This window comes from Pseudomonas sp. JAI111, from assembly GCF_024809425.1.
GTDB lineage: Bacteria > Pseudomonadota > Gammaproteobacteria > Pseudomonadales > Pseudomonadaceae > Aquipseudomonas.
The window spans coordinates 1,528,732-1,586,402 of record NZ_JANUCB010000001.1 but is presented as its reverse complement, the minus strand read 5'-3'; the positions used below and the strand labels follow the sequence as shown (position 1 = coordinate 1,586,402).

The following is a 57,671-nucleotide window of genomic DNA, read 5'->3' as shown; positions in this document are numbered from 1 at the left end:
CCGTACAGCAGATTGTCGGCACTCTCGTAGAGGGTGATGCCGTCTGTGTGGTTCTTGTAGATCTCGTTGTAGGCGATCAGGTTGTTGACGCTGTTACGGTCGATCACCAGGCCGGAGAGATGGTTGTCGTAGCTGCGGTTGTTGAAGATGAAGCTGTCGTTGACCTCACGGGAAATGATGATCCCGTGCTTCTTCTTCGTGCCGTACACCGTGTTGTCGGCAATGATCAGGCCGTGGGAACGGTCATGCGGGTCAATGCCGTAGACGATGTTGTCCTTGTAGGTGTTGCCCTTGACCACGAAGTCGCGGGTTTCGTAGCAGTAGAAGCCGTACCACATGTCCGAGAACTCGGAACCGACGATCCAGCCAGTCGGCTCGGGACGCTTGAGCACCTTGGCCATGTTCGGCGTGTACTGGGAAATACTCACGCCGTAGGACTTACTGTTGGCGTAACCGAAACTGGCGATCTTGCTGTTGGCGATGTAGGTCTCGGTGCCGCCCCAGGACAGCAGGAACGGACGGAATTCCTTGGGCGAATTGAACGTCGCCGGACCATTGTCCTTCTCGCGCCAGCCAGTGATTTTGGTGTCGCGCACAAACAGCTGGCCGTCGTTGACCAGGAACGAACCGGACTCTTGCGACAGGCGCAATTCCTGGGTCTGTTTGTCGATTTCGAGGATGCCGTGACGGCCAACCACGATCGGCAATTTCGCCAGGAACACGCCCGGTGACGTTTCGCTGAAGTACTGTTTAGGCAGCTTCTTCGTCAGGTCCTTGAGGTTCATGTAGCCGTCGTCGATAAAGATCGCCTGCGGGATGCCGTGCTGACGCACCACCCACTCGGCCATCTTGTTGTCGCCACCGATGAAGTCCTTCAGGGTGTCTTCCTGCATCATCCGGCGCACGCTGATCTTGCCGGCCTTGGTGCGCACGATTTTTTTGGCGATCGCTTCGGCGGTGTAGCCGGAAGTGTCCGGCAGTGTCGGTTTGGCCAGCTCCAGCGGCGCGGTTGGCGCGCTGCTGACGGTGTAGTTCCTGGCCTGTTGCAGACCTTTGGCCGTTGTGGCCGGTTTCACCACCGGTTCAACGGTGGCGAAGGCTGCGGCGCTGGCCAGCAGCATTGCGCCGGCCAGTAGCGTTAGCGAACCTCGCTTTGCACTGTTCATGTCGGGCACTCCCTTCGCGGTTTGCATCAGAAGCGCCAGATCACGTCGATGAATGCGCGGTGCATGTAGGAATCGACTTCTTTGCCATAGGCATCGCCCGGCTTGAACACGCCGCCACGGAAGCGCACGAGGGCCGACGGCTCATCGATCGACTGGCTCAACGCGGCAGGCAGCAGGCCTTGCTTGAAGTACTTGGTGACGACCAGGTCCATCTCCTGACCGAGGTCTTTTTCGCCATCGTTCAGCGGCAGGGACGTGGTGGAAAGAATCGCGCCGGTAGGGTCGGTGTTGTCCTCGACCGCATTGATGCCGTTGCTGCCAACCGGCTTGTTGCCGTCGACGCGCCAGAATTTGTGGTAGATCAAGCTGGCGTCGTATTCGTCGTTGAGCATCCACGAACCAAACAGGGTTGCGGTCTGCATGTTCTGCATCTCGCCACGGAAGGCTTCGCCGAAACGGTGAACCCGTGAGCGGGTACCGGTGTAGTTCGAGCGGTTGCTTTCCAGGCCGTTCTGTTCGTACTCGGCGCTGGCGCGGGCATAGGCGGCACCGACTTGCCATTGCGGATCGAGGCGCAGACGCACGCCGACATCCGTGGCCCAGCCATTGAGGTCTTGACCGCGTTTGGCTTCGGTCGGAGGCGTGCCGTTGGCGTTCAGCGGATTGACCGTATCGGTATCGCCGCTCATGCCGGTGATGCTGCCCCAGTAATTGACAGTGTTGGTGTTGCGCCAGTTGTAGGCGTCACTGTCAGCGGTGAGGCCGAGCCAGCTGATATCACCGTTCTGTTTCTTGTCCAGCGAATCGGTGGGGACGCCCGGCTGCGGGTAGTCGAGCTTGCCGTCATCGTGAGTGTGATGACCGCGAATGCCGACCCAGTTACCCGGTGTCCACTGATACTCCGCATCGGCGTAGACGTGCAGGCGATCCTTGTCTTTGGGGGCCAGTTCCGTGAGGTCGGTGCGGTACTCGCTGAAGCGTTCGGCGACACCGGCGTTGGCGCGCAACAGGGTGGTGTCGAAGGTCCAGTTCAGCGCTTCGATGTTAGTGTCGCGCCATTGGCCGTCGGCGTTGTGCAGGCGTTGACGACCGAACTTGAGGATCTCGCCGGGATACGGCGTGAGGCCGCTGTAGCCGACCCAGAACTCACGCATCGCCAGGTAGTTTTTCTTGGTCTTGCGATCATCGCTGGTGGTCGGCGTGGTGCCGTCGCTGGCGGTCCCTTGCAAGGTGTCCGTCTCGATGATGTCGGTGGCGGTCACGGCCTGGCCCATGGCGTAGGCGCTCCACGCGCCGCTCTCGCCATAGATCCATGGACGCAGGTCGAGGCCGACGCCGTTGACGTCGCCGCCGCTTTGGGTGCCGAGGTCGCTGTCGGCTTCGGACTGGCCGGTAACTTTCACGTCGAGGCCGTAGTTTTTGGTCTCAGTGATCGCGGCCAGTGTCGGGCAAGACCAGATCAGCGCGAATGTGAGGCCGATGCCGGCCTTCATGAATGGATTCAACTTCATAGGGATTCCTCGCCGTCTTCTTCTTGCAGGGCATGCATTTCCAGCGTGTTCGGACTCAAGGAACCACGAACGGCCTGTTCTTGTTTCAACAGGCGTTGGGCCTCGGCGAGCTGGGCAGGCGGCAGTTGGGCTTCAAGTGTTGTTGCAAGCTCGGTGGCTTGCGGGGTGTCCTGAGCCTTGGCCAATTGGCTGAAGACATAGGCGTTAAGCGGGTTAGGCTTGGTGCCTCGGCCTTGGGAGAACAATTGGGCAATGGCGAAATCGGCACTGTTCTGGCCGTTACGCGCAGCCTTGAGCAGGTGGTCCAGCGCTTTTTGCGAATACACCTTGCCCAGGTAACCACGACGGTAGATCTGGCCGAGGTAGTAATCGGCGGCCACTTCTTTGCCGACGGCTTTCTGGAAATGTTCTTCGGCGACTTTGGCGTCGGCCGGGACCCATTTGCCTTCGTAATACAACTTGCCGAGCAGCAATTCGGCACGCGGCTGGTCGGCCGCGCGGCCGTTGTTCAGGTATTTCATCATCGTGTCGACGTCGCCCAGTTCAGGGAAGTCGTAAAGCAATTGCGCGAGACTGACCCAGGAAGCGGGGTAGCCCGGAGCGATGCCTTCGAGCAGCGACTGAGCGGTTTTCTCGTCGGTCTTGCCCAGGGTTGCATCGCCGAGCACGCGAGCGACGCTGTCGACGCGCTGGGCGGAAACGGTGCCACGGGCGTGAGCCGCTTGCATCTGCTTGATCAGCTCTGCTTGCTTCTCTGGCTTGGCTTGTTTCTGGTAAACGGTGGCCAGTTCGACGTAGCAGATGTCAGTGGTGTTCAACGCGGCTTTGCAGATGGTTTCGACTTCGTCCAGATGCTGGTCGTAAGTGCCTTGGGTGCGATAGAGCAGCACTTGAGCCAGACCCGCTTCCGGCTTGCCTTCGGCGCGCCATTGGCTGATCTGTTTTTGTGCGTTGACGTTCGGGAAACTGTGTGGGTATTGCAGGTACAGCATGGCCAGCGGAATCAACGTATTGCCTTCGCCATTGGCCGCGGCTTTTTTCAACAGGCCTTCGGCTTCGTGCTGTTCGGCTTCGGTGGAACCGGGTTTGGCCACCAGCAGACGGCCGAGGCGAGCCTGGGCGCGCGGCGAGACATCGGCCGCGGCGCGATAAGTCGCCTCGGCCTGCTTGATCTGCGCCGGGTCATGGCTGTCGACCTGGATATCGGCGAGGCCAACCTGTGCTTCGCTATAGCCCAGGTCTGCCAGTTGCTTGTAGTTCTGCTGCGCCAGCGCGGTGTCGCCGCGCTTGAGGGCTTCATTGGCCAGACGCTGGTCGGGCAGGCCGGCGCAACCGGCCAAGGCAATTGCCATGGCCAGTGTCAGCGGGACCGGCAGGATTCTGAGTGGGCTAGTCACGGGCATGTCCTCTACTTAAAGACCGGAAGCCATGGCTTTGTCGATCAACCAGTTCAGGTTCGGGCCACGATCGCTGTTCACTTCAACCGGGCGACCGGCAAATTTGCTGTCCAGTGGCTCGTCAGGCTGAATCAGGACGCGAATGTCGGACGACAGGTCGGCGCTTTTCAGGCTGGTGCTGCTGACGATCTTGCCGGTGCGGGATTTGTTCTCGCCGGCAATCTGGAAGCGCACCGAGCTGCCTGGCAGCACGTCGGCGAACTGGCGATAGGAGAAGCGGGCTTCTACGTTGGCTTCGCTGTTGCGCGGCACCAGTTGGAAGATCACGTCGCCTTTGCTGGCGTACTGACCGTTGGCGACCATCTGTTGCGCCACGGTGCAATCGCACGGCGAGGTCAGGGTGCCGGTCATTTGCTTGCCGAACAGCTCTTCAACCTTGGCCGGTTGCAGCTGGTCTTCGTCAAGATGGCCCTTGAGTACGTCGAGCATGCTGGTGCTGAAGGTCGCCAGTGGCGCGCCTTTGGCGGCGACGCCGTCCGCTTTGATCAGGCTTTGCACGGTGCCGTCACGCGGCATGGTGATGTTCATGCCCTGCACGCTGACAAGGCCTGCCTGTGCGTGGCTGACGAAGTACATGCCGTACACCGACTTGAAGATGAAACCGAACGCCGCCAGACCGACGAGGAAAATCGCCAGGCTGAAGGTCACTGCACGCAGACGACCGAACGCGGTCATGCCATGGCCGCCGTCCTTCATCTTGCGCGCCTTGGTGAAGTTGTCGCGCTGCAGGGTCGCCAGCACTTCACCCATGCTGACGATGTCGCCGGCCAGGTGCGAGGTGATCAGGTGACGCAGGGTGGAGATGTCTTGCGGTTCAAGGTTCTGGAACTGGCAACCGACACGACCGGTAGGGCGGTCGAGGGAGCGCACTTGCAGCTCCACGTCCATGGCCAGGCCGAGGTTATCGATGACAAATTGCAGGCGTGCCTTGTACACGTCGCCGATTTTCAGCGGCAGTTGACCGGCGTTGAAGGACAGGCCACCCGCGGAGAGGTCGAGCACTCGAGCTTCCATCGGCGTCCGATCGGGACCGAAGAAGCGCAGCTTGGCCGGAATTTTCACTCGGGCGTGTTGGCGCTGGGCTTCTGACTCATGCACTACGTTGGCGTTGACGGCGGTATTCATATGGGCGATTTCCTAGTTAATTCAGGCGAGTTCGGTCAGACCATCATCAGCAGCACGGCAACAAAAATGCTGCCGGCGGAGAAGGTCATGGTCCGAGACGACCAAGTGTTGAACCAACCTTGAAAGCTGGCGAGATCACGGGTCAGGGAAGTGGGCTGGCGACTCCAGGACTGTCGGTCGAGGCGGAAGAACACGTAGATCTTCACCATCGCGCCGACGATCTGGTTGTAATAGAGAATGACCGGGTAGGCCGGGCCGATCCGGTGACCGGACAATGACAGCAGCACGGTCAGGATCAGGCGAGTAATGCCGATCCATAGCAGGTAAACGAGGATGAACGCGGTGCCGTACTTGAAGCTGGCAATGATCGCCACCGTCAGGCCCAGCAATGAAGTCCACATCGAAACGCGCTGATCGAACAGCACTACCGAGGTGAACAAACCGAGGCGTTTAACCCCCAGGCCCAGGGCACGGGCGTTCTGGCGCAAGTTGTTGCCGTACCAGCGGAACATCAGTTTGCGGCTGGCCTTGATGAAGCTTTTTTCCGGCGGGTGTTCCACGGTGTGGATCGCGGCGTCGGGCACGTAGAACGTGTCGTAACCCAGACGCATCAGGCTGAACCAGCTCGACTTGTCGTCACCGGTCAGGAACTTGAAGCGACCCAGGCGCCAATGTTGCAGCGAGTCGCTTTCCACGTCGGCGATGAAGTCCGGGTTGGTAACGACCGTCGCGCGAAACACAGACATCCGGCCGGTCATGGTCAGTACGCGCTTGGACAAGGCCATCGAGCACATGTTGATGTGGCGCTGGGCAAATCGCAGTTTGTGCCATTCAGCCATGACGTAGCCGCCGCGCACTTCGCAGAACTCGTTGGTGGTCAGGCCGCCGACGTTGCCAAACAGCTGGAACCACGGCACGGTCTTGAGTACGACGCCCGGGGCGAGCACGGTGTCGCCATCGATCACGGCCACTACAGCGCGGTCGTCCGGCAAGTGGCGGGAGATGGCGCGGAAACCGTAGGCCAGGCCATCGCGTTTGCCGGTGCCGGGAATGCGCACGAAATCGAGCTTGACCCGATCCGGTGGATTCATCCGGGCCCAAAGGCTTTTCACCAACAGCTCATCGGACATTTCAACGATGGAGCAAACCATGGTGGCGGGCAGACCGCAGTCAATCGCTTCGCGGATCACCGAGCTGTACACCTGCGCCGTGGTCAGCGCGTCGATGCGAAAACTGGTCACCATCAAATAGACATGAGACGGGTTTGCCGCTGCGCCCAGCTTGCGCACTTTGCGCCGCAGGTGCGGGTAAACCACGTACAGAAACAGCATCCCGCGCAGAAAGTGCGTGGCACCCATCGAGTAACGCCAGATCCCGATGAAGCCGATCAGGAAGATAAAGTCCTTCGACTCGGAGTCGAACGTGGACGTAGGCAACACCATGGCGATGCCCATCAGTAAACTTAGGTAAAACAGCCAACCGGCGGCCTGAAGTAGGCCGTGCTTTAGCCTGTGCATAATCTGCATCCGTCTCTATCTCGGGCGAGCCTGTGGGGTGGCCCGATGGGGTTAAGGCAGGCGAAAAAGCCGGGAGGGTTTGCAGTCTCGTCGAGCGCCGCAAACCCTCCCGATGCCGCTTGTTACCAGCAGATGCCTTCAGTCCGGCCACTCACGCTGGTGGCTTTGGACATGAAACCGACCAGGTCGACCACTTGCTTGCCGGCTGGAGCTTCCTGCGCCAGGGCGCGGAATTTCTCGTCACGGTTACCAAGGATGATCACGTCGGAGTTGGCGATGACGTCGTCGAAGTCCGAGTTGAGCAAGGACGAGACGTGAGGGATCTTCGACTCGATGTAATCTTTGTTCGCGCCGTGGACACGGGCGTATTCGACGTTGCTGTCGTAGATGCTCAGGTCGTAACCCTTGCCGATCAGCATTTCCGCCAGATCGACCAGCGGGCTTTCGCGCAGGTCATCGGTGCCGGCCTTGAAGCTCAAGCCGAGCAGGGCGACTTTGCGTTTGTCGTGGCTGGAAACGATGTCGAAGGCGTTCTGCACCTGGGACTCGTTACTGCGCATCAGCGAGTTGAGCAGCGGCGATTCCACGTCCAGGGCACCGGCGCGGTAGGTCAGGGCACGCACATCTTTCGGCAGGCACGAGCCGCCGAACGCGAAGCCTGGGCGCATGTAGTACTGCGACAGGTTCAGTGTTTTGTCCTGGCAGACCACTTCCATCACTTCGCGACCGTCGACGCCACACGCCTTGGCGATGTTGCCGATCTCGTTGGCGAAGGTCACCTTGGTGGCGTGCCACACGTTGCAGGTGTACTTGATCATCTCGGCGACAGCGATGTCCTTGCGGATGATCGGTGCGTCGAGCTCTTCGTACAGCGATTGCAGAACGTCGCCCGACGCTTTGTCGAACTCGCCGATAACGGTCATTGGCGGCAGGTCGTAGTCGGCGATCGCGGTGCTTTCACGCAGGAACTCAGGGTTCACGGCAACGCCGAAATCAACACCGGCTTTCTTGCCGGAGCAGTCTTCGAGGATCGGGATGACAACGTTTGCGACAGTGCCCGGCAGAACGGTGCTGCGAACCACGATGGTGTGGCGGGTGGTCTTGTCACGCAGGACAAAACCGATCTCGCGGCACACGGCTTCGATGTAGTTCAGTTCCAGGTCGCCGTTCTTCTTGCTCGGCGTACCGACGCAGATCATCGACAGGTCGGTGTCACGAATCGCTTCGGCGAAGTTGGTCGTGCCACGCAGTTTGCCTGTCGCGATACCCTTCTGCAGAAGTTCGCCCAGACCCGGTTCAACGATTGGCGATTTGCCAGCGTTGATCATATCGATTTTGTCTTTGGCAACATCGACGCCAATGACGTCATGGCCCCGTGCAGACAGGCAACCGGCACAGACTGCGCCGACGTAACCCAAACCAAATATGCTGATGCGCATCGCAATTACCTCAGTGTTTTATCAAGCCATTACATGGCCGGAGTTAATGGTGTTCAGCGGTCATAGTGCACGCGCAAGTGCGGCTTATAGGCGCCACAATGCCGCGTGCAGGCATACAAAGTTCCGAGTGTCTAAATAAGAGCACTCAAAATGTGCGCAACTAGGCCTTATTATTCTGATGTGCCCTGTTATGCAGCAGTCTTCCAGTCAGAAGACAATATGCAAAGGTCTTGCGCGCTCAATGCCAGGCTGTGAGGCCCGTAGATCAAGCGTTTGAGTGCTCAGGCGAGCACGTTTATAGGGGCTCACCTTGGCCTTGAAAGGGGATAGTCATAGGCGTATCTCCTGTCCTTAAATAGGTTGCTCAAATCAGAGATCAGCCTGCAGAAGTTAATGTGACAACTTTGCTAGGTAGATATCTTCTCTGTGTAAGTTATCTCGTACACGCATTGAGATAATCTGTACCGGTGGTATGAGCTACGCATTTGGACATAGTTCCTGTCCGCCCATCGCGATTTCTGAAATTTCTTGAAATATTGAAGAAGATGGCACTGCTTTCACACTGATAGCACTGTCGGTTTGGCCCTTTATATATTGGCTATTTCCCGGATTAGTAGTTTTGTGCCACCACTGAAAAAAATTTTCAGTGCCACTACTGAAAAAAATCATGGAAGTCGAGTGAAACAAAAGTTAGAAATAGAAGTGTTGTTTTTTTGGCGTCAAGGGGTCGACGAATAGGCGGGAGATTGTTAGACGATCAAGCATCGGTGTGCGACTGTTTTGTAAGTCGCACACCGATCAAGTTGCTTACTCGGAAGTGTGGTTGCGCAGGAATACCAGATTGTCCGGTTTAGACTGTTCGGCGCTGTACCGATAACCTTCAATATCAAACTCTTTCAGGTCTGCCGGATCGTTGATCCGCTCTTCTATAACGAAACGGCTCATCATGCCGCGCGCCTTCTTCGCATAGAAGCTGATGATCTTGTATTGGCCGTTCTTCCAGTCCTTGAACTCGGTATTGACGATGCGCGCGTTCAGGGCGCTGCGCTTGACCGCCGAGAAGTACTCGTTGGAGGCCAGGTTGAGCAGCACGTTATCGCCCTGATCGACCAAGGCTTCGTTCAGCCATTCGCTGATCCGCGTGCCCCAGAACGCATACAAGTCCTTGCCACGGGCATTCGCCAGTTTGGTGCCCATTTCCAGGCGGTAAGGTTGCATCAGGTCCAGCGGGCGCAGCAGGCCGTAGAGGCCGGACAGCATGCGCAAATGCTGTTGCGCGTAATCGAAATCGGCTTCGCTGAAGGTTTGGGCGTTCAACCCGGTGTAAACATCACCCTTGAAGGCCAGCAATGCCTGTTTGGCGTTGTCCGGGGTGAAGGCCGGGGTCCAACTGCCGAAACGCGCTGCGTTGAGCCCACCGATCTTGTCGGAGACGTGCATCAACTCGCTGATCTGTGCGGGCGTCAGGTCGCGCAGTTGCAGAATCAGCTCCTGGGAGTGATCGAGGTATTGCGGCTGGGTGAAACGCTGGGTGGCCGGCGGTGTTTCGTAATCGAGGGTCTTGGCGGGGGAAATCACCATCAGCATGAAGTCGTCTCCTTTAATCGTGGGGGCGATTCTAGGGGGTTGGGCCGGTTGACTCCAGCTATCACGTCCATAGGTGATCGGTGGCCATCGACGAACCTTGTGGGAGCGAGCTTGCTCGCGATGACGGCGGCACCCTCAATATCGATGTCGCCTGATACGCCGCAATCGCGAGCAAGCTCGCTCCCACAGGTGTTCGGTGCTGCTGCGGGAATGTGGGCCGGATCAGCTATAGTGCGGCGCGGGTTTTGTTATGGAGACATCCCATTGCGTATCGTTTTTCTATTCTCGGCCTGGCTGTTGAGTTTCGGCGCCATGGCCGCACCGGGCGACGTGGCGACACTTGATCGCAGTACCTGGCCTGAACAGCTCAATAACCCGACGCTGTTCGATGTCGCTTCGCGGGCTGAGATCCTCATGTTTGCGCGCGTACTGCTGGCCAGCGAATCGATGGATGAGCCCGCCCTGGCCCAGCGCCTGGGGTTGCGCAAGATCAACCTCGAATCGGTCAATAACCTGCGCGAGCGCCTGTGGCAGCGCCTGCTCGCCAACTACAACTTCGCCCAGCGCAGCTGCGATCAGGATGCCTCGTTCTGTTTCCTGGTCGAAGACATGGACACCCTGCGCCAGCAAGCGGCGAAATTTCAGGTCAGCGATGACAGCTATTACATCAAGTGGTCCGAGCCGAGCCGGTTGTTCCATGCCCAGTACCTTGACGAACAGTTGCGCAAGGCCGCGCTGTTCCCACAGGTCAGCAGCGAAGTCGATCGTTTTGGCGACTATGAGCGCAACGGCGACGAGATGCATGACCGCCTGTTTTTGCTGACGTTCGACAGTGCAGCCAATGCCACCCCGGACAATACCGACTGGGTCGCGCAATACCTGCGCAAGGCGAACATGAGCGGCACGTTCTTCGTGCTGGGCAAGGATATTCAGGCGCGTCTGGCCGAGCGCTCGGTGGCCAGTCTGCAAGCGACGTACTCCACGCAGTGCATCGGTGTGCAAGGTTGGGAGTTTCGCTCCCACAGCCATTGGCAGGACTGGCAGGATTCCGTGCGTCGCAGCGTCGAACTGGTTAAAAGCAAGCTGCCGGAAAACTATGTGCCGCTGTTCCGCCCACCCGACGGACAGCGACGCTCTGACGCGGAAAGCTTCTTCAAGGCTCAGGGCTTGCAGGTGGCCCTATGGGACATCGATGCCCAGGACGGCGCTGGCAAGCTCAAGGGCAGCGCGAGCGCGCAACGCGTGTTGACGCTGATGCTGTTGTGGCGACACGGCGTGATTAATTTCAATGTGAAGCAGGATGCGGTGAAAACGGCGATGCCCTGGCTCATCACGCAAACGGCGCAAAGCGGGATCGGTTGGGAGGACTGTCAGGACGCCTTTCGCTGAACGCGAAAAAGCCCGTAATCATTGAGGGTGACGGTTGGGAGGGGGAATTTTGCAGAGGATTTCGGTGCAGGCGGACTTCCGACTTTAACGGGGTGATGGCCATCCGCCTAGTGCTATTGGTCACTCTGAAAAATAAACTTCAAAAAAACGTCAAAGTACTTTTTTCTGTCATGGGTTTTGGAGTATTACGAAGACAGACCGCCGAAACCTGCAGACAGGTGGCGTCTTCCAAGACCCCCATTTGTGTGCAGTTCACTTGAGTCCTCGCAGGTGAATTCGGCAGTCACTTCGAGGCGCAGCACTGTCAAGGTATTGCGTCGAATGGCTCCCACAAAGGTGACCGAGTATGGATGATCACGGACGTAGTTCTTCCTCCAACCAGCCAATCCTTTATGTACTCGATACCAACGTATTGATTCACGATCCAAACGCCCTGCTTAACTTCGAAGAACACCACGTTGCCATCCCGATGACCGTGCTTGAAGAGCTGGACAAGCTCAAGAGCGGGCATCACAGCGTGGCTGCGGAATGCCGTCAGGCGATTCGCCTGATCGACAAGACGCTGGGCGATGCCAGCCCTGAAGACGTCGAACTGGGTGTGCCGATCCAGCGTGGAAAAAGTGGGCCCAAGGGTTTGCTGTCAATTCTGATGAGCAAGCGTGCCGAGCCAAACATCATTCTTCCGGAACACCTGAACGACAACATCATCATCAACCAGTTGATTGACCTGCACGCGCGCGAACCCAAGCTGCCCGTGGTGCTGGTCACCAAAGACATCAACATGCGCCTCAAGGCCCGGGCGTGCGGGATCGCGGCCGAGGATTACAGCACCGACCAATTGGTCGATGACGTATCGCTGCTGCCCAATGGTTACCACACCATGGACGGCTCGTTCTGGGATCGCGTGAAGAATGTTGAAACCCGTCAGGACCACGGTCGCACCTGGCATCAGGTGCAACTGATCGACAACCTGCCGGCCGTGCATGTCAATGAATTCATCATCGACGAACAGGGGTTTGTCGGCTGGATCAAGGAGATCGAGGAAGACCGCCTGCTGATTCTCGACCTGCATCAGGAACCCCTGTTGCACCAGGAAGCCTGGGGTCTGAAACCGCGTGACATCTATCAAAGCCTGGCGCTGTATGCCTTGCTGGATCCGGATATCCACCTGGTCAACCTGACCGGCGCAGCAGGTTCCGGTAAAACCATCCTGGCCCTGGCGGCGGCGATTGAGCAGACCATGGTCAGCAAGCGCTACCGGCGGATCATCGCGACCCGTAGCGTGCAGGGCCTGGACCAGGAGATCGGTTTCCTGCCCGGCACCGAAGCGGAAAAAATGGAGCCTTGGCTCGGCGCCATCACCGATAACCTCGAAGCCTTGCACATGGATGATGAAAACACCCATGGCAGCGTCGATTACATCCTCAGCAAAGTGCCGTTGCAGTTCAAATCCCTCAACTACATTCGAGGTCGCAGCTTCCAGCAAAGCCTGATTTTGATCGATGAATGCCAGAACCTGACGCCGCACCAGATGAAAACCATCATCACCCGTGCTGGCGCCGGCTCTAAAGTGGTGTGCCTGGGCAACCTGGCGCAAATCGACACCCCTTACTTGTCCGCGACCAGTTCCGGGCTGACGTACCTGACCGAACGCTTCAAAGACTTCCCCAACGGTGTCCACATCACCCTGCAAGGGGTGCCTCGTTCGATTCTGGCCGAATACGCAGAGTCACACCTCTGAGCTGCAAGCTTTAAGCTGTAAGCCGCAAGTTTCAAGCGAACCAAGTGAACCTCACTTAGCGCTTGAAGCCTGCGGCTTTTGGCTGCTTAAATGCTTCATTCCATACCCGCAGCTAACGCGCTTTTAACTTGCCGCTTGTTGCTTGCCGCTTGCTGCTGCCTCAAGGAGGCCTAGTGCTGACTCATCTCGATTCCCAAGGTCGCGCCAACATGGTCGACGTCACTGAAAAAGCCGTGACGTTCCGTGAAGCTACGGCCCAAGCGCTGGTGCGCATGTTGCCCGCAACCCTGCAAATGATCGTCAGCGGCGGTCATCCCAAGGGCGATGTGTTCGCCGTGGCGCGCATCGCCGGCATCCAGGCCGCGAAGAAAACCAGCGATCTGATTCCCTTGTGCCATCCCCTGATGCTGACCGGCGTCAAAGTCGAGCTCAGTGCCGAAGGCGACGACACTGTGCGCATCGTCGCGCGCTGCAAGTTGTCCGGGCAGACCGGCGTCGAGATGGAAGCGCTGACCGCTGCCAGCATCGCCGCGCTGACGATCTACGACATGTGCAAGGCCGTCGACCGGGGCATGACCATCGAGAGCGTGCGGCTGCTGGAAAAACTCGGCGGCAAGAGCGGCCATTTTCAGGCGGATCAGCCATGAACCTCACCGTGAAGTTTTTTGCCCGTTACCGCGAAGCGCTCGGCGTGGATTCGTTGAACGTTGAAGGCGATTTCGCCACGGTCGACGATGTGCGCGCATTGCTGGCCCAGCGTGACGGTGCCGATGTGCTGAGCGAGCAGAACCTGATGTGCGCCCGTAACGAGGACCTCTGCCAGCTCGATGAACCGGTGGCTGACGGTGATGAAGTGGCGTTCTTTCCGACCGTGACCGGGGGCTGATCATGGCAATTCGCGTGCAGTCCACGGCATTCGATCCGGGTGCTGAAGTCAATGCGATGCACGCCGCCAATGTCGGCGTCGGCGCGGTGGTGAGTTTTGTCGGTTACGTGCGCGACTTCAATGACGGGCTCGACGTGGCCGGGATGTTCCTTGAGCACTACCCGGGCATGACCGAAAAGGCCCTCGCCAAGATTGCCCTTGAGGCCGAGCAGCGTTGGCCGTTGCTCAAGCTTGAAGTGCTGCACCGGATCGGCGCCCTGGAGCCGGGCGAGCCGATCGTCTTCGTCGGTGCCGCCAGCGCCCACCGCCAGGCCGCGTTCGATGCCTGCGCCTTTGTCATGGACTACCTGAAAACCCGTGCGCCATTCTGGAAGAAAGAAAACACCCGTGAGGGGCCGAGATGGGTGGAAGGGCGTGACAGCGATCATGCGGCTGCGGATCGTTGGAAGCATTAGACCTTCAGTGTTCTCAAGTACGTCATCGCGAGCAGGCTCGCTCCCACAGTTGATCTTCAGGAGCACAAATGTTGTGTCCGACGAAGATCCCTTGTGGGAGTGAGCCTGCTCGCGATGAAGCCATCCGCATCACCGAATAACGTCCTGACTCCCCACCCGACCATCGGCCAGGCCCAACCCTGTTCAGCCGATTGACGATCAATACATAAAAGTCCAGTATGGAATTATAAGTACAAAAAAGGCGTTTCCCGTTTCTGCTCTTTCTTCTGTCTTGCCAAACCAACAACAACCCGCGAGAGAACGAACATGAAGAAATTCCCCCTCATCACCGGTCTGGCGCTGAGTCTGTTGGCGTGCAGCTCTGTGTTCGCCGCTGACAAAACCCTGCGCATCGGCATCGAAGCCGCCTATCCGCCATTCGCATCCAAAACCGACAAAGGCGAGATCGTGGGTTTCGACTATGACATCGGTAACGCGCTGTGCGCGCAGATGAAGGTCAAATGCGTGTGGGTCGAAGGCGAGTTCGACGGCCTGATTCCTTCGCTGAAAGTGAAGAAAATCGACATGGCGCTGTCGTCCATGACCATCAACGAAGACCGCAAGAAGTCGGTGGATTTCACCCACAAGTACTACTTCACTTCATCGCGCCTGGTGATGAAGGACGGCGCGGTTGTCGATGACCAATACGCCAGCCTCAAAGGCAAGACTGTAGGCGTTCAGCGCGCAACCACCACCGACCGTTACGCGACCGAGGTTTTCGAACCGAAGGGCATCAACGTCAAGCGCTACGGTAACAACGAAGAAATCTACATGGACCTGGCAGCGGGTCGTCTCGACGCCATTTTTGCCGACACCATTCCATTGAGCGACTTTCTGTCGATGCCGCGTGGCAAGGGCTATGCCTTTGTCGGCCCGGAGCTCAAGGATCCGAAGTATGTGGGCGAGGGCGCCGGGATTGCGGTGCGCAAGGGCAATACCGAGTTGGTCAGTGAGCTGAACACTGCCATCGATGGCATCCGCGCGAGTGGTGAATACCAGAAGATTTCCGAGAAGTACTTCAAGTCCGATATCTACGGCGACTGATCGATAGCTATCGCGAGCAAGCTCGCTCCCACAATGGACCGGTGTAGCAGGACTAATGTGGGAGCGAGCTTGCTCGCGATGGGGCCCGATCAGCGAACAAAAATCTCAGCCCTTCAATTCCTTCAAATGCTTGTAAACAGTCGCCCGCCCCATGTTCAGCACATTGGCCACATAGTTCGATGCGCTTTTCCCCTTGAAGGCCCCTTCGGCGTGCAGTGCCAGCACCAGTTCGCGTTTGTGGTCGCGTGTCAGCAGGTTCAGGCTCAGCTGACGTTCGCGCAGCCAGGCGTGCAGGAACGTATTGATCCGCTCTTGCCAGTCATCGCGAAACAGTGAGTCTGGTTGCGGGATCAGCTTGCTTGGCGACAGGAACAAATCCAGCGCCGCCTTCGCGTTTTCGAACAGCGAAATATTCAGATTGATGCACAGCACCGCCAGCGGATGACCTTCGCTGTCGCGTAGCACGCTGCTCAGACTGCGAATCTTCTGACCATCCCAATTGAGCTTCTCGTACGGTCCGATGTTTCGTTCGCTGATGTCGTCGCTGAGCATGTCTTCCAGCGCGGCGTCATCGCCGACTTCCCGCTTGGACAGGTTGTTGGCGATATAGTCGATCTTTTGCGTGCGCAGGTCGTGCAGCACCACCTCGGCATGGGGAAAGAACAAGGTGGCGATGGCGTCGGCGATCGCGCGGTAGTTGTCCAGGGCCGGGTCTTTTTCAGGTGCGTTCATAAGGGTGGAGCTCCAGGCAGCGTCAGCGCCCTATAAAAAGGGCGCTGGAAGTGTGCCGTAATCATGTCGACACGTCACCTGAGGACGAAATCAGCCCAGGCGAGCGGGGGATAGCATCTGGGCATTCAGGCCGAAACGAGCGAGCTGCTCGGGCAAGGCTTCGCCGCGTACCAGCGCCGCGCTGGCCTGGCCCATGGCCGGTGAGGTCTGGATGCCGTAACCGCCTTGGGCCGCGACCCAGAACAGCCCCGGTACTTGCGGATCGAAGCCACTGATCAAATCGCCATCGCTGACGAAGCTGCGCAGGCCGGCCCAGGTGCGGGTCGGGCGGCGGATGGTCAATGTGGTGGCTTCTTCGATCTGATAGATGCCCATGGCGATGTCCAGCTCTTCAGGCTGCACGTCGTGGGGTTCGACCGGGTCGGCATTGGCCGGCGAGCCGAGGAACATCCCGGCGTCGGGTTTCATGTAGAAGGATTCATCGAGGCTGACCAGCATCGGCCAATGGTGGATGTCCACGCCCTCGGGACCGGCGAAGATGAACGCCGCGCGCCGTTTCGGTTGCAGGCCCAACGGTTTGGCGCCGGCCAGTTCACCAATCTTGTCGGCCCACGCACCTGCGGCATTGATGATAATCGGCGCGCTGAAGGTCGCGCCGTTGGTTTGAACCTGCCACAGACCTGCGGCATCACGGCTCAGACCCAGCACTTCGCTGTCGGTGTGGACTTCGCCTTTGTTGCGACGGATGCCGCGCAGATAACCCTGGTGCAGGGCGTCGGTGTCGATGTCGCTGGCGGTCGGGTCGTAAATGGCACCGTGGACTTTTTCCCGGCTCAGGATCGGCAGGCGCGCGCAGGCTTCGTCGGCGTTGAGCAGTTGCATCTCCGGCACCGTGGCTTTGGCACTCAGATATTGGTTGTTCAGTTCGGCCGGATCGCCGGTGAAGTCCACGGTCATTTCGCCGCGCGGGGTCAGCAGCGGGTGTTCGCAGAAGCCGCTCGGCGGGGCGTCGAAAAACTCGCGACTGGCCTGGGTCAGCGCCCGCACCTGCGGCGTGCCATAGGCTGCGGTATACAGCGCGGCGGAGCGTCCGGTGGAGTGATAGGCCGGATGGGATTCGCGTTCGAGCACAATCACACGGGCGTGCTGCGACAACCAGAAACCGGTGGAAGCACCGGCAATCCCGCCGCCGATGATGATGAAGTCTGCCTGGCTCATGAACGTCTCCTGTGGGGCGTAAATGCCGAAATATTGGAGATCCCTTGTGGGAGCGAGCTTGCTCGCGATGGCGGAGATTCAGTCAACATCATTGCTGAATGGCAGGCCGCTATCGCGAGCAAGCTCGCTCCCACAGGGGTTAGGGGTGTTAGTACTGTAGGCGGTAAACGGCATTCGCCAGCGCGATGTCTTCCAGGCCCAGGCCGATGGAGCGGAAGAACACGTGGCGATCGTAGTCAGGTCGTTGCACTTTTTCACTGAGCAGATCGGGCAAGTCGCCGATGATCGAGCGTTTGTCCCAGCCATGCTGTTCGCCGGCGATCAGCATTTCACCCGCCGAGCCCGGGGTGGTCAGGCGATAGTCGCAGAACACATGCATGTCATTGAGGCTCTGCGGCGGCACTTCATGGGCGCGCGGCGCATTGGTGCTGATGGACGTGATCAGCGCCGGTTTGCTCAGGCTTGCCGGGTCGATCACCGGACCTGCGGACGAGGTGCAGAGCATGATCACATCGGCGTCATGAATGGCGGTTTCACGACTGTCGACAAGCGTGAGGCGTGGATCGAGGTTTTTGAGCTGTGCCAGTGCCTCGGAATCCAGCTCGCTCAAGCCTGGCGAATAGAGGCTGATGCTCTGCCATTCGCGCAGATCCTTGACGTAATGCAGATGTGCCTGAGCCACTTTACCGCTGCCGATAATCGCCAGGCGCTGTGCTTGCAGTGGGGCGAGGGCATCGACGGCGACGGCAGTCGTCGCGGCTGTGCGAGCGGTGGTCAGCTCGCCGGCATCGCACAGTAGCAGCGGTTGACCGGTCTGCATCGACATCAACAAGGTCCATGCAGTCACCAGCGGGCCCTGCTCGCGGACGATGTAAGGCGAAGTCTTGACCCCGTAGACGCCGTCTTCGGCCAACACGCCCAGGTAGTTGATGAAATCACCGGCACCCTGGGGAAACTCCACCAGTTGCTGCGCTGGTTGCACGGCTTGCCCGGCGGCCAGGTCGCGAAACAGTTTGCGCAGGATCTTCGGCACGTCCACCTGCGCCAACAGCTCGCGGGCCTGGGATTGGTTGATCACGTAGGGCGTACTGGACATGGTCGGCTCCGGGCTAAAGTAAACTAATTTGTCCATTATGGACTTTTAGTTGTCTTGAGCAACATCGAGGCGAAAAAAAAGCGCAGTCCGTTTCCGGCTGCGCCTCTTTCGGTAAAGGCCCGTGTTATGGGCGCTTACGCTCAACCGCCCGCAGTAGATGCGTCGGCGGCGTTTCACAGCTGATTTTGCGGCCCAGCAACGCCTCGATGGACGGTAGCTGGTAGGAGTCATCTTCACCGGCAAAGCTGATGGACACGCCATCAGCACCTGCGCGACCGGTACGACCGATACGGTGCACGTAATCGTCCGGGACTTCCGGCAGCGTGAAGTTGATCACGTGGCTGATGCCATCGATATGGATGCCGCGACCGGCGACATCGGTGGCGACCAGGACGCGGATCTTGCCTTCGCGGAAACCTTCCAGGGTCTTGATGCGCTTGTGCTGCGGCACATCGCCAGACAGTTGCGCGGCGTTGACGCCGTCACGTACCAGGCGTTCTTCGATGCGCCGCACTTCATCCTTGCGGTTGGCGAAGACCATCACCCGCTCCCAACCGTTGTCGTTGACCAGGTTGTAGAGGAGTTTGTATTTGTCGGCGCCGGCCACGGCGTAGATATGTTGCTCGACGTTTTCGCTGGCCACGTTCTGCGACTCGATCTCGACGATCGACGGATCGGTGGTCCATTGCTTGGCCAGGTTCATCACGTCTTCGGTGAACGTCGCGGAGAACAGCAGCGTCTGACGCTCGTTCTTCGGTGGCGTCTGGCGAATGATCTGACGCACTTGCGGGATGAAACCCATGTCGAGCATCCGGTCCGCTTCGTCCAGCACCATTACTTCGACCATGTCCAGATGCACGTCGCCGCGCTGGTTGAAGTCGAGCAGACGGCCCGGTGTGGCCACGAGGATGTCGCAATGGCGGGCTTCAAGGTGCTTTAGCTGCTTGTCGAAGTCCATGCCACCAACAAACGTCATGACGTTGAGGCCGGTGTACTTGGTCAGGTCGGCGGCGTCCTTGGCAATCTGCACCACCAGTTCCCGGGTGGGCGCGATGATCAACGCGCGGGGCTCACCCATGTAGCGTTCTTTGGGTGGCGGGGTTTCCAGCAGCTGGGTGATGATCGAGATCAGGAACGCAGCGGTTTTGCCGGTGCCGGTCTGGGCGCGACCGATGGCGTCTTTGCCCGCGAGGGTGAAGCCAAGCACCTGCGCCTGGATCGGCGTGCAGTACGGGAAGCCCAGGTCCTGGATGGCGTGCATCAGTTCCGGGGCGAGTTTGAAATCGTGGAAGCGGGTTTTGCCTTCCAGGGGTTCGACGGCGAAGTCTTCGAGTTTCCACGGGATAACCGGCGCCTTTGGCTTGGGTTCGCGACGTGGTTTCGCAGGTTTCTGGGCTTCGCTGCCCGGCTGTTCAGAGGCAATGGCCGGGGCGGATGGGGTGGCCGGTGTGGTCATCGGCTCGTTTTTCGGTGCCGCTACGGTTGCGGTCCGGCCAGGCTGAATACCGTCGGTGCGGTGGCTGGGGATGTGAGACGGAGCGCTGGAGACTGGCGCGAGCTGCTCAGCCTCGCTCTTACCGAACATTTTCTTGAGTGCTTTGAGCACGGTCATCTCATCAATTGGTTAAGGAATGTACGCCGGCCAGTGTAATGCAAGAATCGGGCGCGGCGTAGTGGGATGATCAATGGGCGCTTTTAACGTCAAGGGTTAACGCAAGCGCTCGGCAAGCCAGACGCCGATGTCGCGAATTTCTTCGGGTAACACTTCGTGACCCATTGGGTATTCCTGCCATGTCACGGTGACACCATGCTGCTTTAAATACTCGTAGGCGGTGCGACCCATGGAGTTTTGCACCACGTCATCGTACTGGCCGTGCAAGGACAGCACGGGAATGCGCTGCTGGCTCGCTGAAAGCTCCAGTTCATCGCTGAAGGTCGGCGCATACGTCGAGAGCGCCAGTACGCCGCCCAACGGTCCCTGCCATTTCAGGAAGGCTGCGTGAAATGCCACGGCACCGCCCTGGGAGAAACCGGCGAGAAAGATCCGCGAAGCGTCTATTCCGCTGGCCTTCTGCTCTTCAATCAAATCGATGACCCGTTGCGCAGACTCCTCCAGCTGCTCGCGACTGATCGCGCGTGCCGGGCTCATGGCCAATATGTCGTACCAGCTGGGCATTTCGTAGCCACCATTAATGGTGACCGCGCGGGTCGGTGCCTGAGGCAGAACAAAACGGGTGCTCAGCAAGTTTTCCTGCAGCGCTTCGGCCACCGGCAGGAAGTCGTAGCGGTCGGCGCCCAGGCCGTGCAGCCAGATTACGCAGGCGTCTGCGGGCTTGACGGGTTGAAGAATCAAGGGCTCGGTCATGGCTGCTCCAATAGTGTGCATGCGCTCTCATTGAGTGCGAGATGTGAGTGCGCGTTGGGTTGATCAGTTACGAAGATGTCGCAAGGCTACAAGTTTTGCTATTGACCTGTCGCTGAATCGCTTAAGCGAGCGGTCTGGTACGGGCTTTGCTATGGGAAGCCTGTACTAAAAATCCCACGCCTGTCGGTAACACTATCAGGCCATTGTTAGTGGTGGGATAGCAAAAAATCCGGTGATGGATGTTCGCCAGTGGCCGCTACGGGCTTCGCGAACGTGAAAGGGCTACCGCCCGTTCGGCCGATTGGTGAGAAGTGAGTGGTCCATTATGTGGATTTTCTCCTACTAGACTCATAGCGCAGGTCCTACGTCGGTTGACCCCAAAAAAAACCAACACGGGTCAATTACGCCTCATAAGGGTGCGACTGGACTCAAGCTCCGACACAACAAGAGCAAAACTGGAGGTTTGAATGAAGATGTTGAAATCCACCCTGGCTATCGTGACTGCTGCTGCAGTGCTTGGTGTCAGTGGGTTCGCTCAGGCGGGTGCAACCCTGGATGCAGTGCAGAAAAAAGGCTTCGTACAGTGCGGTGTCAGTGATGGTCTGCCGGGCTTCTCCGTTCCAGACGCTACCGGCAAGATTCTGGGGATCGACGCAGACTTCTGCCGCGCTGTGGCCGCTGCCGTTTTCGGCGACGCGACCAAGGTCAAGTTCAGTCAGTTGAACGCCAAGGAGCGCTTCACCGCGCTGCAGTCTGGCGAAATCGACATCCTGTCGCGCAACACCACCATGACCAGCTCCCGTGATGCGGGTATGGGCCTGAAGTTTCCAGGCTTCATCACTTACTATGACGGCATCGGCTTCCTGGTAAACAACAAACTGGGCGTCAAAAGTGCCAAGGAACTGGACGGTGCAACCATCTGCATCCAGGCCGGTACCACCACTGAGCTGAACGTTTCCGACTACTTCCGCGGTAACGGTCTGAAGTACACCCCGATCACCTTCGACACCTCCGACGAAAGCGCCAAGTCGCTGGAGTCCGGTCGTTGCGACGTACTGACCTCCGACAAATCCCAACTGTTCGCCCAGCGCAGCAAGCTGGCGTCGCCGAAAGACTACGTCGTTCTGCCGGAAACCATTTCCAAGGAACCACTGGGCCCGGTCGTACGTAATGGCGACGACGAGTGGCTGGCCATCGTGCGCTGGACTGGCTACGCCATGCTCAACGCTGAAGAAGCCGGCATCACTTCGAAGAACGTTGAAGCCGAAGCCAAAGCCACTAAAAACCCTGACGTTGCTCGTCTGCTGGGCACTGACGGCGAATACGGCAAAGACCTGAAAGTGAAGAAAGACTGGGTCGTGCAAATCGTCAAGCAAGTCGGTAACTACGGCGAAGTGTTCGACAGAAACCTGGGCAAGAGCACTCCGCTGGAAATCGACCGCGGGCTGAACGCTCTGTGGAACAACGGCGGCATTCAATACGCACCACCAGTGCGCTGATGGTTCTATCACCCGGTGGGCCAACCACCGGGTGATGTTCTGTTCCATTACATCCGGGGCACTTCATGCAAAATTCAATCGGCGCACCAAAGCAGAGGCTCAGCCTCAGCGATCCCAAAGTGCGTGCGTGGCTGTTTCAGATCATCACCGTTGTGGCGGTGGTCTCGATGGGCTGGTATCTGTTCGACAACACGCAGACCAACCTTCAACACCGGGGCATTACCTCCGGTTTCAGCTTTCTGGAGCGCAGTGCCGGTTTCGGCATCGCTCAACACCTGATCGACTACACCGAATCGGACACCTATGCCCGAGTGTTTGTCATCGGCCTGCTCAACACGCTGCTGGTGACCTTTATCGGCGTGATCCTGGCGACGATCCTCGGGTTCATCGTTGGCGTTTCACGGTTGTCGAAGAACTGGATCATCAACAAGCTGGCGACGGTCTATGTGGAAGTCTTCCGCAATATTCCGCCGCTGCTGCAAATCCTGTTCTGGTACTTCGCGGTGTTCCTGACCATGCCGGGGCCGCGCAACAGCCACAACTTCGGTGACACCTTCTTCGTCAGCAGCCGTGGCCTGAACATGCCCGCAGCGCTGGTGGCGGATGGTTTCTGGCCGTTTGTAGCCAGCGTCGTCGTGGCCATTGTCGCCATCGTGCTGATGAGCCGCTGGGCCACCAAGCGCTTCGAAGCAACCGGCGTACCGTTCCATAAATTCTGGGTCGGTCTGGCGCTGTTCCTGGCGATCCCGACGCTGTGCGCGCTGATCTTCGGCGCGCCACTGCACTGGGAAATGCCCAAGCTGCAAGGCTTCAACTTTGTCGGTGGCTGGGTGTTGATCCCGGAACTGCTGGCGCTGACCCTGGCCCTGACGGTGTACACCGCGGCGTTCATCGCCGAGATCGTGCGCTCGGGCATCAAGTCGGTCAGCCACGGCCAGACCGAAGCGGCGCACTCGCTGGGTTTGCGCAACGGCCCGACCCTGCGCAAGGTGATCATCCCGCAAGCCCTGCGCGTGATCATACCGCCGCTGACCAGCCAATACCTGAACCTGGCGAAGAACTCTTCGCTGGCGGCCGGTATCGGTTACCCGGAGATGGTGTCGTTGTTTGCCGGCACGGTGCTGAACCAGACCGGGCAGGCGATCGAAGTCATTGCCATCACCATGAGCGTGTACCTGGCGATCAGTATCAGCATTTCCCTGCTGATGAACTGGTACAACAAGCGCATTGCGCTGATCGAGCGGTAAGGAAAAGCGCATGAGTACTCATACTTTCAAGCCTGATATGCCGCCACCGAGCAAAGTCTTCGGGCCGGTGGCGTGGATGCGCGCGAACATGTTCTCCAGCTGGCTCAACACGCTGCTGACCCTGTTCGCGTTCTATCTGATTTACCTGGTGGTTCCGCCGATCCTGCATTGGGCGATCCTGGATGCCAACTGGGTCGGCACCACTCGCGCCGACTGCACGAAGGAGGGCGCCTGCTGGGTGTTCATCGAGCAGCGCTTCGGCCAGTTCATGTACGGCTATTACCCGCCGGAACTGCGCTGGCGCGTGGACCTGACCGTGTGGCTGGCGGTCATCGGCATCGCACCCCTGTTCATCTCGCGTTTTCACCGTAAAGCGGTGTACGGGCTGAGCTTCCTGGTGCTGTACCCGATCATTGCCTACTTCCTGTTGCATGGCGGCATCTTTGGTTTGACCAACGTCGCGACCAGCCAATGGGGCGGCTTGATGCTGACCCTGGTGATCGCCACCGTCGGTATTGCCGGTGCTTTGCCACTGGGGATCGTCCTGGCCCTGGGCCGTCGTTCGAACATGCCGGCGATTCGAGTGGTCTGCGTGACCTTTATCGAGTTCTGGCGCGGCGTACCGTTGATCACGGTGCTGTTCATGTCCTCGGTGATGCTGCCGCTGTTCCTGCCCGAAGGCATGAACTTCGACAAACTGCTGCGGGCCCTGATCGGCGTGATCCTGTTCCAGTCGGCTTACGTCGCCGAAGTGGTGCGTGGTGGTCTGCAAGCGATCCCCAAAGGTCAGTACGAAGCGGCTGCCGCGATGGGCCTGGGTTACTGGCGCAGCATGGGCCTGGTGATTTTGCCGCAAGCCCTGAAGCTGGTGATCCCGGGCATCGTCAACACCTTCATTGCGCTGTTCAAGGACACAAGCCTGGTGATCATCATCGGCCTGTTCGACCTGCTCAACAGCGTCAAACAAGCCGCCGCCGACCCGAAATGGTTGGGCATGGCCACTGAAGGCTATGTGTTCGCGGCCCTGGTGTTCTGGATTTTCTGTTTTGGTATGTCCCGCTATTCCATGCATTTGGAACGCAAGCTGGACACTGGCCACAAGCGTTAGGAGTTTTGTCATGAGTGAAGCGATCAAAAAGCCTGTGAGCCCTGAAGGCATTATCCAGATGCAGGGCGTGAACAAGTGGTACGGCCAGTTCCACGTGTTGAAAGACATCAACCTGAACGTCAAGCAGGGCGAACGTATCGTGCTGTGCGGCCCTTCGGGTTCGGGCAAGTCCACGACCATTCGTTGCCTCAACCGCCTGGAAGAACACCAGCAAGGCCGCATCGTGGTCGATGGTGTGGAGCTGACCAACGACCTCAAGCAGATCGAAGCGATCCGCCGTGAAGTCGGCATGGTGTTCCAGCATTTCAACCTGTTTCCGCACCTGACCATCCTGCAGAACTGCACGCTGGCGCCGATGTGGGTGCGCAAGATGCCCAAGCGTCAGGCCGAAGAAATCGCCATGCATTACCTGGAGCGCGTACGCATTCCGGAGCAGGCGCATAAATTCCCGGGGCAACTGTCCGGTGGTCAGCAACAGCGTGTGGCGATTGCCCGTGCGCTGTGCATGAAGCCGAAAATCATGCTGTTCGATGAACCGACTTCGGCACTCGACCCCGAGATGGTGAAAGAGGTGCTCGACACCATGATCGGCCTGGCCGAAGACGGCATGACCATGCTCTGCGTGACCCACGAAATGGGCTTTGCCCGCACCGTGGCTAACCGCGTGATCTTCATGGACAAGGGCGAAATCGTTGAACAGGCTGCGCCGAACGACTTCTTCGACAATCCGCAGAATGAGCGGACCAAGTTGTTCTTGAGCCAGATTTTGCATTGATACCTGATTGATTGGTTAAACGAACCCGGCCTCGTGCCGGGTTTTTTATGGGTTGTTGGGGGCATATCCGTTGCTGCGGTAACGGCGGCTATTGGTTCCGCCCTGACGGCGGGTCACTTGGAAAAGCCCCAAGTAACCAAGGGCTCTTGCCCCTGACGTTCGGTGCCTCGCTAGGGCTCGGCATACCCTTGCTCCGGTCCTGCTCCGTGGGCCCGCCGCCATCGGCCATCCATGGCCGGGGGCGGCTAACCCGGCATCCATGCCGGGTTGCCCACTGCGCAGAACCTGCGCTCGGCCTCACGAGGGGGCGTGCACCGCCAAAGCAAAGCGAGGCGGCCTACGGGCCGACCTGATTCTTCAACGCTTGCGCGTCCTGATCCTGACCCTGATCGTTCCCACGCTCCGCGTGGGAATGCATCCCGTGACGCTCCGCGTCACCTTGCGCAAGACTCAAGTCTGGTGTCGACAGCGGAACGCAGAGCGTCCCCGGCGGCATTCCCACGCGGAGCGTGGGAACGATCAAAACAGCAAGATCAACGGCATCGCGAGCAGGCTCACTCCCACATAAAGCAAATCGGCGTACCGCTGTTGCTCCTCACCACTCATCAGGTCGAGCGTTAGCTCGCCTTCCGCTTTTGATCTTGATCTTGATCTGCTCCGTCGGAAGGCCGAACGCAGGTTCTGCGTAGTGGGCAACCCGGCATGGATGCCGGGTTAGCCGCCCCCGGCCATGGATGGCCGATGGCGGCGGGCCCACGGAGCAGGACCGGAGTGAGGGAATGCCGAGCCTAGGCGAGGCACCGTACGTCAGGGGCGCAAGCGCTTGGTTACTTGGCGCTCTTCCAAGTAACCCGCCGTCAGGGCGGAACCAATAGCCGCCGTTACCCCAAAAACGGATATGTCCCCAACCCCAACCCCAACAGCATCACACCCCAATTCCGCTTTTTGACCACAGTCGGTTGCCGTCCCAAACGAAGCTGACTAACATGTCAAAAAATTCATCCTATGATTGGATGAAAGGGCGAATTCCATGTCAGACATTTCACCATTAGTTAAGCGATCCCTGGTCGATCAAGCGCTCGACCTACTGCGCCGACGCATCAATGAAGGCATTTGGCAGGTCGGCCAACGCTTGCCCACCGAGCCTGAGCTATCCGCCGAATTGGGCATCAGCCGCAACACCGTGCGTGAAGCCATGCGCGTGTTGGCATTTTCCGGTTTGATCGAAATCCGCCAGGGCGACGGCAGCTACCTGCGGGCAGTGGTCGATCCACTCGATACCCTGAAAGCCTTGTCCCGTTGCTCCCATGAACAGGCCCGTGAAACTCGGCACATCCTCGAAGTCGAAGCCATCGGGCTCGCAGCGCTACGCAGAACCGACGAAGACCTGGTGGCGTTGCGTGAAGCATTGGGCGTCAGTGGCAGCCACTACCACGGCGATCTCGACAGCTACATCGCCTGCGACCTGGTGTTTCACCGCCTCCTGGTGGACGCCGCGCACAACCCGGCCCTCAGCGAGCTGTATCGATATTTCTCCAGCATCATCGGCGCGCAATTGCGCCAGACACTGAACATCACGCCTCGACGCCAAGAGGTGTTCGACCTTCATATCGAACTGCTTGATGCCGTCGAACAACGCGACCCGGAAAGGGCCAAAGCCCTGTCGAGGCAGTTGATCAATGAACCCTGAAACCGAGAATCCCATGTCCAGCCGCAACAGCAACATCACAGCGCCCAAGCGCACAGCGGAGCTTGAAGAGCTGCTGATCGACGCCGAGGCCGATGACGAAGCGGTCCAGCAAAGTCACCCGATCCTGCGTCGCCCGTGGCTGTTGCTGCTGGGGTTGATCCTGGTGGCGTTGAACCTGCGTCCGGCGCTGTCGAGCATGGCGCCGATGCTCAGCGAGGTCTCGAAGACCCTCGGTCTATCGGCGGCCCAGGCCGGTTTGCTGACGACGTTGCCCGTGCTGTGTCTGGGCTTGTTTGCTCCGCTGGCACCCGTGCTCGCGCGGCGTTTTGGCGCCGAACGAGTGGTGTTGGGGATTCTGTTGATGCTGGCCGGCGGGATCATCCTGCGCAGTTCGTTCGGTGAAATCGGCCTGTTTGCCGGCAGTGTCTTAGCGGGCGCCAGCATCGGTGTCATTGGCGTTTTGTTGCCGGGCATCGTCAAGCGCGATTTCCCGAAACAGGCCGGGACCATGACCGGTGTCTACACCATGGCGCTGTGCCTGGGCGCTGCAATGGCGGCAGGCGCGACGGTGCCGTTGAGTGAGCATTTCGACAAGAGCTGGGCCTTGGGTCTCGGATTCTGGGTGGTGCCCGCGTTGGTCGCGGCGATTTTCTGGCTGCCGCAAGTGGGTCAAAAACACGGTTCACACAACGTTGCGTATCGGGTCCGCGGGCTGTTGCGTGATCCGTTGGCCTGGCAAGTGACGCTTTACATGGGCCTGCAATCGTCACTGGCCTACATTGTGTTCGGCTGGTTGCCGTCGATCCTGATTGGTCGCGGCCTGACTCCGACGCAGGCGGGCCTGGTGTTGTCGGGTTCGGTCATCATCCAGCTGGCCAGTTCACTGGCGGCGCCTTGGCTGGCGACACGCGGAAAAGATCAACGGCTGGCGATTGTGGTGGTCATGCTGCTGACGCTCGGTGGTCTGTTCGGTTGTCTCTACGCACCGATCGAAGGCCTGTGGGGCTGGGCGATTCTGCTCGGCCTGGGGCAGGGCGGTACGTTCAGCCTGGCGCTGACCCTGATTGTGCTGCGCTCACGGGATTCTCACGTCGCGGCCAACCTGTCGAGCATGGCTCAGGGCTTCGGCTACACCTTGGCATCGATGGGCCCATTCGCGGTCGGTATCGTGTATGACTGGACTGGCGGCTGGACGGCGTTGGGCTGGATCTTCGGCGTCATCGGCCTCGGCGCAATCGTCGCCGGCCTCGGTGCCGGGCGCTCGTTGTACGTTCAGGTCGAAAGCGAAAGAGTCTGACCTGCGTGCACTGTCGGTATTCGGCCCACGAATGCCGATAGTGTTCTGTGCATTTGTTGATTATCGTGCAGGCAATCCCGCAATCGTTCGGAGCTTGCCCATGAGTGATGCCCACAGCGCACTGATCACCCGTTTCTACCAAGCCTTCCAGCGACTGGATGCCGAGGGCATGAGCGCCTGCTATACCGATGACGTGGTGTTCAGTGATCCGGCGTTCGGCGAGCTTCGCGGTCGTGATGCCGGTGACATGTGGCGCATGCTCACCACCCGGGCGAAAGATTTTTCGCTGACCTTTGATAACGTGCGCGCCGATGAACGCACCGGCGGCGCGCATTGGGTGGCGACGTACCTGTTCAGCCAGACCGGCAACATCGTGGTCAACGACATTCAGGCACGCTTCGTTTTTCGCGACGGCAAGATCTGCGAACACCACGACAGCTTCGATATGTGGGCCTGGTCCCGGCAAGCGCTTGGGTTCAAGGGGTTGCTGCTGGGCTGGACGCCTGCGGTGAGAAACGCCGTTCGCGCTCAGGCCTTGAAGGGGCTGAAGGCATTCCAGGCCAGTCGCTGATAAGATCGCGGCTTGTTTCCTTTCAAGCCTTGATCGTCACGTGAACACCCTCAGCGAAATTCCTGTCGATGCCGATGCGCCGGTGAACAAACCCTGGTTCGTCTACCTCGTTCGCGCCGCCAATGGTTCGCTCTACTGCGGGATCAGCGATGATCCCGTGCGTCGATTCGCGACCCATCAACGTGGCAAAGGGGCACGATTCTTCCTCTCCAGCCCTGCCGTGGCCCTGGTTTACACCGAGGTCTGCCGCGACAAAAGCGAAGCGCTGCGTCAGGAGCGCTTGATCAAAAAGCTCAAGAAAAGCGCCAAGGAATGCCTGGTCGCGAGCGCTGCCACGGGCTTATCAACCTGACTGATAAGTTCCCATCAGGCAGATCTGTAGGCTGCCTGCCGGTTGCGCGCTAAGCTGCGGATTCCCTATCCGTGCGGCGGAGCCGAGCATGTCCGAGCTGATTCTTCACAATTACCCGACGTCCCCTTTTGCTGAAAAGGCGCGCTTGTTACTGGGCTTCAAAGGCCTGTCCTGGCGGTCGGTAAAGATCTCGCCGGTGATGCCGAAACCTGATCTGACCGCACTGACCGGTGGCTACCGCAAGACGCCGGTGCTGCAGGTTGGCGCGGATATTTATTGCGACACTTCGCTGATCGCCCGTCGACTGGAGCAGGAGAAGGCCTTGCCGGCTTTCTTCCCCGAAGGTCAGGAAATGATTGCCGCGAGCTTCGCTGCCTGGGCCGATTCGGTGATCTTCCAGCACGCAGTCAGCCTGGTGTTTCAGCCGGAATCGGTCGCCGTGCGCTTCGCCCATTTACCGCCGGAGGCAATCAAGGCGTTCATTGCCGATCGCGCCGGACTGTTCAGCGGCGGTAGTGCTACGCGGTTGTCCGCCGAGCAAGCCAGACACCAATGGCCAACCCTCATGGGTCGTCTGGAGCAGCAACTTCAGCGCGAGGAAGGCGACTTCCTGTTTGGCGAGCCGTCGATTGCTGACTTTGCCCTCGCTCATCCATTGTGGTTCCTCAAAGCCACGCACGTGACAGCACCCTTGGTTGATGCGTATCCAGCGGTGTCGGCGTGGTTCGGGCGGGTGATGGGGTTCGGGCATGGCGCGTTCAGCGAGATGACTTCCGAGGAAGCATTGGCCGTGGCGCGCGATGCCACGCCAGCTGCGTTGCCGGATGAGCAATTTGATGAGCCGAATGGTTTTGAGGTGGGGCAACACGTAGTGATCGCCGCAACCGATTACGGCGTTGACCCGGTGGCGGGAGAGCTGTTGTTTGCGGGCCGCGAGGAATTGATTGTGCGCCGTGAAGACGAGCGCTGCGGCGTGGTGCATGTGCACTTTCCGCGTTTTGGCTTCCGCATCGAAAAACACTGACGAACCAATGTGGGAGCGGGCTTGCTCGCGAAGAGGCCATTACATTCAACATTGATGTTGATTGATAGACCGCTTTCGCGAGCAAGCCCGCTCCCACAGGGTTTTGTGTTTATTTCAGTGCGGCGAGAATTTCGTCCGGGTCATAGCCGCGAATCAACGTGCCATTCACATCGATCAGCGGAATCCCGCGCCCGCCCAGCGCTTCATAGGCCTTGCGTGCCTCGGCGTCCTTCTCGATGTCGAATTCCTTGTACGGAATGCCTTTCTGGTCAAGAAAACGCCGGGTCAGTTTGCAGTAGCCACACCAGTCGGTGGCGTAGAGCACGATGTTGGCCTTGGCCTGGGTCTGCTCGGACACCACCTGCGAAGGATGGAACACCCGCTCGATCTTGCCCCAGTTCTGATAGACCACGACCACCAGCAGGATCAGCAGGAACTTCTTCAGCACGCCGCCCAACATCAGTTGCGTCGCTTGAGCTGGTCGGTCAACTGCGTCGGCAAGCCTTTGATGATCAGCGTGCCGGCTTCTTCGTCGTATTCGATCTTCGAGCCCAGCAGGTGCGCTTCGAAGCTGATAGACAAGCCTTCAGCGCGCCCGGTGAAGCGACGGAACTGGTTCAGGGTGCGCTTATCCGCCGGGATCTCCGGGGACAGGCCGTAATCCTTGTTGCGGATGTGATCGTAGAAGGCCTTCGGACGTTCTTCATCGATCAATTCCGAGAGCTCTTCCAGGCCCATGGGCTCGCCGAGCTTGGCCTGGCTGCTGGCGTAATCGACCAGGGTCTTGGTCTTTTCGCGAGCCGACTCTTCGGGCAAATCTTCGCTTTCGACGAAATCGCTGAATGCCTTGAGCAGTGTGCGGGTTTCACCGGGGCCGTCGACCCCTTCCTGGCACCCGATAAAGTCCCGGAAATACTCTGAAACCTTTTTCCCGTTCTTGCCTTTGATAAACGAAATGTACTGCTTGGACTGCTTGTTGTTCTGCCACTCGGACACGTTGATCCGTGCCGCCAGGTGCAACTGGCCCAGGTCGAGGTGCCGGGACGGCGTCACGTCCAGCTGATCGGTCACTGCAACGCCTTCACTGTGGTGCAGCAGGGCGATCGCCAGATAGTCGGTCATGCCCTGTTGGTAGTGCGCAAACAGCACGTGGCCGCCCACAGAGAGGTTCGACTCTTCCATCAGCTTTTGCAGATGCTCGACCGCCACCCGACTGAAGGCGGTGAAATCCTTGCCGCCCTCGAAGTATTCCTTCAGCCAGCCGCTGAACGGGTGCGCGCCGGATTCGGCGTGGAAGAAACCCCAGGCCTTGCCTTGTTTGGCGTTATAGCTTTCGTTGAGGTCGGCAAGCATGTTCTCGATGGCGCTCGACTCGGCCAGCTCCGAATCGCGAGCATGGAGAACTGCAGGTGTGCCGTCGGGTTTTTTGTCGATCAGGTGGACGATGCAATGACGGATCGGCATGGGCTTCTCGGCTGATTGAAGAGAGGAGGGCGTGCTCCCCAAAAAGTGCCAAGTGTACCGCAACCACTGGTTTTGGCGCGGCGCGAAGGGCAATTCCCGGGTGTCCAGCGGCGCTTATGCAGTTTTTTACTGTTTTAGAGCAATAAAGCTGACCAAATGGGTAGCTAGAGGCGGATATTTCCCCGTCTCTGTGCTAGTTTTGCCCCGTCTTACGCGAAGTCACTGCGTTAAGCGTGCATTCAGCATTTGTCAGGTCGAACCAAACCCTGATTTCGGTATCTATAACCCCGATCCCGTGGTTATTGGCCGAGGGTGCCAGATCCAGAAGATCGGGCTCGATGGCTGACACTGCACTCTGCAATCCATATGAATTTGATAGGGAAGGAACACTACATGGCTCTTACTAAAGACCAACTGATCGCCGACATCGCTGAAGCTATCGACGCGCCAAAAACCACCGCGCGTAACGCTCTGGACCAACTGGGCCAAATCGTTGCCGATCAGCTGGAAAACGGCGGCGAAATCACTTTGCCAGGTATCGGCAAACTGAAAGTGACTGAGCGTCCTGCCCGTACCGGCCGTAACCCTTCGACTGGCGCTGCCATCGAAATCGCTGCCAAAAAAGTTATCAAGCTGGTTGTGGCCAAAGGCCTGACCGACGCTGTTAACAAGTAAGACTTGTTAAAAAAAACCGTGCTCCGGAGCAATCCGGGCACGGTTTTTTTGTGTCTGAAATTCGGCGATTGGCCCGAAACACGTAAACCAATGTGGGAGCGAGCAAGCCCGCTCCCACGGTTGATCTGCTGCGGTCAGTTACTCAGCTTTTTTTAACCCAGCGCTCACGCCACACTTGCTGTTCGGACTTGGTCTGGAACGTCCACGCGACAAAGCGGCTTTGCTTCTGGCCCTGGGACATTTCCACAACCTGGCTTTCCAGCACGCCGGCCTTCTTCAGCGCAGTCTGGATGGCTGGCAGGTTTGAGGCCTTCGACACCAGGGTGCTGAACCACAGCACTTTGTGCTGGAAGTGCGCGCTTTCGGCGATCAACTGCGTAACAAAGCGTGCTTCGCCACCCTCACACCACAGTTCTGCCGATTGGCCACCAAAATTCAGCACCGGCAGTTTGCGTTTCGGGTCGGCGCGGCCCAGCGCGCGCCATTTACGCTCGCTGCCTTTGGTCGCTTCGTCCATCGAGGCGTGGAACGGCGGGTTGCACATGGTCAAGTCAAAGCGTTCGCCGGGTTCAAGCAGGCCCAGCAAAATGTGCTTGGGATTACTTTGCTGGCGCAACTGGATGGCTTTGTTCAAACCGTTGGATTGCACGATGGCTTTGGCGGCGGCGACGGCAGTCGGGTCGATCTCCGAGCCGAGGAAGTGCCAGCGGTAGTCGCTGTAGCCGATCAGCGGATAGACGCAGTTGGCGCCCATGCCGATGTCCAGAACCTTGACCGGCGCGCCGCGCGGGATTTCGCCATCGTTGACGCTGGCCAGCAAGTCGGCCAGAAAGTGCACATAGTCGGCACGGCCCGGGACCGGTGGGCACAGGTAATCGGCGGGGATGTCCCAATGGGCGATGCCATAAAACGACTTGAGCAACGCCCGGTTGAACACACGCACCGCGTCGGGGCTGGCGAAGTCGATGCTTTCCTTGCCGTACGGGTTGATGATCACGAACTTCGCCAGTTCCGGCGTGGTTTTGATCAGCGCCGGGAAGTCGTAGCGACCCTGGTGGCGATTGCGCGGGTGCAGGCTGGCCTTTTCACGCGGTTCCACGGCTTTGGCCGGGGTGGCGGTGACAGGCTTCTTGCGCGCAGGTTTTGGTGTGCGGGGGGCGTTCATGGGCGTGGTCGATTCGGGTATGGCTAAAAGTGGCGGGTATTGTCCCACATCGGCTCAGTATTGATGACAAAAGTGCGGGCAGCGCCGATCAAGTGTGGCGCGCACAAAAAAGGGAGGCCACTTGGCCTCCCTTTTTTTATCGCGATGTGCCGTTACAAACTGGCAATCCGCGCATGCTGCTCGGCCAACTTGCCCAAGGCCTGTTCGGCTTCAGCCAGTTTGGCGCGTTCCTTGTCGATGACTTCGGCCGGGGCCTTGTCAACGAACGCGGCGTTGGACAGCTTGCCGCCCACGCGTTGCACTTCGCCTTGCAAACGCAGGATTTCCTTGTCCAGGCGTGCCAGTTCGGCGTCTTTGTCGATCAGGCCGGCCATCGGCACCAGCACTTCCATCTCGCCAACCAGTGCGGTGGCGGACAGCGGTGCTTCTTCGCCGGCAGCCAGTACAGTGATCGACTCGAGCTTGGCCAGTTTCTTCAGCAGGGCATCGTTCTCGGTGAGGCGACGCTGATCTTCGGCACTGACGTTTCTCAGGAACAGGGTCAGGGGCTTGCCCGGGCCGATGTTCATTTCGCCACGAATGTTACGTGTGCCGAGCATCAGGCCCTTGAGCCATTCGATGTCGTCTTCGGCCGCCGGGTCGATGCGCGCTTCATTGGCCACAGGCCAAGGTTGCAGCATGATCGTCTTGCCTTCGATACCAGCCAGCGGCGCGAGGCGCTGCCAGATTTCTTCGGTGATGAATGGCATGAACGGGTGCGCAAGGCGCAACGCGACTTCCAGCACCCGAACCAGCGTGCGACGAGTGCCACGCTGACGCTCTACCGGGGCGTTTTCGTCCCACAGCACAGGCTTGGAGAGCTCCAGGTACCAGTCGCAATACTGGTTCCAGATGAACTCGTACAAGGCTTGCGCCGCCAGGTCGAAGCGGAACTGGTCGAGCTGGCGGGTCACTTCGGCTTCGGTGCGTTGCAGCTGCGAAATGATCCAGCGATCCGCCAGGGACAGCTCGTACGCCTCGCCGTTCTGGCCGCAGTCTTCGCCCTTGTCCAGAACATAACGCGCGGCGTTCCAGATCTTGTTGCAGAAGTTGCGATAGCCTTCGACGCGGCCCATGTCGAACTTGATGTCGCGACCGGTGGAGGCCAGCGAGCAGAAGGTGAAACGCAGGGCGTCGGTGCCATAGCTAGCGATGCCGTCGGCGAACTCGTCGCGGGTCTGCTTCTCGATCTTCTTCGCCAGTTTCGGCTGCATCAGGCCGGAGGTGCGTTTCTGCACCAGCTCTTCCAGCTCGATGCCGTCGATGATGTCCAGCGGATCCAGGACGTTGCCCTTGGACTTGGACATTTTCTGGCCTTGGCCATCACGCACCAGACCGTGAACATAAACGGTCTTGAACGGAACCTGAGGCGTGCCGTCTTCGTTTTTCACCAAATGCATGGTGAGCATGATCATCCGGGCGACCCAGAAGAAGATGATGTCGAAGCCGGTGACCAGCACGTCGGTGGAGTGGAATTTCTTCAGGAATTCAGTCTGCTCCGGCCAGCCAAGCGTGGAGAACGTCCACAGCCCCGAACTGAACCAGGTGTCGAGAACGTCGTTGTCCTGTTGCAGCGCGACGTCCGGGCCAAGGTTGTTCTTGGCGCGTACTTCGGCTTCGTCGCGACCGACGTAGACTTTGCCCGACTCGTCGTACCAGGCCGGGATCCGGTGGCCCCACCACAGCTGACGGCTGATGCACCAGTCCTGGATGTCGCGCATCCACGAGAAGTACATGTTTTCGTACTGCTTTGGCACGAACTGGATGCGACCATCTTCAACGGCCGCAATCGCAGGCTCGGCCAATGGCTTGGTCGACACGTACCACTGGTCGGTCAGCCAAGGCTCGATGATGGTGCCGGAGCGGTCGCCTTTCGGGACTTTCAGGGCGTGATCGTCGACGCTGACCAGCAGGCCGGCGGCGTCGAACGCCGCAACGATCTGCTTGCGGGCTTCGAAGCGGTCCAGGCCGGCGAATTCGGCCGGCAGCTTGCCATCGATGCTTTCGTTCAGCTTGCCGTCGAGGTTGAACACCTGGGCGGCCGGCAGGACATGGGCGTTCTTGTCGAAGATGTTCAGCAGCGGCAGGTTATGGCGCTTGCCGACTTCGTAGTCGTTGAAATCGTGGGCCGGGGTGATTTTCACGCAGCCGGTGCCGAACTCGGGATCGCAGTAATCGTCGGCGATGATCGGGATGCGGCGGCCGACCAGCGGCAGCTCGACAAACTTGCCGATCAGGGCTTTGTAGCGTTCATCGTTCGGGTTCACGGCAACGGCGGCGTCGCCGAGCATGGTTTCCGGGCGAGTGGTCGCGACGATCAGGTAATCCTTGCCTTCAGCGGTCTTGGCGCCGTCGGCCAGCGGGTATTTCAGGTTCCACAGGAAACCTTTCTCGTCGTGGTTTTCCACTTCGAGGTCGGAAATTGCCGTGTGCAACTTGGTGTCCCAGTTGACCAGGCGCTTGCCGCGGTAGATCAGGCCATCTTCGTGCAAACGAACGAAGGCTTCTTTTACGGCTTCCGAGAGGCCATCGTCCATGGTGAAGCGCTCACGGCTCCAGTCCACGGATGAGCCGAGGCGACGGATCTGACGGCTGATATTGCCGCCGGACTGATCCTTCCATTCCCAGACCTTCTCAAGGAATTTCTCGCGACCCAGGTCGTGACGATTCTGGCCCTGGGCTTCAAGTTGACGCTCCACGAGCATCTGCGTGGCGATACCGGCGTGGTCGGTGCCCGGCTGCCACAGGGTGTTGCGACCCTGCATACGACGGAAACGGATCAGGGCGTCCATGATCGCGTTGTTGAAGCCGTGACCCATGTGCAGGCTGCCGGTGACGTTCGGCGGCGGGATCATGATGGTGTAGGACTCGCCCGCGCCTTGCGGGGCGAAGTAGTTCTCAGACTCCCAGGTGTTGTACCAGGAAGTTTCAATGGCGTGCGGCTGGTAGGTCTTATCCATGCGCGGCGGGACCCTATTGGCATTTATTCAGGAAAAGCCGGGAAGTATAGCCTCGGGGGCAGCGGCAAGCTACCAGCCACAAGCTGCAAGAAGGGTGTGGCTGGCTTGGCTTTTGCTTTGCTTGCGGCTTAAAGCTTGCCGCTTGTAGCTGCGGCGAGCAGCCGTTCCATCCGCGCATCAAGCCGACGCTTGATCTCGGTTTCGATGTGCGGGGCGAAGTCGTCGATCACGTCTTGCATGATCAATAGCGCAGCGGCACGCAGTTCGCTGTCCAGGTGCAGCAATGCGTCAGGGCCTTTGCTGGCAGCCGTCGGCGGTGCTGCGGCCGGGGCCGGCGGTGGTGTCGGTGCGACCGGCTGCGGCGCAGGGCCGGCAGGCTCGAACAACATGGGAATCTGTTCCTGGTCGCCGTCGATGACCGTGTCGGTCAGCAGCGGTGGTTGCAGGTTGTCGTCGCCAAGCAGTTGGCGGATCGACTCAAGGTCGTCCAACAGGTGCGTGGACTTTTGTTGCGGTTTCGGAGTGTCCATCGGAATGCTCAGAGTCGCTGTAAACGGTGATCTTGCAGAGGATAGCCCTGTTCACGGTAGAAACGGAAACTCTCCCGCGCAGCTGCTCGAATCGTCGGATCTTCCACCACCACTTCCGCCACACGGGCGAATTTGTTGGCAAAGGCCGGCACTTTCAGGTCAAGGTTGACCAGCAGGTCCTGATGCGGACCGCAGTCATCGCCCAGGCCCAGGACAATCGAGCTATCCGGTTCGCTTTCGGCGGGGCCGTGGGGCACAAAGCTTTCGCCCTTGAAGGCCCACAACCGTGCATCGAGGTCATCACGCTGGGCGGCATCGCTGCAATGCAGGTAGATGCGGTGGCCCATGCGCCAGGCCTTTTCGGTGAGCTTGCAGGCGAAATCCAGCCGCGCCGACGGGTCGGCGCTGGGCAGGATATAAAAGTCGACTTTGGTCATTGCGGTTCCTGAGCCTCAGGCGGCGTCACCGGAAAGTGACGCCGCCCAGGGTCATCGGTTTCAGGCTTTGGCGCGGTCCAGCAGGTATTGGGTCAGCAGGGGAACCGGACGGCCAGTGGCGCCCTTGTCCTTGCCGCCGCTGGTCCATGCGGTGCCGGCGATGTCCAGGTGTGCCCAGTTCAGGTTCTTGGTGAAACGTGACAGGAAGCAGGCTGCGGTGATGGTGCCGGCTTTCGGGCCGCCAATGTTGGCGATGTCGGCGAACGGGCTGTCCAGCTGTTCTTGATACTCATCGAACAGCGGCAATTGCCAGGCGCGGTCGTCGGCAGTCTTGCCGGCGCTCAGCAGTTGGCCGATCAGTTCGTCGTTGTTGCCCAGCAGGCCGGACGTGTGAGCGCCCAGCGCAACGACGCAAGCGCCGGTCAGGGTCGCGATGTCGATCACGGCTTGCGGCTTGAAGCGCTCGGAGTAGGTCAGGGCATCGCACAGCACCAGGCGGCCTTCGGCGTCGGTGTTGAGGATCTCCACGGTCTGGCCGCTCATGGTGGTGACGATGTCGCCCGGGCGCGAAGCGTTGCCGCTCGGCATGTTCTCGGCGCACGCCAGGATGCAGACCAGGTTGATCGGCAGTTTCAGTTCGAGCACGGCACGCAGGGTGCCGAACACGCTGGCTGCGCCGCCCATGTCGTACTTCATCTCATCCATGCCGGCGCCCGGTTTCAGGCTGATGCCGCCAGTGTCAAAGGTGATGCCCTTGCCGACCAGTGCGTATGGCTGCTCGGATTTCTTGCCGCCGTTGTATTGCATGACGATCAAGCGCGGTGGCTGGGCGCTGCCCTGGCCGACGGCGTAGAACGAGCCCATGCCCAGGTCCTTGATCTTCTTCTCATCGAGGACTTCGACTTTCAGGCCTTTGAACTCCTTGCCCAGGCCCTTGGCCTGTTCGCCGAGGAACGTCGGGTGGCAGATGTTCGGTGGCAGGTTGCCAAGGTTGCGGGTGAAGGCCATGCCGTTGGCGATGGCGGTAGCGTGTGCCACGGCGCGTTCGACTTCAGCCTGTGCTGCCTTGATGGTCACCAAGGTGATTTTCTTCAGGGCGCGCGGCTCGGCTTTCTGGCTCTTGAACTGATCGAAGGTGTATTCGCCGTCCACCAGGGTTTCGGCCAGCAGGCGGGTCTTGCCGTAGCTGTCGCGGCCTTTGACCACGATTTCGTCCAGGGCCAGCACCGCATCGCTGCCGCCCAGGCCTTTGAGGGTATTAAGGAGGCCTGCGACGATTTTACGGAACGGGCGGTCGCCCAGTTCTTCGTCCTTGCCCACGCCCACCAGCAAAACGCGCTCGGCTTTCAGGTTGGGCAGGCTGTGCAGCAACAGGCTCTGGCCAACTTTGCCAGCCAGATCTCCGCGCTTGAGTACAGCGCTGATGGCGCCGCCGCTCAGGTCGTCGAGTTGTTTTGCAGCGGCGCCGAGCTTGCGGTCTTCGCCGACGGCGACCACCAGAGTGGCGGTCTTCAACGTTTCTGGGCTAACGCTTTTTACAACCAGTTCCATGTCCGGGTCCCTGAATTAATGGTCAACGTGCGCGGGCAAAATGGCGGCGCACAGACGCTTGCTTATAAATAGAAAGACGCAGGTCACGGCCCGCGACAAAGGCCGCAGTTTGAACCTCGCTCCCTGCGCCTGACAACCCTCGGCCGTACGATCTTCAACGCATTAACCGCCTGCTTGAGCGTGCGCAGTGACAGGCGCACCCAATCACAGGATAATGCGCCAACTTTTTCGGCGGCCCAGCCTTGCGGGCTGTCTGATACGTTTGCTTGTTTGGCCGCCTTAGCCTGACAACCCTGGAGTGTCTGGTTTGATTGTCTTCCGTTATCTGTCCCGCGAAGTCCTGTTGACCTTGAGCGCCGTCAGCGCCGTGCTGTTGGTCATCATCATGAGCGGTCGCTTCATCAAATACCTTGCCCAGGCGGCTTCTGGCCTCCTGGATCCGGGCTCGCTGTTCCTGATCATGGGTTTTCGCCTGCCTGGCTTTCTGCAGCTGATCCTGCCGCTGGGCCTTTTTCTCGGGATCCTGCTGGCCTACGGTCGCCTGTACCTCGAAAGCGAAATGACCGTGTTGGCGGCCACCGGCATGAGCCAGCAGCGTCTGTTGGTCATGACCCTGTTTCCGGCAACGCTGGTGGCGCTGGTCGTGGCCTGGCTGAGTCTGAGCCTGGCGCCACAAGGTGCCAATCAGTTCCAGTTGCTGTTGAACAAGCAGGACGCGCTGACCGAGTTCGATACCCTGGAGCCCGGGCGATTCCAGGCTCTGCGCGACGGCACCCGGGTGACCTACACCGAGCAGCTGTCGGATGACCGCATCAATCTGGGTGGGGTATTCATTTCGCAAAAGAACGCCAGTTCCGATGAGAAGGATCGCGGGATTACCGTGCTGGTGGCCGAAAAAGGCCGCCAGGAAATCCGCCCTGACGGCAACCGCTACCTGATTCTCGACAACGGCTATCGCTACGACGGTAACCCGGGGCAGGCTGACTATCGGGCCATCAAGTACGACGAGTACGGCGTCTTGCTGCCCAAGCCGGACGTCAGCGACGAAGTCACTGACCGTGACGCCATGACCACCAGTTCCCTGATCGGCAGCGACGACCTGCGCCTTCGTGCCGAACTGCAGTGGCGTCTGTCCCTGCCGCTACTGGTATTCATCGTGAGCCTGATGGCGGTCCCGCTGTCGCGGGTCAACCCGCGTCAGGGCCGTTTCCTCAAGCTGCTGCCGGCGATTCTTCTTTATATGGCTTACCTGAGTATCCTGATTGCCGCTCGCGGTGCCCTCGACAAGGGCAAGACCCCGGCTGCGCTGGGGTTGTGGTGGGTTCACGGGCTTTTCCTGATCATTGGCCTGGGTCTGCTCTACTGGGAGCCGCTGCGCTTGAAGATGGCAAGTCGCCGCAGCGCGCTGGAGGTGGCCCGTGGTTAAGCTCGATCGCTACATCGGTAGCAGCGTATTCGTAGCCATCCTCGCGGTACTGGGGATCATTCTCGGGCTGGCGACGCTGTTTGCCTTCATCGATGAGATGAGTGAGGTCAGCGACACTTACACCTTGATGGACGTGCTCAGCTACGTCTTGCTGACGGCACCTCGGCGTCTTTACGACATGCTGCCGATGGCGGCGCTGATCGGCTGTCTGATCGGCCTTGGCAGCCTGGCCAGCCACAGTGAGCTGACCATCATGCGCGCCGCCGGTGTGTCGACCGGCCGGATCGTCTGGGCAGTCATGAAGCCGATGCTGGTCTTGATGGTGGTGGGTGTGCTGATCGGCGAATACATCGCGCCGGCTACTGAAGTGACCGCGCAGGCCAATCGCTCGTTGGCCCAGGGCAGTGGTGATGCGCAAAGCGCCAAGCATGGCCTGTGGCACCGCCAGGGGGAGGAGTTCATTCACGTCAACTCCGTACAGCCCAATGGCCTGCTGTATGGCGTGACCCGTTATCGTTTCGACGATCAACGCCACATGCTGTCTTCAAGCTTCGCCAAGCGTGCAGAGTTCGACAAGGATCACTGGCAGCTTACCGATGTCACCACCACGCTGTTCCATGACAAGAGCACCGAAGTGGTCACAGTGCCAGTAGAGCGCTGGGAAATTGCTCTGAGCCCGCAATTGTTGAGCACGGTGGTGATGGTGCCCGAAGCGCTGTCGATTTCCGGGTTGTGGGGTTATATCCATTACCTGGCTGACCAGGGGTTGAGCAACGGTCGTTACTGGCTGGCGTTTTGGGTCAAGGTGTTGCAGCCATTGGTGACCGCCGCGCTGGTACTGATGGCTATTTCCTTTATCTTTGGTCCGCTGCGTTCGGTGACCCTCGGTCAGCGAGTCTTCACGGGCGTGCTGGTGGGCTTTAGCTTCCGCATCGCTCAGGACTTGCTGGGGCCTTCAAGCCTGGTGTTCGGTTTCTCACCGCTGCTCGCGGTGCTGGTCCCTACGGGTATCTGTGCCCTGGCCGGTATCTTTTTGTTGCGTCGGGCTGGCTGATCCGGGGTTTTTCCTGATCCTGCAGGCAAGAAAAACGCCTCGGTCGCAAGACCGGGGCGTTTTTGTAAGCGCCGTCTGACCTGCGAACGTGACGCTTGCGCCGAGGATCAGGTACAATTCCCGGCTATTTTTCGGCGGGCTATGCCTGCAGCCTTTTTGAGTGTTGATCCGTGAGTGATTTGAGTCATATCCGCAATTTCTCCATCATCGCCCACATTGACCATGGCAAGTCGACGCTGGCCGATCGCTTCATCCAGATGTGCGGCGGCCTTGCCGAGCGCGAAATGGAAGCCCAGGTACTGGACTCCATGGACCTGGAACGTGAACGCGGGATCACCATCAAGGCCCATAGCGTCACCCTTTATTACACCGCCCGTGATGGCATCAAATACCAGCTGAACTTCATTGACACCCCCGGCCACGTTGACTTTACCTACGAAGTCAGCCGGTCGCTGGCGGCGTGTGAAGGTGCGTTGCTGGTAGTTGACGCCGGCCAGGGTGTTGAAGCTCAGTCCGTTGCCAATTGCTACACGGCCATCGAGCAGGGCCTTGAAGTCATGCCGGTGCTGAACAAGATCGACCTGCCTCAGGCCGATCCGGACCGCGTAAAAGAAGAAATCGAAAAAATCATCGGCATCGACGCCACCGACGCGGTCGAGTGCAGTGCCAAGACCGGCCTGGGCGTCGACGAAGTGCTCGAGCGCCTGGTTCACACCATTCCTGCGCCGACCGGCAACTACGAAGATCCGCTCCAAGCGTTGATCATCGACTCCTGGTTCGACAACTACCTGGGCGTTGTTTCCCTGGTTCGCGTGCGTCACGGTCGGGTGAAGAAGGGCGACAAGATCCTGGTGAAGTCCACCGGTAAGATCCACCTGGTGGACAGCGTCGGTGTCTTCAACCCGAAACACACTGCCACCGTTGACCTGAAAGCCGGCGAAGTGGGCTTCATCATCGCCGGCATCAAGGACATTCACGGTGCGCCGGTCGGTGACACCCTGACCTTGAGCTCGACGCCTGATGTAGACGTGCTGCCAGGCTTCAAACGCATTCAGCCGCAGGTTTACGCCGGTCTGTTTCCGGTCAGTTCCGACGACTTCGAAGATTTCCGTGAAGCCCTGCAAAAGCTCACGCTCAACGACTCGTCCCTGCAGTACACCCCGGAAAGCTCCGACGCCCTGGGCTTCGGCTTCCGTTGCGGGTTCCTCGGCATGCTGCACATGGAAATCATCCAGGAGCGCCTTGAGCGCGAGTACGACCTGGACCTGATCACCACGGCGCCGACGGTAATTTTCGAGCTGTTGCTGAAAACCGGTGAAACGATTTACGTCGATAACCCGTCGAAGCTCCCGGACGTGTCTTCGATCGAAGACATGCGTGAACCGATCGTGCGGGCCAATATTCTTGTGCCGCAAGAGCACCTGGGCAACGTCATTACCCTGTGCATCGAGAAGCGTGGCGTGCAGCACGACATGCTATTCCTCGGCTCCCAGGTCCAGGTGACCTACGATATTCCGATGAACGAAGTGGTCCTGGACTTCTTCGACCGTCTGAAATCCACCAGTCGCGGCTATGCTTCGCTGGACTACCATTTTGATCGTTACCAATCGGCTAGTCTGGTGAAACTGGATGTGCTGATCAACGGTGACAAGGTCGACGCCCTGGCGCTGATCGTGCACCGTGACAATGCGCACTACAAAGGTCGCCAGTTGACCGAGAAGATGAAAGAACTGATTCCGCGCCAGATGTTCGACGTCGCGATCCAGGCCGCCATTGGCGGGCAGATCATTGCGCGAACCTCTGTCAAGGCACTCAGAAAGAACGTATTGGCCAAATGCTACGGCGGCGACGTCAGCCGCAAGCGCAAGCTGTTGGAAAAGCAAAAGGCCGGTAAGAAACGCATGAAGCAAGTCGGCAACGTGGAAATTCCACAAGAAGCCTTCCTTGCAGTGCTCAGGTTGGATAGTTAGGTCCTATGTCACTAAATTTCCCGCTGTTGCTGGTCATCGCCGTGTTCGTCTGCGGCCTGTTGGCGTTGCTCGATCTGCTTTTCCTGGCGCCGCGTCGGCGTGCCGCCATTGCCTCCTATCAGGGCAGCGTCAGCCAGCCTGATGGGGTGGTCGTCGAGAAACTGAACAAAGAGCCGCTGCTGGTCGAATACGGCAAGTCGTTCTTTCCGGTGCTGTTCATCGTGCTGGTGCTGCGTTCGTTCCTGGTGGAACCGTTCCAGATTCCGTCCGGCTCGATGAAACCGACCCTGGACGTCGGCGACTTCATTTTGGTGAGCAAGTTTTCGTACGGTATCCGCCTGCCGGTGATCGACACGAAAGTCATCGAAGTGGGTAATCCGCAGCGTGGCGATGTGATGGTGTTCCGCTATCCGAGCGATCCGAACGTCAACTACATCAAGCGTGTAGTCGGCCTGCCGGGTGACCAGATTCGCTACACCGCCGACAAGCATCTGTTCGTCAACGGTGAATCGATCGCCGAGCAACTGGTCGGCTCCGAGCCGGGCACGCTGGGCAGTGCCGAGCTCTACAAGGAAAAACTCGGCGCCGCCGAGCACCTGATCCGCAAGGAAATGAGCCGCTATCGCGCGACGCCGGACCATACCTGGACCGTGCCTGCCGGGCACTACTTCATGATGGGCGACAACCGCGACAACTCAAACGACAGTCGCTATTGGGATGATCCGAGCATTCCCAAGGATCTGCTGGGCATGGTTCCCGACAAGAATATCGTCGGCAAGGCCTTCGCAGTCTGGATGAGCTGGCCGGAACCCAAACTCAGTCACCTGCCGAATTTCTCGCGGGTTGGCCTGATCAAGTAATCACAACGGCGCTGTTGAACACAGCGCCGAATGCATTTCTGGAGTCGGCACAATCGGCGGCAGAAGCATGAAAACAATGATATTCAGGACGTTATTTTTGAACACAGCGTTAATTGTCCCAAGCCTGCGCCGTCTTTCAGCCAAGGCAGTGGAATCCAGCCACGAACTCAGCGTGGGTAAACCGTGAGCGTTTCTTTAAGCCGTCTAGAGCGTCAGCTCGGCTACACCTTCAAGGATCAGGAACTGATGGTCCTGGCCCTGACCCACCGCAGTTTTGCCGGGCGCAACAACGAACGCCTGGAATTCCTCGGTGATGCCATCCTCAACTTCGTTGCCGGCGAGGCGCTGTTCGATCGCTTCCCGCTGGCCCGCGAAGGCCAGTTGTCGCGTTTGCGCGCCCGCCTGGTGAAAGGTGAGACGCTGGCTGTACTGGCCCGCGGTTTCGACCTCGGCGACTACCTGCGCCTGGGCTCGGGTGAGTTGAAAAGCGGCGGTTTCCGTCGCGAGTCAATTCTGGCTGATGCCCTGGAAGCCTTGATTGGTGCGATCTACCTGGACGCCGGCATGGACATGGCGCGCGAGCGCGTTCTCGCCTGGCTGGCCGGTGAGTTCGAAGGCCTGACGCTGGTCGACACCAACAAAGATCCAAAGACCCGCCTGCAGGAATTCCTGCAATCGCGTGGTTGTGAGCTGCCGCGTTACGAAGTGGTAGATATCCAGGGTGAGCCGCATTGCCGGACGTTCTTCGTCGAATGTGAAATCACCTTACTGAATGAAAAAAGCCGAGGTCAGGGTGTGAGTCGTCGTATTGCCGAACAGGTAGCGGCCGCTGCAGCACTGATTGCCCTGGGCGTGGAGAATGGCCATGACTGATTCAACCGCAACACGCTGTGGCTATGTTGCCATCGTCGGCCGTCCGAACGTGGGCAAGTCCACGCTGCTGAACCACATTCTGGGTCAGAAGCTGGCGATCACCTCGCGCAAGCCGCAAACCACCCGCCACAACATGCTGGGCATCAAGACCGAAGGCGCCGTGCAGGCGATCTACGTCGACACCCCGGGCATGCACAAGGGCGGCGAAAAGGCCCTGAACCGCTACATGAACAAGACCGCTTCGGCGGCGTTGAAAGACGTCGACGTGGTGATCTTCGTGGTTGATCGCACCAAGTGGACCGATGAAGACCAGATGGTCCTCGAACGCGTCCAGTACGTGACCGGCCCGCTGATCGTGGCGCTGAACAAGACCGACCGTATCGAAGACAAAGCCGAGCTGATGCCGCACCTGACGTGGTTGCAGGAACAGCTGCCGAACGCGCAGATCATGCCGATTTCGGCCCAGCACGGGCATAACCTGGAGACCCTGGAACGCGTGATTGCCGGTTACTTGCCGGAAAACGATCACTTCTTCCCGGAAGACCAGATCACCGACCGCAGCAGCCGCTTCCTCGCCGCTGAACTGGTGCGCGAGAAAATCATGCGCCAGATGGGCGCCGAGCTGCCGTACCAGATCACCGTGGAAATCGAAGAGTTCAAGCAGCAGGGCAAAACCCTGCACATCCATGCGCTGATCCTCGTCGAACGTGACGGCCAGAAGAAAATCATCATTGGCGACAAGGGCGAGCGCATCAAGCGCATCGGCACCGAGGCGCGCAAGGACATGGAGCTGCTGTTCGACTCCAAGATCATGCTCAACCTTTGGGTCAAAGTGAAAGGCGGCTGGTCCGACGACGAGCGAGCCCTGCGTTCGCTGGGTTACGGCGACCTGTAACACCCGGTTCGAGATACACCGGAAAACCTGTGGGAGCGGGCTTGCCCGCGAAGAGGATGTAACATTCAGCATTAATGTTGACTGTCACACCGTATTCGCGAGCAAGCCCGCTCCCACATTGGTTTCAGGGTGTTTGTAAAACTGTGCTCTGTCATTGAGAACTCTATGTCCCAGCCCCTCGGCCAACCCGCCTACGTCCTCCACTCCCGCGCCTACCGCGAAACCAGTGCACTGGTGGACTTCCTCACGCCGCAAGGTCGGCTGCGGGCGGTGTTGCGTAGCGCGCGGGGCAAGGCTGGAACGTTGGCACGGCCGTTCGTGCCGCTGGAAGTCGAATTCCGCGGTCGTGGTGAGTTGAAGAATGTCGGGCGCATGGAAAGTGCCGGTGTTTCCACCTGGCTCAATGGCGAGGCGCTATTCAGCGGTCTCTACCTTAATGAGCTGTTGATTCGCCTGTTGCCCTCCGAAGACCCGCATCCCGCGGTGTTCGATCACTACGCCGCGACGCTGCTGGCCCTGGCCGAAGGACGTCCGCTGGAGCCGTTGCTGCGCTCCTTCGAATGGCGCCTGCTGGATGACCTCGGTTATGGCTTTGCGCTGAACACCGACATCCACGGCGAGCCCATCGCCCCGGACGGCCTCTACCGTCTGCAAGTGGACGCCGGCCTGGAGCAGGTCTACTTGCTCCAGCCCGGTCTGTTCAACGGCACCGAGCTGTTGGCCATGGCCGACGCCGACTGGTCGGCACCGGGTGCGTTATCCGCTGCCAAGCGCCTGATGCGTCAGGCCCTTGCCGTGCATCTGGGCGGTCGACCGCTGGTTTCCAGAGAGTTGTTTCGAAAGCCGTAAATTCTCCCTGTATGCTGTGCACCGAACTTTCCCCTCTTCAGGAGCGCTTCCGTGACCACCAGCAATCGCATTCTTCTTGGCGTGAACATTGATCACGTTGCCACCCTGCGTCAGGCCCGGGGCACTCGCTATCCGGACCCGGTCAAGGCCGCACTGGACGCGGAAGAGGCGGGCGCTGACGGCATCACCGTGCATTTGCGTGAAGATCGTCGACACATCCAGGAGCGCGACGTGTTACTGCTCAAGGACGTGCTGCAAACCCGCATGAATTTCGAAATGGGCGTCACCGAGGAAATGATGGCGTTCGCCGAGCGTATTCGCCCGGCGCACATTTGCCTGGTCCCGGAAACCCGTCAGGAACTGACCACCGAAGGTGGTCTGGACGTCGCCGGGCAGGAAGCGCGGATCAAGGCGGCGGTGGATCGGTTGGCGAAGATCGGTTGTGAAGTGTCGCTGTTCATCGACGCGGACGAGCGGCAGATCGAAGCGTCACGTCGTGTCGGCGCGCCTGCCATCGAATTGCACACCGGCCGTTACGCCGATGCCGAGACACCCACCGAAGTGGCTGAAGAGCTCAAGCGGGTCGCTGACGGTGTGGCCTTTGGTTTGGCCCAGGGTTTGATCGTCAACGCCGGTCACGGCCTGCACTATCACAACGTTGAAGCGGTGGCCGCGATCAAGGGCATCAACGAATTGAACATCGGCCATGCGCTGGTGGCTCATGCGCTGTTTGTCGGGTTCAAGTCGGCAGTGTCGGAAATGAAAGCAATGATCCTGGCCGCCGCCGCAAAAGCCTAAGCCAAACACAAAACCAAATGTGGGAGCGGGCTTGCTTGCGAAGGCGGTGTGTCAATCGACATCAATGTTGACTGATGCACCGCCTTCGCGAGCAAGCCCGCTCCCACAGTTTTGATTGGTGGTGATGGTTAAAGCGGTGGGTTTTCCACATTTGGCTTGGTCTTGTCGACTCCAGGTACGTGCAGGTTGCCCTCGGCCACCTGATTGCCTTCAAGCTGCGGTTGCGTGACCCACGTCAGGATGTCGTAGTAGCGACGGATGTTCGCCACGAAGTGCACCGGTTCGCCGCCCCGGGCGTAGCCGTAACGCGTCTTGCTGTACCACTTTTTCTCAGACAGGCGCGGCAGGATCTTCTTCACGTCCAGCCACTTGTCCGGATTCAGTCCTTCCTTGGCCGCCAGTTTGCGCGCGTCATCCAGGTGACCGCTGCCGACGTTGTAGGCCGCTAGCGCGAACCAGGTGCGATCCGGTTCCTGGATCGAATCATCCAGCTGATCCTTCATGTAACTCAGGTATTTTGCGCCGCCCATGATGCTTTGTTTGGGGTCGAGGCGATTGGACACGCCCATGGCTTGCGCCGTGTTCTGGGTCAGCATCATCAGTCCGCGCACGCCGGTCTTGGACGTGACCGCTGATTGCCATAAGGATTCCTGATAACCGATTGCCGCCAGCAGACGCCAGTCGACTTTTTCTTTCTTGGCGTATGCCTTGAAGTGCTGCTCGTATTTGGGCAACCGCTGCTGCAAGTGCTGGGCGAAAGTGGTAGCGCCCATGTAGCCGAGGACGTCGACGTGGCCGTAGTAACGATCCTTGAGGCGTTGCAGGGTGCCGTTTTCCTTTACCTTGTCGAGGTAGGCGTTGATTTCGTTGAGCAGGCTGTTGTCATCGCCGACGGCTACGGCCCAGCTCTGATTGCTGGCGTCACCGAGGTCGAAGGCCACGCGCACATTGGGGAAGTAGACCTGGTTCATCGCCACTTCGTTGGAGTCGACCAGGGTCAGGTCGATCTGACCTTCGTCCACCATGCGCAGCAGGTCGACGACTTCAACCGCGTCGGACTCTTCGTATTCAATGCCGGGGAATTTCTTTTTCAGCCCCGCCAGTTGCTCGGCGTGGGTGCTGCCCTTGAGCACCATGATCTTCTTGCCGACCAGGTCGCCCGCATCGGTCGGCCTCGATTGGCCGTTGCGGTAGATGACCTGTGGGGTGACTTCCAGATAAGGGTGGGAAAACCGCACCTGCTTTTTGCGTTCTTCGCTGCTGACCAGGCCGGCAGCAGCGAGCACCGGGCCGTTGGGCTTGCCCACCTGGCTGAACAGGTCGTCGAGGTTGTCGGCGGTCTCGATCTTGAGTTTCACCCCCAGATCGTCGGCGAAGCGCTTCACCAGCTCGTATTCGAAGCCGGTTTCACCGTTGCGATCCTGAAAGTAGGTGGCGGGGCTGTTTCGGGTAATGACCCGCAGCACGCCATCCTCCTTTACGCGCTCCAGCGTGTTGGGTTTATCAACACAGCCACTGAGCATCAGGAAGAGTCCGGTTGCGATCAGCCATTTGGCGTACCGCGGACGCAAAGCCGTTGGGGAAAACATTTGCGCAGTATACGCAAAGGACCACGAGCGCCATATCTCGACAGCGAAGGGCTTGTCTGATAGGGGGTGAAAAACCTGCTTGGAGCCCACAGGAATGGGCTTGAAGCGATTTTTGTGACAGCAAAAATATCCGTTGCCAGCCCCCGGATTCAGCGCTGAATACCCGGCCCGACGTTCGGGTGCAGCCGTGCGTACCGTTTCGGGTGATGTCGCGGGCGGTTTAGGCTAGAATGCACGGCCTCAAAGCACACCCCTTCCCGAGGCTGTCCCGAAGATGTTGATCCTGCGCGGCGCTCCTGCCCTTTCTGCCTTTCGCCACAGCAAACTCCTTGAGCAACTGAGCCAGAAGGTCCCGGCTGTCAGCGGCTTGTATGCTGAATTCGCTCACTTCGCCGAAGTTACCGGCGTCCTGACCGGCGACGAACAGCAGGTGCTCGCGCGCCTTCTGAAGTACGGCCCAAGTGTTCCGGTACAAGAGCCAACCGGTCGTCTGTTCCTGGTGTTGCCGCGTTTCGGCACCATTTCGCCGTGGTCCAGCAAGGCCAGCGACATCGCTCGCAATTGCGGCCTGACCAAGATCCAGCGCCTGGAGCGCGGCATCGCGTTCTACGTTGCCGGTCAGTTCAGCGACGCCCAGGCGCAGCTGATCTCGGATGCGCTGCATGACCGCATGACCCAGATCGTCCTTGGCAACCTCGAGCAGGCCGCTGGCCTCTTCAGCCACGCCACGCCGAAGCCGCTGACCGCGATCGACGTGCTCGGTGGCGGCCGCGCCGCGCTGGAAAAAGCCAACACCGAGCTGGGCCTGGCCCTGGCCGAAGACGAGATCGATTACCTGGTCAACGCCTTCATTGGCTTGAAGCGCAATCCGCATGACATCGAACTGATGATGTTCGCCCAGGCAAACTCCGAGCACTGCCGCCACAAGATCTTCAACGCCAGTTGGGATATCGACGGTCAGAGCCAGGAAAAAAGCCTGTTCGGCATGATCAAGAACACCTACGTGATGCACAGCGAAGGCGTTCTGTCGGCCTACAAGGACAACGCTTCGGTGATCGTCGGTAACGTCGCCGGCCGTTTCTTCCCGGACCCTGAAACCCGCCAGTACGGCGCGGTGCAGGAACCGGTGCACATCCTGATGAAAGTCGAAACCCACAACCACCCGACCGCGATTGCCCCGTTCCCGGGCGCATCCACCGGTTCCGGTGGCGAGATCCGTGACGAAGGCGCGACCGGTCGCGGTGCCAAGCCGAAGGCTGGCCTGACCGGTTTCACCGTGTCCAACCTGCAGATTCCGGGCTTCGAGCAGCCGTGGGAAGTGCCGTACGGCAAGCCTGAGCGCATCGTTACCGCGCTGGACATCATGATCGAAGGCCCACTGGGTGGCGCCGCGTTCAACAATGAATTTGGTCGTCCGGCGCTGACCGGTTACTTCCGTACCTTCGAACAGTCGATCACCACCCCGCGTGGCGACGAGGTTCGCGGTTACCACAAGCCGATCATGCTGGCTGGCGGCATGGGTAACATCCGTGCCGAACACGTGCAGAAAGGCGAGATCACCGTCGGCTCCAAGCTGATCGTCCTCGGCGGCCCGGCGATGCTGATCGGTCTGGGCGGCGGCGCGGCTTCCTCCATGGCCACCGGCACCAGTTCGGCAGACCTGGACTTCGCTTCGGTTCAGCGTGAAAACCCTGAGATGGAACGCCGTTGCCAGGAAGTCATCGACCGTTGCTGGCAACTGGGTGACAAGAACCCGATCAGCTTCATCCACGACGTCGGCGCGGGCGGTCTGTCCAACGCCTTCCCGGAACTGGTCAACGACGGTAACCGCGGCGGTCGCTTCGAACTGCGCAACATTCCAAACGACGAGCCGGGCATGGCCCCGCACGAAATCTGGAGTAACGAATCCCAGGAACGCTATGTTCTGGCGGTCGGCCCGGCTGACTTCGAGCGCTTCCAGGCCATCTGCGAACGTGAGCGTTGCCCGTTTGCCGTGGTCGGCGAAGCCACTGCCGAGCCGCAACTGACGGTCACCGACAGCCACTTCGGCAACAGCCCGGTGGACATGCCGCTCGAAGTGCTGCTAGGCAAAGCCCCGCGCATGCACCGTTCGGCCGTTCGCGAAAACGAACTGGGCGACGATTTCGATCCATCGACTCTGGACATTGCAAACTGCGTCGAGCGCGTTCTGCATCACCCGGCCGTCGCGAGCAAAAGCTTCCTGATCACCATCGGCGACCGCACCATCACCGGCCTCGTGGCCCGTGACCAAATGGTCGGCCCGTGGCAGGTTCCGGTGGCCGACGTTGCCGTCACCGCCACCAGCTTCGACGTCTACACCGGTGAAGCCATGGCGATGGGCGAGCGTACTCCGCTGGCACTGCTGGACGCTCCGGCGTCGGGCCGCATGGCCATCGGCGAAACCCTGACCAACATTGCCGCCTCGCGCATCAACAAGATCTCCGACATCAAACTGTCGGCGAACTGGATGTCCGCAGCCGGTCACCCGGGTGAAGACGCGCGTCTGTACGACACCGTGAAAGCGGTCGGCATGGAACTGTGCCCGGACTTGGGCATCACCATTCCGGTGGGCAAGGACTCGATGTCCATGGCCACGCGCTGGAACGACGAAGGCGTCGACAAGACCGTGACCTCGCCGATGTCCCTGATCGTGACCGGTTTCGCGCCAGTGGCTGACATCCGTCAGACCCTGACCCCGGAACTGCGCATGGACAAGGGCACCACCGACCTGATCCTGATCGATCTGGGCTGTGGCCAGAACCGCATGGGCGCCTCGATCCTTGCTCAGGTTCACGGCAAGCTCGGCTCGCAAGCGCCGGACGTCGATGATGCCGAAGACCTCAAGGCGTTCTTCGCCGTGATCCAGGGCCTCAACGCCGACGGTCACCTGCTGGCGTACCACGACCGTTCCGACGGTGGTCTGCTGACCACAACCGTGGAAATGGCCTTCGCCGGCCATTGCGGCCTGAGCCTGAACCTCGACGGTCTGGCAGAAACTTCCGCCGATATCGCCGCGATCCTGTTCAACGAAGAGCTGGGCGCCGTGATCCAGGTTCGTCAGGACGCGACCCCGGACATCCTCGCGCAGTTCAGCGCTGCCGGTTTGGGCGAGTGCGTGTCGGTGATCGGTCAGCCAATCAACAATGGCCAGATCAACATCACCTTCAACGGCGAAACCGTGTTTGAAGGTCAGCGTCGTCTGCTGCAACGTCAGTGGGCTGAAACCAGCTACCAGATCCAGCGTCTGCGTGACAACGCCGACTGCGCCGAACAAGAGTTCGACGTGTTGCTGGAAGAAGACAATCCGGGCCTGAGCGTCAAACTCAGCTTCGATGTCAACCAGGACGTCGCTGCGCCTTACATCAAGAAAGGCATCCGTCCACAGGTTGCCGTGCTGCGTGAGCAGGGCGTCAACGGTCAGGTGGAAATGGCGGCTGCGTTCGACCGTGCCGGTTTCAACGCAATCGACGTGCACATGAGTGACATTCTGGCCGGCCGTGTCGACCTGAACGAGTTCAAGGGTCTGGTCGCTTGCGGTGGTTTCTCCTACGGTGACGTACTCGGCGCCGGTGAGGGCTGGGCCAAGTCGGCGCTGTTCAACAGCCGTGCTCGCGATGCGTTCCAGGGTTTCTTCGAACGTAACGACAGCTTCACCCTCGGCGTGTGCAACGGTTGCCAGATGATGTCCAACCTGCACGAGCTGATCCCGGGCAGCGAGTTCTGGCCGCACTTCGTGCGCAACCGTTCCGAGCAGTTCGAAGCGCGCGTGGCGATGGTTCAGGTTCAGGAGTCGAATTCGATCTTCCTGCAGGGCATGGCCGGTTCGCGTATGCCGATCGCTATCGCTCACGGTGAAGGTCATGCCGAGTTCGCCAGTGAAGAAGCGTTGCTGGAAGCTGATCTGTCGGGTTGTGTGGCGATGCGTTTTGTCGACAACCACGGCAAGGTCACCGAAAAGTATCCGGCCAACCCGAACGGTTCGCCGCGCGGGATCACCGGTTTGACCAGTCGCGACGGTCGCGTGACGATCATGATGCCGCACCCGGAGCGTGTGTTCCGCGCGGTGCAGAACTCGTGGCGTTCGGAAGACTGGAACGAGGACGCACCTTGGATGCGTATGTTCCGTAATGCTCGCGTCTGGGTGAACTAAGCGCTGTGTACAAGCTCGGTTTTTTTGTTCCGGCCAGTCATGTGGAGCAGGTCAAGAGTGCTGTATTCGCTGCGGGTGCTGGGCGGATCGGGGCTTATGATCATTGTGCGTGGCAGGTGCTTGGGCTTGGTCAGTTTCGCCCTTTGGACGGCAGTCAGCCGTTCATTGGTGAGGCGGGGCAGGTCGAGCAGGTTGAGGAATGGAAGGTTGAGCTTGTGGTGGCGGATGAGTTGATTCGTTCTGTGGTGATGGCTCTGAAGCAGAGCCATCCCTATGAGACGCCGGCTTACGAGGTGTGGCGGTTGGAGGATTTTTGATCTGCCTGCTGCTGAAAAGAGAAACCCGCTGAATTTGGATTCAGCGGGTTTTTTGTTGCCTCCAGTTTAGTTGAGTGCAGACACTGAAGTTGCTCTTGGCGGCAAATCGAGGGTTGTAACTTCTTGCTCCGCAGTCGCAGTCGCAGTGCAGATGAAAAATCCAGGTAAACCTAGGATGGTCAGTAGTGTTGCTGGATCTTCAAACGGGATAGCCTTTTACCTTTGGTCAGATAATGATCTGTACCTGTTAGTTCTGACAGTTGTCGTAAACGGCCGGGTACGGTTTGATGAGTTTCCATAACTCAGCGTTAAAGGACTATTGCTATGACTGTCGAAAACTCAGTTGAAGTGCGTGATTCGCAAGGGAATGAGGTTGTTGAAGGCAGCGAAATCAAGCCGGGATTTGTCTATTTCGAAATTGATACGAAACCCGGCAGCAAAGTGGAAGTGCTGGTTAACGGTGACGTAAAGGTTAGCCATGTGGGTGGAGGCGCCACGCTGGGTCTTCCATTCAAAACAGGGCGGTATATTACTGTGATTAAATTCCAACATCAGGATGAGGAGAAAAAACTCACTTTCACCGTTGCCTAGTGATCGGTAAGGCCCGAACATCGTTGCACCGCCGCTCCCACATTTAACCGGGTCTTTCATGGAATTCAGGCATACCACCGATCTAGTGTGGGAGCGGGCTGCTCGCGAAGGCGGACGATCAGGCATCGACAATTCAGACCTTGGCACTCACTTCACTGCGATTGACCAGCACTTCCAGCGCTTCACTCAAACTCTGTGCCTTTTCACCAATCAATAAATGCCAAACCCCTCCGTCGAGCTGGCTGACGCCCTGGCACCCCAGAGCCTTCAAATCACATTCCGACAATGCCTTGCCATCCGCCAGTTGCAGCCGGATCCGGGTCATGGCGATGCAATCCATTTGTAATACGTTTTCGCCGCCACCCAATGCCTTCAGCCATTTCTGCGTTTCTGAATGCGTCACTGCTTCTGGTTCTGGTGCGTCGATAACAGCAGGAGGGGAGGAGACGAGTGCGCGTCCCAACGCAGGCATTGCCAGTCGAATTTCATCGGCGATGCTGTCCGCCATCGGCCCGACCACTACTTGCAGACTTCCGCCCTTGCCTGGACGCACAACCGCCATCGCCCCCAGGGCTTTCAGTTCCGCATCGTTTGCCTTGTTGCGATCCACCATGTCCAGTCGCAACCGTGTCGTGCATGCCCCTACGGTTATCAGGTTTTGCGCGCCGCCCAGCGCCTTGATGTAAGCCCCGGCGCGTTCGTTTTCGGCGATCACGACTTTGTCACCTGTGGGCACTTCTTCGCGTCCCGGTGTCTTGAGGTTGAAGCGGCGGATGCAGAAATCGAACACCGCGTAGTAGATCACCGCATACGCCAGCCCGACTGGCACGACCAACCAGCCGTTGGTGGATTTGCCCCAGCCGAGAATCATGTCGATGAAGCCGCCGGAAAAGGTGAAGCCCAAATGGATGTTCAGCGCGTTGGTGATTGCCATCGACAATCCCGTCAACAGCGCATGCACCAGATACAGCAGCGGTGCGAGGAACATGAAGGCGAATTCGATGGGTTCGGTGACACCGGTCAAAAAGGAGGTCAACGCCATCGACAGGAAGATCCCGCCCATGACCTTGCGCCGTTCCGGCAGGGCGTTGCGGTACATCGCCAGGCAGGCGGCCGGGAGGCCGAAGATCATCATCGGGAACATCCCGGTCATGAACTGGCCGCCCTTCGGGTCGCCGGCGAAGTAGCGCGAGAGGTCGCCGGTGACGATGGCGCCTGTGGTCGGGTCGGTGAAGTTGCCGAAGACGAACCACGCCATGTTGTTGAGGATGTGGTGCAGGCCGGTGACGATCAGCAGGCGGTTGAACACGCCGAAGACGAAGGCGCCAAAACTGCCACTCTCCATCATCAACGTACCGAAGTCGTTGATCCCGTGTTGGATCGGCGGCCAGATGAAACCGAACACCACGCCCAGGCCGACGGCAGCGAACCCGGTGACGATCGGCACGAAGCGCCGGCCGCCAAAGAAGGCCAGGTACTCCGGCAACTTGATGTCCTTGAAGCGGTTGTACAGCGCGCCGGCCATCAAGCCGCTGACGATCCCGGCGAGCATGCCCATGTTGATGCTTGCATCCAGCACCTTGAGAGTTGAGATCATTACCAGGTAACCAATCACGCCCGCGAGGCCTGCGGTGCCGTTGTTGTCCTTGGCGAAGCCGACTGCGATGCCGATGGCGAAGATCATCGCCAGGTTGGCAAAGATGACCTGGCCGGCGTCGTGGATGATCGCGATGTTCAGCAGGTCAGTGTCGCCCAGGCGCAGCAGTAACCCTGCAATCGGCAGGATCGCGATGGGTAGCATCAGTGCGCGGCCGAGGCGTTGCAGGCCTTCGATGAAGTATTGGTACATGGCGGTTCTCCCTGCGTTCTTTTTGTTTTAGATCTGTTGTAGTTGTTCAGCTCAGAGGCCAATGCTGGTAACAGGCGTGACGCACCGCGCCGGCGCTGCTCAGCTTGAGCAGGTCGTGGCTGATACGCCGGCATTGCTCGGCGTCGAGGTGGCGCACGCGGTCTTTGATTTCGCCGATCTGCACCGGGCTCACCGACAGTTCGCTGACGCCCAGGCCGATCAGTACCGGCGTGGCCAGCGGATCCGAGGCCAGCGCGCCGCAGACGCCGACCCAACGGTCATGCACCGCCGCGCCGGCACAGGTCTGGGCAATCAGCCGCAACAGGGCCGGGTGCATCGCATCGACGCGGGAGGCGAGGCCGGCGTGGTCGCGGTCCATGGCCAGGGTGTACTGGGATAAATCGTTGGTGCCGATGGACAGGAAGTCCGCATGTTCTGCCAGTTGTTCGGCGAGCAATGCGGCGGCCGGGACTTCAATCATCACGCCCAGCTCCGGGCGATCACTGATGCCGAGTTCAATACACAGGGCATCGAGACGCTGACGGATGTGCAGCAGTTCATCGACCTCAGTGACCATCGGCAGGAGGATTCGGCAACGAGACAGCGGGCGGGAGTGCAGCAGTGCGCGCAGTTGCTGGTCGAGAATTTCCGGACGCAACTGAGCCAGGCGAATACCGCGCAAACCAAGCACCGGGTTGGCCTCGACCGGCAATGGCAGGTAATCGAGTTGCTTGTCGCCGCCGACGTCGATGGTGCGGATGATCACCGACTTGTCGCCCATGGCGTCGAGGACAGCTTGATAGGCGAGGCGTTGTTCCTGTTCATCCGGCGCGGTGTGGCGGTCGACAAAGAGAAATTCGGTGCGCAGCAGGCCCACGCCATCGGCGCCATTGGCCAGCGCATCGGCGGCTTCGGCGCTGGAGGCGACATTGGCGGCGACTTCGATGTGCACGCCGTCGCGCGTCAGTGCCGGGGTGTGCGCTTGAGACTGCTGGAGCGCGCGGCGTTGCTGATGCTCGAGTTGCGCTTGGTGCACTTCGGTCAGGCGTTCGGTGGTTGGCATCAGTTCGAGTCGCCCGCCATCGGCATCCAGCACCACTGCTTGGCTTTGTTCCTGATCCAGCAGCGCCGACCCCAGCGCAACCAGACACGGCAGGCCTTTGCCCCGCGCAAGAATCGCCACGTGAGACGTCGCGCCACCCTCGGCCATGCACAACCCGGCGACGCCTTGCTGGCTCAGTTGCAGCAAGTCCGACGGCGTCAGCTCATGGGCGGCGA

At 59.4% G+C, this 57,671-nt stretch carries 49 protein-coding genes (2 of these 49 only partly in view); 27 read left to right on the top strand and 22 right to left on the bottom strand.

What is annotated here, in order from left to right; translation table 11 throughout:
- From algG to yaaA, 7 genes are all read right to left on the bottom strand, one after another.
- Positions 1-1,166 carry the 5' portion of a mannuronan 5-epimerase AlgG gene (gene algG / locus HNR03_RS07485; protein ID WP_259152033.1) on the bottom strand. It extends 409 nt beyond the left edge of the window, so the window shows 1,166 of its 1,575 coding nt (coding positions 1-1,166); it begins with the start codon at positions 1,164-1,166; the stop codon falls past the left edge of the window.
- 26 nt (positions 1,167-1,192) lie between these two features.
- Positions 1,193-2,677 (bottom strand): alginate export family protein, encoded by a 1,485-nt coding sequence (locus HNR03_RS07480; RefSeq protein WP_259152032.1) that lies wholly within the window; start codon positions 2,675-2,677, stop codon positions 1,193-1,195.
- A complete protein-coding gene (gene algK, locus HNR03_RS07475; protein WP_259152031.1) occupies positions 2,674-4,080 on the bottom strand; it encodes an alginate biosynthesis TPR repeat lipoprotein AlgK in 1,407 nt (468 codons plus the stop codon). The genes HNR03_RS07480 and algK overlap by 4 nt, the downstream gene beginning before the upstream one ends.
- A 9-nt stretch (positions 4,081-4,089) precedes the next feature.
- Entirely contained in the window at positions 4,090-5,259 is a 1,170-nt protein-coding gene (locus HNR03_RS07470; protein ID WP_259152030.1) for an alginate biosynthesis protein Alg44, read from the bottom strand.
- A 35-nt stretch (positions 5,260-5,294) separates the two neighbouring features.
- Positions 5,295-6,776 (bottom strand): mannuronan synthase, encoded by a 1,482-nt coding sequence (alg8, locus tag HNR03_RS07465; RefSeq protein WP_405046040.1) that lies wholly within the window; start codon positions 6,774-6,776, stop codon positions 5,295-5,297.
- Positions 6,777-6,898: 122 nt separating this feature from the next.
- A complete protein-coding gene (locus HNR03_RS07460) occupies positions 6,899-8,215 on the bottom strand; it encodes a nucleotide sugar dehydrogenase (protein ID WP_222589865.1) in 1,317 nt (438 codons plus the stop codon).
- Positions 8,216-9,022: 807 nt separating this feature from the next.
- Entirely contained in the window at positions 9,023-9,802 is a 780-nt protein-coding gene (gene yaaA, locus HNR03_RS07455) for a peroxide stress protein YaaA (RefSeq protein WP_259152027.1), read from the bottom strand.
- 264 nt (positions 9,803-10,066) lie between these two features.
- Between yaaA and HNR03_RS07450 the strand changes: the two genes are divergently transcribed.
- The 6 genes from HNR03_RS07450 to HNR03_RS07425 all read left to right on the top strand — a co-directional run bounded on the left by HNR03_RS07450 (position 10,067) and on the right by HNR03_RS07425 (position 15,356).
- Positions 10,067-11,191: a polysaccharide deacetylase family protein gene (locus HNR03_RS07450; protein WP_259152025.1), complete on the top strand. Its 1,125-nt coding sequence runs from the start codon at positions 10,067-10,069 to the stop codon at positions 11,189-11,191.
- A 346-nt stretch (positions 11,192-11,537) separates the two neighbouring features.
- Entirely contained in the window at positions 11,538-12,932 is a 1,395-nt protein-coding gene (locus tag HNR03_RS07445) for a PhoH family protein (RefSeq protein WP_222589868.1), read from the top strand.
- Positions 12,933-13,105: 173 nt separating this feature from the next.
- A complete protein-coding gene (gene moaC / locus HNR03_RS07440) occupies positions 13,106-13,579 on the top strand; it encodes a cyclic pyranopterin monophosphate synthase MoaC (protein WP_259152024.1) in 474 nt (157 codons plus the stop codon).
- A complete protein-coding gene (gene moaD, locus HNR03_RS07435; RefSeq protein ID WP_259152023.1) occupies positions 13,576-13,818 on the top strand; it encodes a molybdopterin converting factor subunit 1 in 243 nt (80 codons plus the stop codon). The genes moaC and moaD overlap by 4 nt, the downstream gene beginning before the upstream one ends.
- A 2-nt stretch (positions 13,819-13,820) precedes the next feature.
- Positions 13,821-14,273, top strand: coding sequence for a molybdopterin synthase catalytic subunit MoaE (gene moaE, locus HNR03_RS07430; RefSeq protein WP_259152022.1), 453 nt, complete (start codon positions 13,821-13,823; stop codon positions 14,271-14,273).
- A 306-nt stretch (positions 14,274-14,579) separates the two neighbouring features.
- Positions 14,580-15,356 (top strand): ABC transporter substrate-binding protein, encoded by a 777-nt coding sequence (locus tag HNR03_RS07425; RefSeq protein ID WP_222589872.1) that lies wholly within the window; start codon positions 14,580-14,582, stop codon positions 15,354-15,356.
- A gap of 105 nt (positions 15,357-15,461) precedes the next feature.
- Here HNR03_RS07425 and HNR03_RS07420 read toward each other — a convergent pair whose 3' ends face one another.
- From HNR03_RS07420 to HNR03_RS07400, 5 genes are all read right to left on the bottom strand, one after another.
- A complete protein-coding gene (locus HNR03_RS07420) occupies positions 15,462-16,088 on the bottom strand; it encodes a transcriptional regulator (protein ID WP_222589873.1) in 627 nt (208 codons plus the stop codon).
- 90 nt (positions 16,089-16,178) lie between these two features.
- Positions 16,179-17,306 carry an FAD-binding oxidoreductase gene (locus HNR03_RS07415; protein ID WP_259152019.1) on the bottom strand — a complete coding sequence of 376 codons (1,128 nt, stop codon included), beginning with the start codon at positions 17,304-17,306 and terminating at the stop codon, positions 16,179-16,181.
- Between the two features lie 148 nt (positions 17,307-17,454).
- A complete protein-coding gene (locus HNR03_RS07410; RefSeq protein WP_259152017.1) occupies positions 17,455-18,402 on the bottom strand; it encodes an ornithine cyclodeaminase family protein in 948 nt (315 codons plus the stop codon).
- A 124-nt stretch (positions 18,403-18,526) separates the two neighbouring features.
- Complete coding sequence (rhlB, locus tag HNR03_RS07405) at positions 18,527-20,014, bottom strand: ATP-dependent RNA helicase RhlB (RefSeq protein WP_222589876.1); 1,488 nt, start codon at positions 20,012-20,014, stop codon at positions 18,527-18,529.
- Between the two features lie 96 nt (positions 20,015-20,110).
- The gene (locus tag HNR03_RS07400) at positions 20,111-20,767 is read right to left on the bottom strand and encodes an alpha/beta hydrolase (protein ID WP_222590342.1); all 657 of its coding nucleotides are present in this window, start codon (positions 20,765-20,767) and stop codon (positions 20,111-20,113) included.
- Between the two features lie 467 nt (positions 20,768-21,234).
- Here HNR03_RS07400 and HNR03_RS07395 point away from each other — a divergent pair, with 467 nt between their 5' ends.
- From HNR03_RS07395 to HNR03_RS07355, 9 genes are all read left to right on the top strand, one after another.
- Positions 21,235-22,266 (top strand): amino acid ABC transporter substrate-binding protein, encoded by a 1,032-nt coding sequence (locus HNR03_RS07395; RefSeq protein ID WP_090188122.1) that lies wholly within the window; start codon positions 21,235-21,237, stop codon positions 22,264-22,266.
- Positions 22,267-22,331: 65 nt separating this feature from the next.
- Positions 22,332-23,513 carry an amino acid ABC transporter permease gene (locus tag HNR03_RS07390; protein ID WP_222589877.1) on the top strand — a complete coding sequence of 394 codons (1,182 nt, stop codon included), beginning with the start codon at positions 22,332-22,334 and terminating at the stop codon, positions 23,511-23,513.
- Between the two features lie 10 nt (positions 23,514-23,523).
- A complete protein-coding gene (locus HNR03_RS07385) occupies positions 23,524-24,621 on the top strand; it encodes an amino acid ABC transporter permease (protein WP_090188116.1) in 1,098 nt (365 codons plus the stop codon).
- Between the two features lie 10 nt (positions 24,622-24,631).
- On the top strand, positions 24,632-25,396 hold the full coding sequence (locus tag HNR03_RS07380; RefSeq protein WP_090188113.1) for an amino acid ABC transporter ATP-binding protein: 765 nt from the start codon (positions 24,632-24,634) through the stop codon (positions 25,394-25,396).
- A 1,030-nt stretch (positions 25,397-26,426) separates the two neighbouring features.
- Positions 26,427-27,086, top strand: a complete 660-nt coding sequence (locus tag HNR03_RS07375) for a FadR/GntR family transcriptional regulator (RefSeq protein WP_259152006.1) — start codon at positions 26,427-26,429, stop codon at positions 27,084-27,086.
- A complete protein-coding gene (locus tag HNR03_RS07370) occupies positions 27,076-28,383 on the top strand; it encodes a CynX/NimT family MFS transporter (RefSeq protein WP_259152001.1) in 1,308 nt (435 codons plus the stop codon). The genes HNR03_RS07375 and HNR03_RS07370 overlap by 11 nt, the downstream gene beginning before the upstream one ends.
- A 100-nt stretch (positions 28,384-28,483) precedes the next feature.
- Positions 28,484-28,954, top strand: coding sequence for a nuclear transport factor 2 family protein (locus HNR03_RS07365; RefSeq protein WP_259151999.1), 471 nt, complete (start codon positions 28,484-28,486; stop codon positions 28,952-28,954).
- Between the two features lie 40 nt (positions 28,955-28,994).
- Positions 28,995-29,306, top strand: coding sequence for a GIY-YIG nuclease family protein (locus tag HNR03_RS07360; protein WP_259151997.1), 312 nt, complete (start codon positions 28,995-28,997; stop codon positions 29,304-29,306).
- An 88-nt stretch (positions 29,307-29,394) separates the two neighbouring features.
- Complete coding sequence (locus HNR03_RS07355; protein WP_259151994.1) at positions 29,395-30,330, top strand: glutathione S-transferase family protein; 936 nt, start codon at positions 29,395-29,397, stop codon at positions 30,328-30,330.
- Positions 30,331-30,439: 109 nt separating this feature from the next.
- Here the strand turns inward: HNR03_RS07355 and HNR03_RS07350 are convergent, their stop codons facing one another.
- Positions 30,440-30,790 (bottom strand): glutaredoxin family protein, encoded by a 351-nt coding sequence (locus tag HNR03_RS07350; protein ID WP_222589882.1) that lies wholly within the window; start codon positions 30,788-30,790, stop codon positions 30,440-30,442.
- The gene (gene yejK, locus HNR03_RS07345; RefSeq protein WP_007944833.1) at positions 30,790-31,794 is read right to left on the bottom strand and encodes a nucleoid-associated protein YejK; all 1,005 of its coding nucleotides are present in this window, start codon (positions 31,792-31,794) and stop codon (positions 30,790-30,792) included. The genes HNR03_RS07350 and yejK overlap by 1 nt, the downstream gene beginning before the upstream one ends.
- A 393-nt stretch (positions 31,795-32,187) precedes the next feature.
- Here yejK and HNR03_RS07340 point away from each other — a divergent pair, with 393 nt between their 5' ends.
- The gene (locus tag HNR03_RS07340) at positions 32,188-32,469 is read left to right on the top strand and encodes an HU family DNA-binding protein (protein ID WP_007905514.1); all 282 of its coding nucleotides are present in this window, start codon (positions 32,188-32,190) and stop codon (positions 32,467-32,469) included.
- 142 nt (positions 32,470-32,611) lie between these two features.
- Here the strand turns inward: HNR03_RS07340 and rlmF are convergent, their stop codons facing one another.
- The 5 genes from rlmF to HNR03_RS07315 all read right to left on the bottom strand — a co-directional run bounded on the left by rlmF (position 32,612) and on the right by HNR03_RS07315 (position 39,151).
- Positions 32,612-33,634 carry a 23S rRNA (adenine(1618)-N(6))-methyltransferase RlmF gene (gene rlmF / locus HNR03_RS07335; RefSeq protein WP_222589883.1) on the bottom strand — a complete coding sequence of 341 codons (1,023 nt, stop codon included), beginning with the start codon at positions 33,632-33,634 and terminating at the stop codon, positions 32,612-32,614.
- A gap of 152 nt (positions 33,635-33,786) precedes the next feature.
- Positions 33,787-36,633 carry a valine--tRNA ligase gene (locus tag HNR03_RS07330; protein ID WP_259151963.1) on the bottom strand — a complete coding sequence of 949 codons (2,847 nt, stop codon included), beginning with the start codon at positions 36,631-36,633 and terminating at the stop codon, positions 33,787-33,789.
- A gap of 128 nt (positions 36,634-36,761) precedes the next feature.
- On the bottom strand, positions 36,762-37,163 hold the full coding sequence (locus HNR03_RS07325) for a DNA polymerase III subunit chi (RefSeq protein WP_222589885.1): 402 nt from the start codon (positions 37,161-37,163) through the stop codon (positions 36,762-36,764).
- An 8-nt stretch (positions 37,164-37,171) separates the two neighbouring features.
- On the bottom strand, positions 37,172-37,600 hold the full coding sequence (locus HNR03_RS07320) for a DNA polymerase III subunit chi (protein ID WP_222589886.1): 429 nt from the start codon (positions 37,598-37,600) through the stop codon (positions 37,172-37,174).
- Positions 37,601-37,660: 60 nt separating this feature from the next.
- Entirely contained in the window at positions 37,661-39,151 is a 1,491-nt protein-coding gene (locus tag HNR03_RS07315; RefSeq protein WP_259151958.1) for a leucyl aminopeptidase, read from the bottom strand.
- Positions 39,152-39,458: 307 nt separating this feature from the next.
- On the opposite strand from HNR03_RS07315, the gene lptF reads away from it, so the two are divergent.
- The 8 genes from lptF to pdxJ all read left to right on the top strand — a co-directional run bounded on the left by lptF (position 39,459) and on the right by pdxJ (position 47,876).
- Positions 39,459-40,577 (top strand): LPS export ABC transporter permease LptF, encoded by a 1,119-nt coding sequence (gene lptF, locus HNR03_RS07310; RefSeq protein ID WP_222589888.1) that lies wholly within the window; start codon positions 39,459-39,461, stop codon positions 40,575-40,577.
- Positions 40,570-41,631, top strand: coding sequence for an LPS export ABC transporter permease LptG (gene lptG / locus HNR03_RS07305; RefSeq protein ID WP_222589889.1), 1,062 nt, complete (start codon positions 40,570-40,572; stop codon positions 41,629-41,631). The genes lptF and lptG overlap by 8 nt, the downstream gene beginning before the upstream one ends.
- A 170-nt stretch (positions 41,632-41,801) precedes the next feature.
- Positions 41,802-43,601 carry a translation elongation factor 4 gene (gene lepA, locus HNR03_RS07300; protein ID WP_090188076.1) on the top strand — a complete coding sequence of 600 codons (1,800 nt, stop codon included), beginning with the start codon at positions 41,802-41,804 and terminating at the stop codon, positions 43,599-43,601.
- Between the two features lie 5 nt (positions 43,602-43,606).
- Complete coding sequence (gene lepB / locus HNR03_RS07295) at positions 43,607-44,461, top strand: signal peptidase I (protein WP_222589890.1); 855 nt, start codon at positions 43,607-43,609, stop codon at positions 44,459-44,461.
- Positions 44,462-44,644: 183 nt separating this feature from the next.
- On the top strand, positions 44,645-45,334 hold the full coding sequence (gene rnc / locus HNR03_RS07290; protein ID WP_059403405.1) for a ribonuclease III: 690 nt from the start codon (positions 44,645-44,647) through the stop codon (positions 45,332-45,334).
- Positions 45,327-46,229, top strand: a complete 903-nt coding sequence (gene era / locus HNR03_RS07285; protein ID WP_008151577.1) for a GTPase Era — start codon at positions 45,327-45,329, stop codon at positions 46,227-46,229. Before rnc ends, era begins: the two co-directional genes overlap by 8 nt.
- A 165-nt stretch (positions 46,230-46,394) precedes the next feature.
- On the top strand, positions 46,395-47,078 hold the full coding sequence (recO, locus tag HNR03_RS07280; RefSeq protein ID WP_259151939.1) for a DNA repair protein RecO: 684 nt from the start codon (positions 46,395-46,397) through the stop codon (positions 47,076-47,078).
- Between the two features lie 51 nt (positions 47,079-47,129).
- Positions 47,130-47,876 carry a pyridoxine 5'-phosphate synthase gene (gene pdxJ / locus HNR03_RS07275; protein WP_259151938.1) on the top strand — a complete coding sequence of 249 codons (747 nt, stop codon included), beginning with the start codon at positions 47,130-47,132 and terminating at the stop codon, positions 47,874-47,876.
- Positions 47,877-48,004: 128 nt separating this feature from the next.
- Here the strand turns inward: pdxJ and mltF are convergent, their stop codons facing one another.
- Positions 48,005-49,465, bottom strand: coding sequence for a membrane-bound lytic murein transglycosylase MltF (mltF, locus tag HNR03_RS07270; RefSeq protein WP_259151937.1), 1,461 nt, complete (start codon positions 49,463-49,465; stop codon positions 48,005-48,007).
- Between the two features lie 274 nt (positions 49,466-49,739).
- Between mltF and purL the strand changes: the two genes are divergently transcribed.
- The 3 genes from purL to HNR03_RS07255 all read left to right on the top strand — a co-directional run bounded on the left by purL (position 49,740) and on the right by HNR03_RS07255 (position 54,544).
- A complete protein-coding gene (gene purL / locus HNR03_RS07265; RefSeq protein WP_259151935.1) occupies positions 49,740-53,636 on the top strand; it encodes a phosphoribosylformylglycinamidine synthase in 3,897 nt (1,298 codons plus the stop codon).
- Positions 53,637-53,641: 5 nt separating this feature from the next.
- Positions 53,642-53,953, top strand: a complete 312-nt coding sequence (locus HNR03_RS07260) for a YqfO family protein (protein WP_259151933.1) — start codon at positions 53,642-53,644, stop codon at positions 53,951-53,953.
- 324 nt (positions 53,954-54,277) lie between these two features.
- The gene (locus tag HNR03_RS07255; RefSeq protein WP_259151931.1) at positions 54,278-54,544 is read left to right on the top strand and encodes a hypothetical protein; all 267 of its coding nucleotides are present in this window, start codon (positions 54,278-54,280) and stop codon (positions 54,542-54,544) included.
- 133 nt (positions 54,545-54,677) lie between these two features.
- Here the strand turns inward: HNR03_RS07255 and nagE are convergent, their stop codons facing one another.
- Positions 54,678-56,393: an N-acetylglucosamine-specific PTS transporter subunit IIBC gene (nagE, locus tag HNR03_RS07250; protein ID WP_259151928.1), complete on the bottom strand. Its 1,716-nt coding sequence runs from the start codon at positions 56,391-56,393 to the stop codon at positions 54,678-54,680.
- A 46-nt stretch (positions 56,394-56,439) separates the two neighbouring features.
- Positions 56,440-57,671, bottom strand: partial view of a phosphoenolpyruvate--protein phosphotransferase gene (ptsP, locus tag HNR03_RS07245; RefSeq protein WP_259151926.1) — the 3' end only. It continues 1,285 nt past the right edge of the window; only the last 1,232 of its 2,517 coding nucleotides appear in the window; its start codon lies off the right edge, out of view; it ends in the stop codon at positions 56,440-56,442.

Coding starts and splice junctions, on each gene's coding strand:
- HNR03_RS07375 (WP_259152006.1), top strand. CDS start 26,427: ATGTCAGACATTTCACCATTAGTTAAGCGATCCCTGGTCGATCAAGCG.
- rhlB (WP_222589876.1), bottom strand. CDS start 20,014: ATGACCGTGCTCAAAGCACTCAAGAAAATGTTCGGTAAGAGCGAGGCT.
- rlmF (WP_222589883.1), bottom strand. CDS start 33,634: ATGAACGCCCCCCGCACACCAAAACCTGCGCGCAAGAAGCCTGTCACC.
- HNR03_RS07350 (WP_222589882.1), bottom strand. CDS start 30,790: ATGTTGGGCGGCGTGCTGAAGAAGTTCCTGCTGATCCTGCTGGTGGTC.
- HNR03_RS07415 (WP_259152019.1), bottom strand. CDS start 17,306: ATGAGCCAGGCAGACTTCATCATCATCGGCGGCGGGATTGCCGGTGCT.
- alg8 (WP_405046040.1), bottom strand. CDS start 6,776: ATGCACAGGCTAAAGCACGGCCTACTTCAGGCCGCCGGTTGGCTGTTT.
- HNR03_RS07460 (WP_222589865.1), bottom strand. CDS start 8,215: ATGCGCATCAGCATATTTGGTTTGGGTTACGTCGGCGCAGTCTGTGCC.
- yejK (WP_007944833.1), bottom strand. CDS start 31,794: ATGCCGATCCGTCATTGCATCGTCCACCTGATCGACAAAAAACCCGAC.
- moaE (WP_259152022.1), top strand. CDS start 13,821: ATGGCAATTCGCGTGCAGTCCACGGCATTCGATCCGGGTGCTGAAGTC.
- lepB (WP_222589890.1), top strand. CDS start 43,607: ATGTCACTAAATTTCCCGCTGTTGCTGGTCATCGCCGTGTTCGTCTGC.
- HNR03_RS07370 (WP_259152001.1), top strand. CDS start 27,076: ATGAACCCTGAAACCGAGAATCCCATGTCCAGCCGCAACAGCAACATC.
- moaD (WP_259152023.1), top strand. CDS start 13,576: ATGAACCTCACCGTGAAGTTTTTTGCCCGTTACCGCGAAGCGCTCGGC.
- HNR03_RS07340 (WP_007905514.1), top strand. CDS start 32,188: ATGGCTCTTACTAAAGACCAACTGATCGCCGACATCGCTGAAGCTATC.
- HNR03_RS07385 (WP_090188116.1), top strand. CDS start 23,524: ATGAGTACTCATACTTTCAAGCCTGATATGCCGCCACCGAGCAAAGTC.
- HNR03_RS07410 (WP_259152017.1), bottom strand. CDS start 18,402: ATGTCCAGTACGCCCTACGTGATCAACCAATCCCAGGCCCGCGAGCTG.
- HNR03_RS07355 (WP_259151994.1), top strand. CDS start 29,395: ATGTCCGAGCTGATTCTTCACAATTACCCGACGTCCCCTTTTGCTGAA.
- yaaA (WP_259152027.1), bottom strand. CDS start 9,802: ATGCTGATGGTGATTTCCCCCGCCAAGACCCTCGATTACGAAACACCG.
- mltF (WP_259151937.1), bottom strand. CDS start 49,465: ATGTTTTCCCCAACGGCTTTGCGTCCGCGGTACGCCAAATGGCTGATC.
- algK (WP_259152031.1), bottom strand. CDS start 4,080: ATGCCCGTGACTAGCCCACTCAGAATCCTGCCGGTCCCGCTGACACTG.
- nagE (WP_259151928.1), bottom strand. CDS start 56,393: ATGTACCAATACTTCATCGAAGGCCTGCAACGCCTCGGCCGCGCACTG.
- HNR03_RS07480 (WP_259152032.1), bottom strand. CDS start 2,677: ATGAAGTTGAATCCATTCATGAAGGCCGGCATCGGCCTCACATTCGCG.
- HNR03_RS07320 (WP_222589886.1), bottom strand. CDS start 37,600: ATGACCAAAGTCGACTTTTATATCCTGCCCAGCGCCGACCCGTCGGCG.
- HNR03_RS07255 (WP_259151931.1), top strand. CDS start 54,278: ATGACTGTCGAAAACTCAGTTGAAGTGCGTGATTCGCAAGGGAATGAG.
- HNR03_RS07470 (WP_259152030.1), bottom strand. CDS start 5,259: ATGAATACCGCCGTCAACGCCAACGTAGTGCATGAGTCAGAAGCCCAG.
- purL (WP_259151935.1), top strand. CDS start 49,740: ATGTTGATCCTGCGCGGCGCTCCTGCCCTTTCTGCCTTTCGCCACAGC.
- HNR03_RS07380 (WP_090188113.1), top strand. CDS start 24,632: ATGAGTGAAGCGATCAAAAAGCCTGTGAGCCCTGAAGGCATTATCCAG.
- HNR03_RS07400 (WP_222590342.1), bottom strand. CDS start 20,767: ATGACCGAGCCCTTGATTCTTCAACCCGTCAAGCCCGCAGACGCCTGC.
- HNR03_RS07315 (WP_259151958.1), bottom strand. CDS start 39,151: ATGGAACTGGTTGTAAAAAGCGTTAGCCCAGAAACGTTGAAGACCGCC.
- HNR03_RS07325 (WP_222589885.1), bottom strand. CDS start 37,163: ATGGACACTCCGAAACCGCAACAAAAGTCCACGCACCTGTTGGACGAC.
- HNR03_RS07425 (WP_222589872.1), top strand. CDS start 14,580: ATGAAGAAATTCCCCCTCATCACCGGTCTGGCGCTGAGTCTGTTGGCG.
- HNR03_RS07330 (WP_259151963.1), bottom strand. CDS start 36,633: ATGGATAAGACCTACCAGCCGCACGCCATTGAAACTTCCTGGTACAAC.
- HNR03_RS07395 (WP_090188122.1), top strand. CDS start 21,235: ATGAAGATGTTGAAATCCACCCTGGCTATCGTGACTGCTGCTGCAGTG.
- HNR03_RS07445 (WP_222589868.1), top strand. CDS start 11,538: ATGGATGATCACGGACGTAGTTCTTCCTCCAACCAGCCAATCCTTTAT.
- recO (WP_259151939.1), top strand. CDS start 46,395: ATGTCCCAGCCCCTCGGCCAACCCGCCTACGTCCTCCACTCCCGCGCC.
- HNR03_RS07365 (WP_259151999.1), top strand. CDS start 28,484: ATGAGTGATGCCCACAGCGCACTGATCACCCGTTTCTACCAAGCCTTC.
- era (WP_008151577.1), top strand. CDS start 45,327: ATGACTGATTCAACCGCAACACGCTGTGGCTATGTTGCCATCGTCGGC.
- HNR03_RS07420 (WP_222589873.1), bottom strand. CDS start 16,088: ATGAACGCACCTGAAAAAGACCCGGCCCTGGACAACTACCGCGCGATC.
- HNR03_RS07390 (WP_222589877.1), top strand. CDS start 22,332: ATGCAAAATTCAATCGGCGCACCAAAGCAGAGGCTCAGCCTCAGCGAT.